Origin of the sequence: Micrococcus lacusdianchii (assembly GCF_023155805.1) — a bacterium.
Taxonomy (GTDB): Bacteria; Actinomycetota; Actinomycetes; order Actinomycetales; family Micrococcaceae; genus Micrococcus; species Micrococcus lacusdianchii.
Window position 1 is genome coordinate 1 of the sequence record NZ_JAKNUW010000011.1, and the last position, 57,671, is coordinate 57,671.

The window sequence follows — 57,671 nt, forward strand, 5'->3', positions numbered from 1 at the left end:
AGGGTGTGAGGCCCCCAGCGAGATTACTGGGTTGATAGGCTGGATGTGGAAGCACGGACTGAAGACGTGTGGAGCTGACCAGTACTAATAGGCCGATGACTTTTACACACTTTTCTTCCTGCTGTTTGTGGTGGGGAGGGTTTGGGGTGTTCGCGTCCACTGTGCGGTTGTCTGATTGCAGCCCTGCACCGGGTTACTGTTGTGGTAGTGTTGGTGTGGTTGATAAGTGAATGAGTGTGCTACTTGTTGTGGCTCTTGTAGGTTTCCCACGCGCCTGGTGTTGTCGGGTGTGGTTGGGGTGAGGGTTACGGCGGTCATAGCGTGGGGGAAACGCCCGGTTCCATTCCGAACCCGGAAGCTAAGGCCCACAGCGCCGATGGTACTGCAGCCGGGAGGTTGTGGGAGAGTAGGTCGCCGCCGGACATTCTTTGATATGGGTTGAGGCCCCACACCGTTCTGGTGTGGGGCCTCCCCGCGTTTCCAGGGTGTTCTCTGCTCAGTGAACCCCCGCCGACGGCCCGGTAGGCTGAACGGCACATATCCCATGCGCGCCCCAGGCCGCAGCAGGGGGCGACCGCGCCCCGTTCCCGATGGAAGGACACCATGGCAGAGGACTCTTCTCGAGACCGTCGCGACGATCGACGCGGGGGACCCCGGAAGTCCTTCGGTGCCGGTGGTGCCCGCTCCGGTCCGCACCGCGACAAGTCCCGTCGCGACCGCTCCCGTGGGGACGGCGATCCCCGAGGCAGCCGAGGTGGCCAGGGTGAGCTCCGCCGTCGTGATCGGACGGACGAGGGCGCCGACTCCGGCGCGCGGGGGCCCCGGGAGGGGACGCGCCAAGGTCGATCCGCTGGTCGCGAGGGCGCCGCAGGGGGACGGGGCCGTCATGGCGACTCGGGGGGCCCGCGCCACGGTGATCGTGCGACCCAACGAGCGCGTCCCGACTCGGCGCCGCGCGGACCGCGCTCCGGCGCCTCGGAACGCGAGCGACCCGCGCACAACCCGGCGGACCTGCGCGCGGCCAACCGTGCAGACCAGGAGCGTTCCCCGGACATCGACGCGGACGTCACGGGCAAGGAGCTGGACCGCGGCACCCTCAAGGAGATCGGCGGCCTGGATGAGCGTCCCGGCACGTGGGTCGCCAAGCACCTGGTCATGGCGGGGCGCTACCTGGACGAGGACCCCGCTCTTGCCTTCCAGCATGCTCTTGCGGCCTCCCGGAAGGGTGGCCGGCTGGCGCGCGTGCGGGAGGCCGTGGCCCTCACCGCCTATGCGGCGGGGGAGTATCAGGATGCGCTGCGGGAGTTCCGCACCTACCGGCGGATGACCGGCGATGACACCCACATCGCCGCCCAGGTCGACTGCGAGCGCGCCCTCGGCCGCCTCGAGAAGGCCCTGCTGCTGGCGGACGAGGTGGACCAGGAGCGTCTGGACCGGGCCGCGCGTGTCGAGTTGGCCATGGTCATCTCCGGCGTCCGCGAGGACCTGGGGGACCTGGCCGGGGCCCACCACGCCCTGCAGATCCCGGAACTGGACCGCCGCCGCGGCTATCCGTTCTCCCCCCGACTCTTCCAGCGTCAGGCCGACGTGCTGGCCGCCTTGGGCCGGGACGACGAGGCCGCGCAGTGGCGCCGCTCCGTCCGCGTGGCCGAGCGGGCGCTCGGCATCGGCGGATTCGCCGAGCCGGAGATCGTGGACGTCGACGTCGAGCCGGAGGAGGAGGCCCCCGGCCCGCGGGGAGCACGAGATCGCGGCGCGGCCCCTCGCCATGACCACCGGGCGCCTGACGCCGAGCCTGCGCCGGAGGCCCGCACGCCCGAGTCCTCCGACGCCACGGACGCCCCCGACGCCACGGACGCCCCCGACGCCACGGACGCCCCCGACGCCGCAGAGGCGCTCGGCGACGACACCCTGGCGCCGGCCGAGGACGACGCCGCGGCCGAGGCGGCCCCGGATGCCTCGCCGGAGGAGGGCGCGGCCGCCGAGGCCGATCCGCAGGTGGACCCGAACCAGATGTCGCTGTTCGACGGCATGGCCGATGCGGACGTGGCGGATGCGGAGCGTCGCCGGGAGGAGCCGTGAGCCGGGCGGCCTTGTTCGGTGGGCACGACGGCCTGCTCTGCGACCTCGACGGCGTGGTGTACGCCGGCGCCGGCCCGCTGCCCGGGGCCGTGGAGGCTCTCGCCGCCCTGCGCGATCGCGGGGTGCCGGTGGGCTTCGTGACGAACAACGCGTCCCGTCCGCCGGAGGCGGTCGCCGAGCACCTCCGGGACCTGGGCGTCCAGGCCGATCCCCAGGAGGTCTTCGGGTCCGCCCCCGCCGGGGCGGCACTGCTGGAGGAGACCCTGCAGGAACGGCTGGGCCGCTCGACGGGCCGTGTGCTGGTCGTGGGCTCGGACTACCTCCGCGGCCTCGTGGCCGAGCGCGGCCACACGGTGGTCTCCTCGGCCGTCGAGCGCCCGGACGCCGTCCTGCAGGGCTTCGACCCGGGCATCGGATGGGCGCAGCTGGCGGAGGCGGCGTACGCGGTGAACGCGGGAGCGGCGTGGGTGGCCACCAATCTGGACCTGTCCATCCCGCGGGCCGAGGGCGTGGCGCCGGGCAACGGCGCTCTCGTGGCCGCCGTCGGGCAGGCCACGGGCACCATGCCGGCCGCGGCCGGCAAGCCCGAGCCGCATCTGTTCCGCCTCGCCGCGGGCGCTCTGGGCCTGGCCCGGCCGCTCATGGTCGGCGACCGGCTCGACACCGACATCCGCGGCGCCAACTCCGCGGGCATCGACGCCGTCCTCGTGCTCACCGGCGTGGACACCCGCGACAGCGCCCGTCGGGCCCCGGCCGCCGACCGCCCGGCCTGGATCGTCGCAGACCTCACCGCCCTCCTGGCCGACGCCCCGGCCCGCGAGGACGACTCGCGTGGCTGAGGGGGTGCGCGCCGACGTCGCTCTGGCCGCGCGCGGCCTGGCCCGCTCCCGCACGGAGGGGGCGGCCCTCGTCCGGGCCGGGTCCGTCCTGCTGGACGGCGCCGTGGTGCGCCGTCCGTCCCAGCCGGTCCCCGACGGCGCCCGCCTCGAGCTCGCGGACGCCGGTCCGCGCTACGTGTCCCGCGCCGCGCACAAGCTGGTGAGCGCCCTCGATGCCTTCCCCGTGCCGGTCGCGGGCCGGCGCGCGCTCGATGCCGGCGCCTCCACGGGAGGCTTCACCCAGGTGCTCCTCGAGCGGGGGGCCGAGCAGGTGGCCGCGGTCGACGTCGGCCACGACCAGCTGGCACCGCGGATCCGGGAGGACCCCCGCGTGCTCGTGCGCGAGGGGCTGAACGTCCGCGGGCTCGGGGCCGAGGACGTCGGCGGCCCCGTGGACCTGGTCGTGTCGGACCTCTCCTTCATCTCCCTGCGGCTCGTGGTCGGCCCCCTGGCCGCCGTGTGCCGCCCCGGGGCGGACCTGCTGCTCATGGTCAAGCCCCAGTTCGAGGTGGGCCGGTCCGCCCTGCCGCGCACCGGCGTCGTCACGGACCCCCAGGCCCGGGCCGCCGCCGTGGCGGGGGTGGCGCAGGCCGCGCTGGAGACGGGTCTTGCGGTGACGGGCCTGGCCCGGTCGGGCCTGCCCGGCCAGGACGGCAATGTGGAGTTCTTCCTGCACCTGCGTGCCCCGGAGTCCGGGACGAGGGCGGCGGCCGACGGCGCCGCCGACCCCGCGACCCGGGCCGCGGACCTGGTGGCGGGCGCAGACGTCGACTGGGCCTGACCTCCGGCGGGGGACCACGCCGCTGTCGTGTCCGAGCCGTCGCTATCCTGGGGGAGGTCCCGTCACGGGAGCCCACCCCACCGCGGAAGGAACCATGCCCGAGACCCCCGCACGCCGCGTCCTCGTGCTCGCCCACACGGGGCGGCAGGACGCCATCGAGGCGGCACTCCAGGCCATCCGCATCCTCGACGAGGAGGGCCTGGACAGCGTCGTGCCCGCCGCGGACGTGGCGGCCGTGCGCGCCGCCGTGGGGGAGGACCCCGGCTTCCGCCCCCTCTCGCTCGGCGAGGACTGCACGCTGGCCGACGTGAGCCTCGGCCTCGTCCTCGGCGGGGACGGCTCCGTGCTGCGCGCCGCTGACCTGGTGCGCGGCCACGGCATCCCGCTCTTGGCGGTCAACCTCGGCCACGTCGGCTTCCTGGCCGAGTCCGAGCGCACGGACCTGCACCGCACCGTCCAGGCGATCGCGGACGAGGCCTACGTGGTCATCGAGCGGATGGCGCTCGACGTCGTCGTGCGCGTGGACGGCCGGGAGGCGGCCCGGACGTGGGCTCTGAACGAGGCCTCCGTGGAGAAGTCCAACCGCGAGCGCATGCTCGAGGTCGTGGTCTCCGTGGACGACTCGCCGCTCACCGCCTTCGGCTGCGACGGGGTGGTGCTGGGCACCCCCACGGGGTCCACCGCCTACGCGTTCTCCGCGGGCGGGCCCGTGGTGTGGCCCGGCGTCGAGGCCCTGCTGTTCGTCCCGATCAGCGCCCACGCCCTGTTCGCCCGCCCCCTCGTGGTGGGACCCCACTCCACGATCGCGGTGGACATCATGACCCGCACGCGCGAGACGGGCGTGCTGTGGTGCGACGGGCGCCGCACGGTGGACCTGCCGCCGAACGCCCGCGTCGAGGTCACCCGCTCGGCCGAGCCGGTCCGCCTGGCCCGCCTGAGCCCCATCCCGTTCGCCGACCGCCTGGTGCGCAAGTTCCGCCTGCCCACCGAGGGCTGGCGCGGCCCCGTGACGGACGAGGACGTCCGCGCGCGGGAGGCCACCACCGTGGCCGAGGTGGAGACCGTCGAGCCGCGGCACGCGGGCCCCCGGCCGGACGTCGTGCCGCCTCCCACCACGTCCCTGCCGGTGCTCACCCCCGAGGACCTCGAGCGCTACCGCCGCCGCGACGGCCGGGGAGGGGACCGCACCTCATGATCGAGTACCTGCAGATCTCGGGGCTCGGCGTGATCGGTGCGGCCACCGTGGACCTGGACCCGGGCTTCACCGTGGTCACCGGCGAGACCGGCGCGGGCAAGACGATGGTGGTGACCGCCCTCGGCCTGCTGCTGGGCCGGCGCGCCGACGCCGGCGTGGTGCGCCGCGGCGCCCGCCGGGCATCCGTGGACGCCGGCGTCCGACTGCCTGCCGGGCACCGGGCCGTGGCCCTGGCCGAGGAGGCCGGCGCCGTCGTCGACGAGGCGGACAGCGACGGCGCCCGCGACCTGCTGCTGACCCGCTCCGTGACCGCCGCGGGGGAGGGGACCCGGTCGCGGGCCGGCGTCGGGGGCCGGGCCGTGCCCGTGGGCGTGCTCTCGGAGGTCGGCGCGGCCCTGGTGGCCGTGCATGGGCAGAACGACCAGGTCCGCCTCCAGAGCCCCGCCGCCCAGCGTCGCGCCCTCGACGCGTTCGGCGGCCCCGACCTGCAGGCCGCCCTGCGCGCCCACCGGGACGAGCATGAGGCGTACACGCGGGCCCGGCGCGAGCGGGACATGCTCGTGGAGCGCCAGCAGGAGCGCGCCCGCGAGGCCGAGGCCCTGCAGCGCGGGCTCGAGGAGATCGACGAGGCGGACCCGCACGACGGCGAGGACGAGGAGCTGCGCACGCGCATCCGCCGCCTCGAGGACGTGGAGGAGCTGCGCGCAGCCGCCGGAGGGGGGCACGCGCTGCTCGCCGGCCCGGACGTGGAGACCGGGGACGACACCCCCGGAGCAGTCACCCTGGTGGAGTCCGCTCGGGCCGCGGTGCTGGCCGCGCCCGGGCGGGACGAGGACCTCGAGGCCGCCGCCGGCCGCCTCGCCGAGGCGGCCGTGGTCCTCAACGACATCGCCGCGGACCTCGCCCGGTACGGGGCGGACCTCGACGCCGACGCGGCGGGAGACCTCGACGCGGCACAGTCACGCCTGGCCGAGCTGACCCGCCTGCAGCGCCTCTACGGCCCCGAGCTGAGCGACGTCGTGGCATGGGCGCAGACGCAGCGTCCGCGGCTCGAGGAGCTGCAGGGCGACTCCGGCCGCGTCGAGGAGCTGGAGGCCGAGCTGACCCGGCTCGAGGGGACCCGCCGCGAGCGGGCAGCCGAGCTGACCGCGCTGCGCACGGCGGCGGCGCGGCGGCTCGAGGCCGCGGTCACCGCCGAGCTGCACGCCCTGTTCATGCCGGACGCCTCGTTCCACGTCGCCCTGACCCCGCTGCCGGACGGCGCCCTGGGGCCCCACGGCGCCGAGGAGGTCTCGCTGGCCCTCCGGCCGCACGCGGGTGCCGAGCCCCGCCCGCTCGGCCGGGGTGCGTCCGGGGGAGAGCTCTCCCGCGTGATGCTGGCTCTGGAGGTCGTCCTCGCGGAGACCGACCCGGTGCCGACCTTCGTCTTCGACGAGGTGGACGCCGGTGTCGGCGGGGAGGCCGCCGTGAGCATCGGCGCGCGTCTCGCCCGGCTGGCCCGCCACGTCCAGGTGGTCGCGGTGACGCACCTCCCGCAGGTGGCGGCCTACGCCGACCGGCACGTGCGGGTGGAGAAGAACTCGGACCCCGCGGCGGGGGTGACCACCTCCGACGTCGTCACGCTCAGCTCCGAGGAGCGCGTCGAGGAGCTGGCCCGGATGCTCGCCGGACACGGGGACTCCGAGGCCGCGCGCGCCCACGCCCGCGAGCTGCTGCACGCCTCCCGCGACGCACGCTCCTGAGGCGGACCGGTCACCGACTCGCGCGGAACCCGGTGGCGCGTGTGTACGATCGAACTCCGTGGTGCAACGCGACTCTCGACTCCAGTCCTCCGGCACGGCCACCCGTCAGATCTTCGTGACGGGTGGCGTCGCCTCCTCCCTCGGCAAGGGGCTCACGGCCTCCTCCCTCGGCCACCTGCTTCGGGCTCGCGGCCTGCACGTGGTGATGCAGAAGCTCGACCCCTACCTCAACGTGGACCCCGGGACCATGAACCCGTTCCAGCACGGCGAGGTCTTCGTCACCGAGGACGGGGCCGAGACGGACTTGGACATCGGCCACTACGAGCGGTTCCTCGACGAGGACCTCGACGGCGTCAACAACGTGACCACCGGCCAGGTGTACTCCTCCGTGATCGCCCGGGAGCGGCGCGGCGAGTACCTCGGGGACACCGTCCAGGTCATCCCGCACATCACGGATGAGATCGGCCGCCGCATGCGGCTGCCCGCCACCCCGGCCGAGGGCCAGCCGACCCCGGACGTGATCATCACCGAGATCGGCGGCACGGTCGGCGACATCGAGTCCCAGCCGTTCCTCGAGGCGGCCCGTCAGGTGCGCCAGGACATCGGCCGCGACAACGTCTTCTTCCTGCACGTGTCCCTGGTCCCGTACATCGGGCCCTCGCACGAGCTGAAGACCAAGCCCACCCAGCACTCGGTGGCCACGCTGCGCTCGATCGGCATCCAGCCGGACGCGATCGTCGTCCGCTCCGACCGAGAGGTCCCCCAGGACGTGCGCTCCAAGATCGCCCGCATGTGCGACGTGGACGAGGACGCCGTGGTCAACTGCGCCGACGCGCCCTCGATCTACGACATCCCTCGCGTCATCCACGCCCAGCGCCTCGACGCCTACGCGGTCCAGGCCCTGGGCCTGAAGTTCAACGACGTCGACTGGTCCCGCTGGGACGTCGTCACCGAGGCCGTGCACCATCCCCGCCACGAGGTCGAGGTGGCGCTCGTGGGCAAGTACATCGACCTCCCCGACGCGTACCTCTCGGTGACGGAGGCCCTGCGGGCCGGCGGCTTCGCGCACCGCGCGAAGGTGAACCTGCGTTGGGTCCCCTCGGACGACTGTGAGACCCCGGAGGGCGCCGCCCGCGCCCTCGACGGCGTCGATGCGGTCTGCGTGCCCGGCGGGTTCGGCGTGCGCGGCGTGGACGGCAAGGTGGGAGCGCTGCGCCACGCCCGCGAGCACGGGATCCCGACGCTCGGCCTGTGCCTGGGCATGCAGTCCATGGTCATCGAGTTCGCCCGGAACGTCCTGGGCTGGGCCGACGCGCACTCCACCGAGTTCGACCCGGACACGGCGCACCCGGTGGTCGCCACCATGGCCGAGCAGCGGGACATCGTCTCCGGAGAGGGGGACTTGGGCGGCACCATGCGCCTGGGCTCCTACCCGGCCGTGCTGGCCCCCGGCTCCGTGACCGCCGAGGCCTACGGGACCACCGAGGTGACGGAGCGCCACCGGCACCGCTACGAGGTCGCCAACGACGTCCGCGCGGACCTCGAGGCCGCCGGACTGGTGATCTCCGGCACCTCCCCGGAGGGCACCCTGGTCGAGTTCGTCGAGCTGCCGCGGGACGTCCACCCGTACTACGTGGCCACGCAGGCCCACCCCGAGTTCAAGTCGCGCCCCACCCAGGCCCACCCGCTGTTCGCCGGACTGGTCGGGGCCGCGCTCGCGGTCCACGGCGCGGGCCCTGCGAGCCAGGCCGACACGGCCGGCGTCGTCGGGCACGGGCAGGCCTCCCGTGGCTGAGGCCTCGCCCCGAGAGGGCCGCTCCCCGCTGCGGGACCTGCACCGGCCCCGGAGGGTCAAGAAGGCCAAGACCGTCTTCGAGGGGCGGGTGTGGGACGTGGCCCGGGAGACGTTCCGCCTGGACCCGCAGGACAAGGGTCAGGAGCCGCTCACGCGTGAGCTCATGGTCCACCCCGGCGCCGTGGCGGTGCTCGCGCTGCGCACGCAGCTGACCACGGTGGGTCCCCGGGACGAGGTCGCTCTCGTCCGCCAGTACCGGCACCCCGTGGGCATGGAGCTGTGGGAGATCCCCGCGGGCCTGCGGGACGTGGACGCGGAGCCCCTGCACGAGACCGCCCGTCGCGAGCTGCACGAGGAGGCCGACCTGGCCGCCACGGAGTGGCACACCCTGGTGGACTTCTTCACCACCCCGGGCGGGTCCACCGAGGCGATCCGGGTGTTCCTCGCCCGGCAGGTCCGCCAGGTGCCCGAGGCGGAGCGCCACGTCCGCACGGGGGAGGAGGCGGCCATGCCGCTGGCGTGGATCGCGGTGGACGAGGTGCTCGACGCCGTCCTGGACGGGCGCGTGCACAACCCGTCCACCGCGATGGCGATCCTCGCCCTGCATGCGCACCGCGCGCAGGGCTGGCGTCGCCTGCGTCCCGTGGACGCCCCCTTCGTGCCCGACCGGCAGGCGCCCGCGGCGGACCCGCCGCGGTGACCGCCCCGGCCCTGGAGGGGGCGGTCCGGCGCCACCTCGACCACCTGGCCGTGGAGCGCGGCCTGGCGGAGAACACCCTCGCCGCGTACCGGCGGGACCTGGCCCGCTACGCGGCGTGGCTGGCCGCGTCCGGGGTCGGGGCGCCCGAGGAGGTCGACGCCGGCCACGTCACCGGGTTCGTCGCGGCCCTGGGCACCGGCGGGGACGGCGGCCGTCCGCTGGCCCCTCGGTCCGTCGCGCGCGTCCTGGCCGCCGTGCGGGGCCTCCACCGGTTCTGGGCGCTCGAGGGCCTCACGCCGACGGACCCCGCCGCCGACGTCGCCCCGCCGGCGGCCCCCGAACGGCTCCCCCGGGCCTTGAGCGTGGACGCGGTCACCCGCCTGCTGGAGGCCGTCCCCGTGGACAGTCCCGCGGGCCTGCGGGACCGGGCGCTGCTGGAGTTCCTCTACGGCACCGGCGCGCGCGTGTCCGAGGCCGTCGGCCTGGACGTGGACGACGTCGTCGGGGTCACCGGGGAGCACGGGGACGACGTCCCCGTGGTGCGCCTGTTCGGCAAGGGCTCGAAGGAGCGGATCGTGCCCGTGGGGTCGTATGCCGCCGAGGCGCTCGCGGCCTGGCTGGTGCGCGGCCGCCCGGCCCTGGTGGCGGGCGCCCGTCCCGCGCGCGGCACCCCGGCCCTGTTCCTCAACCTGCGCGGCGGACGGCTGTCTCGGCAGTCGGCGTGGTCCGTGATCACGGCGGCCGCGGACCGCGCGGGGCTGGCGGAGGAGGTCTCCCCGCACACGCTGCGCCACTCCTTCGCCACGCACCTGATGCAGGGAGGCGCGGACGTGCGCGTGGTGCAGGAGCTGCTCGGCCACGCCTCGGTGACCACCACGCAGGTGTACACGCGCGTCACGGCCGAGGCCCTGCGCGAGGTCTACGCCCAGGCCCACCCGCGGGCCCGGTGGGCGGACCGCTGAGGCGTCGCCGTCGTCGTCCGCGCCCCGCACCACCCCACCCCACCCCGCACCCACGCAAACGGGGGCGATTCCCGTCGGCATGGACACGCCATTCCGACGGGAATCGCCCCCGAAGCGCCGGGCCGGGTGGCTCAGGCGGCCGGCAGCTCGCGCTGGTCCGGGCCGTCGTAGGCGGACAGCGGGCGGATCAGGGCGTTGGCGGCGCGCTGCTCCATGATGTGCGCGGTCCAGCCGGTGATGCGGGCGGCGATGAAGATCGGCGTGAACATCTCGGTGTCGAAGCCCATCAGGTGGTACGTCGGGCCGGCCGGGTAGTCGAGGTTCGGCTTGATCCGCTTGGCCTCGTCCATGGCCTGCTCGAGGCCGTCGTACAGGCCCAGCAATTCGTGGCGGCCATAGTGCTCGATCATGCGGTCCAGCGCGGCCTTCATGGTGGGCACGCGGGAGTCGCCGTTCTTGTACACGCGGTGGCCGAAGCCCATGACCTTCTTCTTCTGGGCCAGGGCGTCCTCCATCCAGGCCTTCGAGCGGGCGGCGGCATCCTCGCGGGACTCCTCCTTGCGAATGCCGATCTCGTCGAAGGTGTGCATCACGGCCTCGTTCGCGCCGCCGTGCAGCGGGCCCTTGAGGGCGCCGATGGCGCCGGTCACGGCCGAGTGGAGGTCGGAGAGCGTCGAGGTGATCACGCGCGCCGTGAAGGTGGAGGCGTTGAAGGAGTGCTCGGCGTAGAGGACCATCGAGACGCGGAACGCGTCCACGACCTCCTCCGGCTGCTCCTCGCCGAAGGTCATCCAGAGGAAGTTGGCGGAGTAGTCCAGCTCCGGGTTCGGCTCCACGACGTCCTGGCCGCGGCGGCGGCGCTGGTCGTAGGCCACGACGGCCGGGAACGCGGCGAAGAGGGCCTTGGCCTTCTCCAGCTCGGCCTCGGGGGAGGAGTCCTCCGCCTTCGGGTGGTTCGCGCCCAGCACGGACACGGCGGTGCGGCCCACGTCCATCGGGTGGCAGTCGATGGGCAACAGGTCGACGGCCTGCTTGACCTTCGGGTCGAGGGTGCGGTGCCCGCGCTCGAACTCCTGGAACTCCTTGAGCTCCGACTCGGTCGGCAGCTCGCCGGTCCACAGCAGCAGGGCGACGGCCTCGAACGGCAGGTGCGCCGCCAGGTCCTGCACCGGGTAGCCGCGGTACAGCAGGGAGTTGGTCTCCGGGTTGACCTTGGAGATCGCGGTGGTGTCCACCACGACGCCGGCCAGGCCCTTCTTGATCTCGGTGTCGGTCATGATGTCCCTCCTCGAGGGGGAGGCGGCCCGCCCGGTGAGGGCGGGCCGCGGTGGCGGGGTCAGAGGTTGGCGTTGTTGGAGTCGATGTCCAGGGTCGGCACGTCGAAGTTGAAGATGCCGGTGTCGAACGTGTTGTACGCCTCGTAGTCCACGAGCTCGTAGAGTCGCACCCGGGTGAGCATCTGCTCCACCTGGGACTGCTGGGTGCCCTCCTCCCTGATGGCGTCGAGCACCCGCTCGGAGGCGCCCAGGGAGGCGCGCAGCAGGGTGACCGGGTAGATCACCATGGACACGCCGGCCTCGGCCAGCTGGTCTCGGGTGAACAGCTCGGACTTGCCGAACTCGGTCATGTTGGCCAGCACCGGCACGCCCAGGGGCTCGAGCGCGCGGCACACGGTCTCGAACTCGCCGAGGTCCTTGAGGGCCTCCGGGAAGATCGCGTCCGCCCCGGCCTCCACGAGGGCCTTCATGCGGGCGATCGCGGCCTCCAGGCCCTCCACGGCGCGCAGGTCGGTGCGCGCCATGATCAGGAAGTTCGGGTCCCGGCGGGCCTCCACCGCGGCGGCGATGCGCTTGACCGCGGTGTCCAGGTCCACCATGTTCTTGCCGTCGAGGTGGCCGCACCGCTTCGGGTTGAACTGGTCCTCGATGTGGCAGCCGGCCAGGCCGGCGTCCTCGAGCTCCTGGATCGTGCGGGCCACGTTCATCGGCTCGCCGAAGCCCGTGTCCGCGTCGATGATGCACGGCAGCTCCGTCAGGCGCGCGATCTGCCCGCCGCGGGCGGCGACCTCGGTCAGCGTGGTCAGGCCGACGTCGGGCAGGCCGAGCTCGTTGGCCAGGACCGCGCCGGAGATGTAGACCCCGGGGAAGCCCTTCTCCTCGATCAGCTTGGCCGACAGCGGCGTGAAGGCGCCGGGGAACTGCTGCGCTCCGCCCTTCTTCAGGGTCTCCCGCAGGTCGAGGCGCTTCTGCGCGGCGGTTCTCTTGGCGTACAGCATCAGAACAGGCCCTTCGGCGCGGCGGCGAGATCGGCCTCGGAGAGGAAGGCCGGGTCGGCCTGGACGTTGAGCTGGTCCAGCTCACCCGGGCCGAGCTCGGCGAGGCGCTGCACGGCCTCGAGGAAGCGGTCCTGCTCCTCGGCGGTCACGATGCCGTCGGCAAGGGTGCGGAACTTCTGGATGTACTGCTCGCGGGAGAACGGCCGGGCCCCCAGCGGGTGGGCGTCGGCCACCGCGATCTCGTCCGTGATCACGGTGCCGTCCGTCAGGGTGATCTCCACCGCGCCGCCGAACGCCTTCTCGGTGAGGTCGTTCGAGTGGTAGCGGCGGGTCCACTCCGGGTCCTCCACCGTGGTCACCTTGTGCCACAGGGCGACGGTGTCCTCCCGGCCCGCACGCTCGGGGGAGTACGAGTCCACGTGGTGCCATGCGCCGTCCTGGAGGGCCACGGTGAAGATGTAGGGGATCGAGTGGTCGAGGGTCTCGCGCGAGGCGGTGGGGTCGTACTTCTGCGGGTCGTTGGCGCCGGAGCCGATCACGTAGTGGGTGTGGTGCGAGGTCTTGATCAGCACCGACTCGACGTTCGCCGGGTCGGTGGCCTCCGGGTGCTCGTTGTGGAGCCTGCGGGCCAGGTCGATCCAGGCCTGGGCCTGGTACTCCGCGGAGTGCTCCTTGGTGTAGGTGTCCAGGATGCCGCGCTTGGGCTCGCCCTGCTCGGGCAGCGGGACCACGTAGTGGGCGTCCTTGCCGTCGAGCATCCAGGCGATCACGCCGTCCTCGCCCTCGTAGATCGGCACGGGGGAGGTCTGGCCGCGCATCGCGCGGTCCGCGGCCTCCACGGCCATCTTGCCGGCGAAGGCCGGGGCGTGGGCCTTCCAGGTGGAGATCTCGCCCTTGCGGGACTGGCGTGTAGCCGTCGTCGTGTGCAGGCCCTGGCCGACGGCCTGGAACACGGTCTCGGAGTCGAGGCCTAGGAGGGTGCCGATGCCGGCCGAGGCGGACGGGCCGATGTGGGCCACGTGGTCGATCTTGTGCTTGTGCAGGCAGATGGACTTCACGAGGTCCACCTGGACCTCGTAGCCGGTGGCGATGCCGCGGATGAGGTCGCGGCCGGAGCGGCTGGCGTGCTGGGCGACGGCGAGGATCGGCGGGATGTTGTCGCCGGGGTGCGAGTACTCCTCGGACAGGAACGTGTCGTGGTAGTCCAGCTCGCGCACGGCCACGCCGTTGGCCCACGCGGCCCACTCGGGGGAGACCTTGCGGTCCACGCCGAACACGGTGGCACCGACGCCACCGGTGGAGACGGGGTGGGACAGCGCCTGGGCGCGGGCGGCCACGATCGGGCCGCGCTTGAGGGAGGCCACAGCCACGGAGGCGTTGTCGATGATGCGGTTGACGATCATCTCCTCGACCTCGGGCAGGACCTCCACCGGGTCGACCGCGACCTCGGCGATCTTCCAGGCGAGCTGGTCCTCGCGGGCCAGCTCGTCGGCGGAGGGGTGGACGCGGACGTCGTGGTTCTTCACGGACGGTCTCCTTCGGAGGTGGTGAGCAGTGCGGTGGGGTCCTCGGCCCGGCCGTGCCGGGTGAGGTGGCTGAAGGCGTGGTGCAGGTGCACCCGCGTGGTGGCGTCGGCCAGGTCGGCCGCGCCGGCGGCCACGGCGGCGGCGATGTCCGCATGCTCGGCGGCCGAGGTGGCCAGACGCTCAGGGTCGTGCGCGGCGAGCCGGCGCAGGCGGGCCAGGTGCAGCCGCAGGGTGCGCAGCGTGGACACGAGGTAGGGATTGTCCGCGGCCTCGTCCAGCCCGGCGTCGAGCGCCGTGGTGAGGCGGTAGTAGTCGCGGGGGTCCCCGCCGGCCTCGAGGTGACCGACCGCTCCGGTGAACCGGTCCGCCAGATCGGCCATGGCGGCCGCCTGCTCGGCGGTGGCGCGCTGGGCGGCGCGGCGGGCCAGCAGCGACTCCAGTGCGATGCGCAGGTCGAAGAGGTGCTCGGCCTGCTCGAGCGACAGGTCCGAGACCACGACCCCCCGCCCGGGCGCCTGCTCCGCGAGGCCGTCCGAGACGAGGCGGGACAGGGCCTCGCGCACCGGCGTCCGCGAGATGCCCAGGCGTTCGGCGAGCTCGACCTCGCCGAGCACGGCTCCCGGGGGCAGGTCCCACTCGAGGATCTCCCCGCGCAGCACCTCATAGGCGCGTTCACTGGCTCGCATGCCTTCACTGTATACACGTCGGGGCGATGGAGGAAGTTTCCTGCCGGACTGCGTCCAAGATGTGGACGTCATGTATACACACCTCTTGTCCATTGTGATGGAGGCCACTATGTTCGGCCCATGGCGACTCACGACGCACCCACCACCATCGGCCCCTACTCCGACGTCCACGCCCGTTCGCTGGTGGACCCAGAGGGGTTCTGGCTCGACGCCGCCCGGGCGATCGACTGGACCGTCGCACCGACCCGCGCCCTGGACGACGCGGACGCCCCCCTCTACCGCTGGTTCCCCGACGGCGTGCTCAACACGGCCCACAACTGCCTGGACCGGCACGTGGACGCCGGGCGCGGGGACGAGCCCGCCCTCGTGCACGACTCCGCCATGACCGGCCAGGTCACCCGCTTCACCTACGCGCAGCTGAGGGACGAGGTGGCGGCCCTCGCCGGAGCGCTGGCCGCCCGCGGCGTGGGCAAGGGGGACCGGGTGCTGGTCTACCTGCCGATGATCCCGCAGGCCCCGATCGCGATGCTCGCCTGCGCCCGCCTGGGCGCGGTGCACTCCGTGGTCTTCGGCGGGTTCGCCCCCCGCGAGCTCGCTGCACGGATCGACGACGCCACCCCGGACGTCGTGCTGACCTGCACTGGTGGCATCGAGCCCAAGCGCCGGGTCGAGTACCTGCCCGCCGTGGCCGAGGCCCTGGAGCTCGCCTCCCGCCCGGTGCGCACCGTGCTGGTCCACGCGCGCGAGGGCTTCGAGACCGCGCTCGAGGACGTGTCCGCTCGCGGCGGCGCCGCGTGGGAGGACTGGGGGGCCGCCGTCGCCGGCGCCGAGCCCGCCGCGTGTGTGGACGTCGCCGCCACCGACCCGCTGTACGTGCTCTACACGTCGGGGACCACCGGCAGGCCCAAGGGGGTGGTGCGGGACAACGGCGGGCACGCGGTGGCCCTGCGCTGGACCATGGAGAACATCTACGACGTCGGCCCGGACCAGGCCATGTGCACGGCCTCGGACGTGGGCTGGGTGGTCGGCCACTCGTATATCGTGTACGGTCCGCTGCTGGCTGGCGCCACCACCGTGATGTATGAGGGCAAGCCGGTCGGCACTCCGGACGCCGGCGCCTTCTGGCGCCTGATCGAGGACCACGGGGTGCGCTCCTTCTTCACCGCCCCCACCGCGCTGCGCGCGATCCGCAAGGTCGACCCCGAGGGCGAGATGCTCAAGGCCCACGACCTGTCCTCGCTGACGCACTTCTTCGCCGCCGGCGAGCGCCTGGACCCGGAGACGCAGCGGTGGATCGAGGGCCTGCTCGAGATGCCGGTGATCGACCACTGGTGGCAGACGGAGACGTGCTGGGCGATCGCCGCCAACCCGGTGGGGCTGCAGGAGCTGCCGGTCAAGGTCGGCTCCGCCTCGGTGCCCAGCCCGGGCTTCGACCTCGTGGTCCTGGACGGCCTCGGCGAGGAGGTGCCGGCGGGCACCGAGGGCAACATCGCCGTCCGCCTTCCCCTGCCCCCGGGCACCCTGCCCACCCTGTGGGGCGCCGACCAGCGGTACGTCGACTCCTACCTCTCCGCCTTCCCCGGACACTACGCCACCGGCGACTCCGGCGTGGTGGACCAGGACGGCTATGTGTTCGTCCTCGGCCGCACCGACGACGTCATCAACGTCTCGGGCCACCGTCTCTCCACCGGCGTGCTCGAGGCGGCCCTCGCAGCCCACCCGGCGGTGGCGGAGTGCGCCGTGATCGGTCTGGTGGACCCGATCAAGGGCCAGCGCCCCTCCGGGTACGTGGTGCTCACGTCGGGCGTCGCGGTGCCCGAGCCGGGCTCGGAGGCCGAGGCGGAGCTGCTGGACGCGCTGCGGCAGGCGGTCCGCCGCGAGGTCGGCCCGGTGGCGGACTTCCGTGACGTCGTCGTGGTGGAGGCCCTGCCCAAGACCCGCTCGGGCAAGATCCTGCGCAAGACCCTGCGTCAGATGGCCGACGGCGAGGACTACACCGTCCCGTCCACCATCGAGGATGCCTCGGTCCTGGAGCAGCTGCAGCCGCTGCTGCGTCCCGAGAGCTGAGCGCTCGGCTCCGTCCTCGCGCCGCCGATACTCGTGTTCCGGTCGGCCGCGACCGCCCCCGTGAACCCCGCGCCGCGGGCCTGCAGGCGCACCGCCCCGAGCTGCTCGGCGGCATGGGAGTGATCGTGGGCATCGACAGGTTCATGTCCGAGGCTCGTGCGCTCACCAACTTCACCGGCAACGCGGTGGCCACGCTCCTGAACGGCACGTGGGTCGGCGAGTTCGACGGCGACCGCGCCCGCGCAGGCCTTCGAGGGCCCCCCGGCTCGAGCCCGAACGTGGCGATGGCCGCCGTCGTGCGGGGCCCCTCCGCCGTCAGGAGGCGCGCAGGCACTAGGGTGGAGCGCGAGCAGGACGCCCGCGGCGGCCGCCCCGGAACGGGGTCCGGCCCGCCGCGCCGGGCGCGAGACCCGACCGTGGAAGGAGCCGGCGCCGCCGTGACCCCCCAGGACCCGATCCCCGTGATGACGATCCACGGCGAGCCCGTGCTCGGCCCCACGGGCCGCCCGAAGCACGACTTCCCCGAGCCCGCGCCGCTGACCACGCACGGCCCGGCCCGGATCATCTCGATGGTGAACCAGAAGGGCGGCGTCGGGAAGACCACCTCCACCATCAACCTGGGCGCCGCGCTCGCGGGCTACGGCCGCCGCGTGCTCATGGTGGACTTCGACCCCCAGGGGGCGCTGTCCGCCGGGCTGGGCGCGGACCCGTACGAGCTGGACACCACGGTCTACAACGTGCTCATGGAGCGCAAGGTCACCGCGCGGGACGCGATCATGGCCACCGAGTTCGAGGACATGGACCTGCTGCCGGCCAACATCGACCTCTCCGCCGCGGAGGTGCAGCTGGTGAACGAGGTGGCCCGCGAGCAGGTCCTCGAGCGAGCGCTCCGGCAGGTGAAGGACGACTACGACGTCGTGCTGATCGACTGCCAGCCCTCCTTGGGCCTGCTGACGGTCAACGCGCTGACCGCGTCCGACGGGGTGATCATCCCGCTCACCGCGGAGTTCTTCGCCCTGCGCGCCGTCGCCCTGCTCGTGGAGACCATCGAGAAGGTCCAGGACCGCTTGAACCCGGACCTGGAGATCGACGGCGTCCTGGCCACCATGTTCGACCAGCGCACCCTCCACTCGAAGGAGGTCGTGGGATCGCTGGTGGACGGGTTCGGCGACCGCGTCTTCGAAACCGTGATCAAGCGCTCCATCAAGTTCGCCGACGCCACGGTGGCGGCCACGCCCATCACGATCTTCGCGGAGAACCACGACGGCGCGAAGGCATACCGGCAGCTCGCGCGCGAGCTGATCAGCCGCGGCGGCGCCCCGTGACCGGCCCCGCCTGAGCATCCCGGGCCGGGATCTGCGAGAATGGGCCGATGGGCGAGCGCACCGCCGCCCGGACGCGGCGCCACCAGGCCGCCGCCACGATCCCATCACACCGCCCCCTTCGGCATGCTGACGCGCGCCCGGCGGGGAGGAGACCGGAAGGACCCCGTCACCATGGACAGCCGCAAGCCGCGAGGCTCCGGACGCACCCCCGCCGCAGGACGCCGCGGGGGACCGTTCGCGGAGCGAGACTTCCAGCGCAACCTCGGCCCCCGCCGCCGTCCCCGCCGCGAGCGGGACGAGCCCGCGTTCGACGACGCCGCGGTCGACTCCGGTCCGCGGGGCCGCCGCGGCCGGGGCGCGGGGGAGGCCCGCGCCAAGGCCAAGAACCTCGACGAGATCCACGTGGCGGACGGCGAGCGCCTGCAGAAGGTGCTGGCCGCCGCCGGCGTCGCCTCGCGCCGCGTGTGCGAGGACCTGATCGCCGAGGGGCGCGTGGAGGTGGACGGCGTCGTCGTCACCGAGCCCGGCGTGCGCGTGGACCCCGCCACCGCGCGCATCCACGTGGACGGCATCTCCGTCCAGACGGACGTCACCAAGCAGTACTTCGTGTTCAACAAGCCGCGGGGCGTCATCTCCACGATGATCGACCCCGAGGGCCGCCCCTCGATCGCCACGTACCTCAAGCCGGGGCAGGAGAACCTGTTCCATGTGGGCCGCCTGGACAACGAGACCGAGGGACTGCTGATCCTCACCAACGACGGCGAGCTCGCCAACCGTCTCACCCACCCCAGCTGGGAGGTGCCCAAGACCTACCTGGTGCAGACCCGCGGTCCCCTCGCGAAGGGCGTGTCCAACCTGCTGCGTGAGGGCGTGGAGCTGGAGGACGGCGTCGCGAGGGTGGACTCGTTCAAGCTCGTGGACTCGACACCGGGCCACGTCCTGGTGGAGGTCGTCCTGCACTCGGGCCGCAACCGGATCGTGCGCCGCATGTTCCGGGAGATCGGCCACCCCGTGGAGCGTCTCGTGCGCGTCAAGGTCGGCCCCATCCTCCTGGGCGACCAGAAGCAGGGCACTGTGCGCGCGCTCAGCGCCCAGGAGCTGGGCCACCTCAAGGCCCTGGTCGGGCTGTGACCGGACCCGGGGCGGGCGTCGGCGCGGCCGGGGTGCCGCAGCCGGTGCTCGTGCGCGGCACGGGCCTGCTCGGCACCTCGATCGGCCTCGGCCTGCGCGCGGCGGGCGCGGAGGTGCTGCTCACGGACCCCTCGCCCTCGGCGCGGGCCGTGGCCGAGGACATCGGGGCCGGCCGGGCCGTGGACCCGGAGGACCCCTCGCTGGCCCCGGGTCTCGTGGTGGTCGCGGCGCCGCCGGACGTGACCGCGGACGTCGTGGTGGACTCCCTGCGCCGGTGGCCCGTTGCGCTCGTGCTGGACATCGCCTCGATCAAGGGGCGGATCCTGACGCAGGTGCGGGACGCCGCCGCCCGGGGCGTCATCGAGGACGACGACGTCGCCCGCTACCTGCCCACGCACCCGATGGCCGGCTCGGAGCGCTCCGGGCCCGTCGCCGCGCGCGGGACGCTGTTCACGGCCAGCCCGTGGGTGCTGTGCCCGAGCCCGGAGACCCGGCCCGAGGCCCTCGCCGCCGGTGAGGACGTGGCCCGCGCCCTGCAGGCCACGGTGCACCGCATGGACGTGGCCGCCCACGACGCGTCCGTGGCGCTGATCTCGCACCTGCCGCAGATCGCCGCCTCCCTCGTGGCCTCGCGGCTGCAGGACGCGCCGGACGCCTCCCTGGCCCTGGCCGGCAACGGCCTGCGGGACACGACCCGCATCGCGGGCTCCGACCCACAGCTGTGGGTGCAGATCCTGGCGGGCAACGCGGAGCACATCGTGCCCGCCCTCCACGGCCTGCGGGCGGACGTGGAGCGGCTGATCGCCACGCTCGAGGCGCCGACCGCCCCGGGGGCGCGCCTGGACGTGGCGCAGCTCATGGCCGAGGGCAACGCCGGACGGGCCCGCATCCCGGGCAAGCACGGCGCCCCGCCGCAGGCCTTCGCGCTCGTCACGGTGATCGTGGACGACACCCCGGGGCAGCTCGCCGCGCTCTTCGAGCAGATCGGCCGCGCGGGCGTGAACGTGGAGGACATGAGGCTGGACCACGCCTCCGGGTACCGCGTGGGCATGGTGGACGTCTCGGTGCTGCCGGGACGCAGAGACGAACTCGTGTCGGCCCTGACCGACGCCGGATGGAAGGTGGTCTGAGAGATGACCGAGAACACCGCGCAGCCGGCCGCCCTCGTGGTGGCCGTGGACGGGCCCTCCGGGTCCGGGAAGTCGTCCGTGTCCAAGGCCGTGGCGCGCCGCCTGGGCGCCGCGTACCTGGACACGGGCGCCATGTACCGCGCCGTGGCGTGGTCCGTGCTCCAGGAGGGAGTGGACCTGCACGACGTCGACGCGATCGCGGCCGCGGCCCGCGCCATGGACCTGGACCAGTCCACGGACCCGGACGTCGAGCGCGTCGCCGTCGGCGGCGTGGACGTCACGGCGGCGATCCGTGAGGACCGCGTCACCGAGACCGTCTCCACGGTCGCCGTCGTCATCCCCGTGCGCGAGGAGCTCCGGCGCCGGCAGCGCGAGGCGATCGCCGCGGCCGGCCGCATGGTGGCCGAGGGCCGGGACATCACCACCGTGGTGGCCCCGGACGCCCACGCGCGCGTCCTGCTCACCGCCTCCGAGGAGGCGCGCCTGGCGCGGCGCTCGGGCCAGCTGCGCCGGGCCGGCGCGGGGGAGCGCGACGCCGGGACCCTGCACCGCCAGGTGGCGGGCCGCGACGCACAGGACTCCACCGTGTCCACGTTCGACCGCCCCGCCGAGGGCGTGGCGCTCGTGGACTCCACCGAGCTCGACTTCGAGCAGACCGTGGCGGCCGTCCTGGCCGCCGTCGAGGACCAGGCCGGGCTCCCGGCCGTGAAGGGACAGGGACGATGAGCGAGACGACGCACCGCCCCGAGGACGAGGACTACACCCCCGCGGGGGAGGACCAGGTCGCCGAGCGCCTGGCCGCCATGACCGACGAGGAGGCGGAGGCCCGGGCGGCCTCGCTGCGCGCCGGCCTCGGCGACTACGACCTCGAGGAGGACGACACCGCCCTCCTCGAGGACTGGGAGGACGAGGACGGCCCCGGTGCCGACGCCCCCGCCCCGCCCGTGCTCGCCGTGGTGGGCCGGCCCAACGTGGGCAAGTCCACGCTGGTGAACCGCATCATCGGCCGGCGCGAGGCCGTCGTGGAGGACGTGCCGGGCGTGACCCGCGACCGCGTTTCCTACGAGGCGGAGTGGAACGGCCGGACGTTCACGGTGGTGGACACCGGCGGCTGGGAGCACGACGCCAAGGGCATCCACCGCCGGGTGGCCGACCAGGCCGAGCTGGCCGTGGACGTGGCCGACGTCGTGCTGTTCGTGGTGGACTCCACCGTGGGCATGACGGCCACGGACGAGGCCGTGGTGTCCATGCTGCGCCGCAAGGGCCGCCCCGTGATCGTGGCCGCCAACAAGGTCGACGACGCGGTCCAGGAGGCCGACGCCGCCGCCCTGTGGTCCCTGGGCTTCGGCTACCCGTACCCGGTCTCCGGTGTGCACGGGCGCGGCGTGGCCGACCTGCTGGACGCCGTGCTGGCGGAGCTGCCCGAGGAGTCCGCGTTCGGCGGGCTCGTCCCGCGCGGCGGTCCTCGGCGGGTGGCCCTCGTGGGCCGGCCGAACGTCGGCAAGTCCTCGCTGCTGAACAAGCTCGCCGGGGCGGACCGCGTGGTGGTGGACGACCTGGCCGGCACCACGCGCGACCCCGTGGACGAGCTCGTGGAGCTGGGCGGGCGGCTGTGGCGCTTCGTAGACACCGCCGGCATCCGGCGCCGTCAGCACATGGCGCACGGCGCGGACTACTACGCGTCCCTGCGCACCGCCGCGGCCATGGACCGCGCCGAGGTGGCCGTCGTGCTGCTGGAGGCACCCCATGTGGTCTCCGAGCAGGACGTGCGCATCATCCAGCTCGCCCTGGAATCCGGCCGCGCCCTCGTGCTGGCCTACAACAAGTGGGACCAGATGGACGAGGAGCGCCGTCACCAGCTGGAGAAGGAGATCGACCGGGACCTCGCCCACGTGGCGTGGGCGCCGCGCGTGAACATCTCCGCGCTCACCGGCTGGCACAAGGACCGCCTCGTGCCCGCGCTGGACACGGCCCTGGAGTCCTGGGACCGGCGCATCCCCACCGGCAAGCTGAACGCGTTCCTGGGCGAGCTGGTCGCGGCGCACCCGCATCCGCTGCGGGGCGGCAAGCAGCCGCGCATCCTGTTCGCGACCCAGGCCTCCACCCGCCCGCCCACGTTCGTGCTGTTCACGACCGGCTTCCTGGACCCGGGCTACCGCCGGTTCATCGTGCGACGCCTGCGCGAGACCTTCGGCTTCGAGGGGACGCCCATCGAGATCGGCATGCGCATCCGGGAGAAGCGCGCCCGCCGGCGCTGAGCGCGGAAGCGGGGGCCCGGTCCAGGCGCCATCCAGGCCGGGCCCCTACCCTGGGGGCCATGACGACGACGCACCGCCCCCGCACCCTCGCCTCCCTCGGCGCCCTGGCCGCCGCCGCCCTGCTGCTCACCGGCTGCGGCGCGGACGAGGAGACGGCCGAGCTGCGCGAGTCCCTCAGCAGCGCCGAGGAGCGCCTCTCGAGTGCCGAGGCGCGGATCGACACCCTCCAGGACGAGGTGGACCGGATCCCGGACACCGAGGAGCTGCGCAGCCAGGCCGGCGCGGCCGTGTCCAGCGCGGTGGGGCGTGCCGAGGAGGCGGTGTCCTCCCTTGGTTCCGGGGCTGAGGAGGCGGCGCGCGAGGCCGTGGACTCGCTGCCGGACATCCCCTCCGCCGAGCAGGTCGAGCAGACCGGCCGGGAGGGCCGGGACATGGTCGTGGACCTGGCGGAGGGGGCACTGCCCCAGGACCCCGCCGAGCTCGAGCGCCGGCTGGAGGAGGCCGCAGACCGCGTGCGGGACAGCGTCCCGGATCTGGAGGACGTCGAGTTCCGCGTGGGGGACCGCTCCTTCACCTTCTGAGCCGAAGGGCGAGACGCGCGCCGCGGTCGCATCCCTGAGGGGGTGTCCGCGGCCTGTCGCGGCGTGATAGCTTTCTGCTGTACGCGTGACTGTCCGTCGGCGGGCGCCTCTGAGGTGGCGATCGACGGATGGCGGCAGACCTCCCGCTCCGGCGCTCCAAGTGAGGCCGGGGTGGAAGCCGGGGGACTCTCGGTCGGGTCGTCCCCGGAACAGGGATGAGGGGTTCATGTCCACGAAGAGGACGTGGGCCCCTTGTTCGTGCCCGGGTGCAGGTCCAGGGAGAGCGGGGTCCCGTCTCCGCCCCGTCGGCGCCGACGTCGATTCGTCCGAGACGGCGCTCATGCGCTACACTCATCTGGTGCGAAAGACGCGGTCACCCGCGTCCGATCACGGGCTATGGCGCAGGTTGGTAGCGCGCTTGACTGGGGGTCAAGAGGTCGTGGGTTCAAATCCCGCTAGCCCGACCACGTCGACGAAGCCGGAGTCCTGCAGCGCAGGGCTCCGGCTTCGTCGTACCCGGGGCCCGGGCTGCCTCTGCCACCGCTCCCCATCGGGTGAGGCGGGGCGGTTCAGGCTGCGAACAGCACGTGCGCGTCCGGCACGACGGCCCGGCCGCCGAGGGTCGTGAGCTCCAGCAGGCAGGCCGCGCCCACCACCTCCGCGCCCCGCGCCTCGATGAGCCGTCGGCCGGCGGCGCGGGTGCCGCCCGTGGCGAGGACGTCGTCGAGCAGGAACCCGCGGGCCTCGAGGCCGGCCACGAGGTCGCAGCACCCCTCGAACGGCGCCACCAGCGCCTCGACGCACGCCCTCAGGGCGCGGGCGTCGGCGAGCAGGGGCGTGATGTCCTGGAAGGCCACGCCCGGGCAGCGGATGTGATCGACGTCATCGGGCAGGGAGTTTGCCCTGACTCCCTCGGAGGAGGACAGTAGGTCGGTGGAAAATCCCCAGAATCCTCTCGCGGGCCGCGTGCCCGACGTCGAGCCGCCCGCCCGCGTGGCGGCGTCGACGGCCACCCGTCCCGACGACGCCACCCCCGACTGGCGCGGCCGCCCGTTCCTCGGCCAGCCCGGCCCGCTGGCGAACCTGTTCTCCGTGGAGCTGTGGGAGCGCTTCTCCTTCTACGGCATGCAGGCCATGCTCGTGTACTACATGTCCTGGACCGCCGCGGAGGGCGGCCTCGGGATCGATCCGGCCGTGGCCACGGGCATCGTCGGCGCCTACGGCGGCATGGTGTACGTGTTCTGCATCCTCGGCGGCTGGGTCGCCGACCGCCTGCTCGGCTCCGAGCGCACCATGTTCGTCAGCGCCGTCGGGATCATGTTCGGCCACATCGCGCTGGCCCTCGTCCCGGGCGTCCCGGGGCTGGCCCTCGGCCTCGTGCTCGTCGCCGTCGGCTCGGGCGGCCTCAAGGCCAACGCCACGAACCTCGTCGGCTCCCTGTACTCCCGCGAGGACCCCAAGCGCGACGCCGGCTTCTCCATCTTCTACATGGGCGTGAACATCGGCGCCCTCTTCGGCCCGCTGCTCACCGGCCTGGCTCGCGACACGCTGGGCTTCCACGTCGGCTTCGGCCTCGCCGCCGCCGGCATGGCCATCGGCCTGGCGCAGTACGCCCTGACCCGCAAGAACCTGCCCACGGACGTGCACCGGGTCCCGGACCCGCTGCCGCGGTCGCAGTACGGCCGCTGGGGCCTGATCGGCCTGGGGCTGGTCGCCGTCGTCGTGGTCCTGTTCCTCACGGGCGTCATCACCCTGGACAACCTCTCCGACGCCGTCGTCGTGCTCGCCGCCGTCGCGGCCATCACGATCTTCGCCGTCCTGCTGACCTCGACGAAGGTCTCGGAGGAGGAGCGCTCCCGCGTGAAGGCGTTCATCCCGCTGTTCATCGGCACGTCCGTGTTCTTCGCCCTGTTCCAGCAGCAGTTCACCGTGATCGCGCTGTACTCCGAGCACCGCCTCGACCGGAACCTGTTCGGCTGGCTCATGCCCATGGAGTGGGTCAACTCCATCAACCCGATCTTCATCATCGTGTTCGCCCCGGTGTTCGCCGCGCTGTGGACCAAGCTGGGCACCCGCCAGCCCGTCACCCCGGTGAAGTTCGGCATCGGCATCGTCCTGATCGGCATCGCCTTCCTGCTGTTCATCCCGGTGGCCGACGTCGTCGCCGTGCCGCTGCTGTGGCTGACGCTGATCCTCTTCGTCTGCACCATGGGCGAGCTGCTCGTCTCCCCGGTGGGCCTCTCCCTGGCCACCAAGGTCGCCCCGCGCAGCTTCCCGGTGATGATGGTGTCGCTGTACAACCTGTCCGTCGCCCTGGGCACGGCCCTGGCAGGCTCCCTGGCCGGCTCCTACTCGGAGCAGAACGAGGTGGGCTACTTCGGCACCATCGGCGCCGTCACCGTGGGCGTCGGACTCGTGATGCTGGCGATCGCCCGCCCGGTGCGCCGCGGCATGCGCGGCGTGCTGTGACGGCGCGACGCCCGGGCGCTGGCGCCGCATGCGGCCCGCTCGGTAGCCTGCAGACCGACACCACCAGTCCGACCACCGAGAAGGGGACCCACCCATGAGCAGCATCCCTGATGGCCTGAAGTACTCCGCCGACCACGAGTGGCTGCAGAAGGCCGACGCCGACGGCGTCGTCCGCGTGGGCATCACCGACTTCGCCCAGGACGCCCTGGGCGACGTGGTCTACGTCGACCTCCCCGAGGTCGGCTCGGAGGTCGCGGCCGGTGCCGCCGTCGGCGAGGTGGAGTCCACCAAGTCCGTCTCGGACGTCATCTCCCCGGTCTCCGGCACCGTGGCCGCCGTGAACGAGGACCTCGACGGCGAGCCCGGCCTGGTCAACTCCGCCCCCTACGAGGGCGGCTGGCTGTTCGAGGTCACCCTCTCGGACGAGTCCGAGCTCGACTCCCTGATGGACGCCGAGGGCTACGCCTCGCACGTCAGCTGAACCACCACTCCCACCGCCTCGTCGACCGTCGGCGGGGCGGTGCCGTCTCAGGCGCGCGCCCGGTGGGACCGGGCGCGTGTCCGCATCTCCACAGGAGTCCACCCCATGACGCACCCCGGACACGAGCCAGGCCTCCACACCTCCTCGATCAGCCTCACCGACCTCGCCCCGGCCGGCGAGACCGCCCTCGGCCCGGAGGCCCTCGCGGCCATCCGTGCCCTGCCGGCCGGCGCGGCGCTGCTGGTGGTCCACGCCGGCCCCGACGCCGGCGCCCGGTTCCTCCTCGACACCCCCGTGGTGAGCGTGGGGCGCCATCCGGACGCGGACATCCTGCTCGACGATGTGACCGTCTCCCGCCGTCATGTCGAGCTGCGTGCCGTGGAAGGCGGCCACCACCTCGTGGACCTGGGATCCCTCAACGGGACCTACGTCAACGGGGACCGGGTCGACGACGTCCGGCTCCGCTCCGGCATGGAGCTGCGCATCGGGCGCTACCGCCTCTCCTACCACGCGGCCGCGCAGGCCTGAGAGGGACCGTGGACCCCGCCGGGCACGGGCCGCGCGCGGCCGAGGACACCGTCCGGACCCTCGGCATCGGGGAGGTGGTCGCCGCCCTGGAGCCGGCGTTCCCGGGCGTGAGCGCGTCCAAGGTGCGGTTCCTCGAGGACCGCGGACTGGTGACCCCGCAGCGCACGTCGGCCGGCTACCGGCGCTACCGCGCCGCGGACGTGGACCGCATGCGTCTGGTCCTGACGCTCCAACGGGACCGGTTCCTGCCGCTGCGGGTGATCCGTGAGCACCTGGAGGCACTGGACCGCGGGGAGCGTCCCGCCGTCCTCGAGGCCGCCCCGTCCCACGTCGAGGCCGAGCGCCTGGGCCGGAGGATGACGGACCCCGCACGCCGATGGACCCGTGCCGAGCTGGCCCAGGAGTCCGGCGCCTCCGAGGGGCTGATCGGCGAGCTCGACCAGTACGCGCTGCTGCCCCGCGACGCCGAGGGCCTGCACCCGGCGGCCGCGCTCGCGGTGGCCCGGGCCGCCGTCGCCCTGGCGGACCACGGGATCGAGCCCCGCCACCTGCGGCCCTTCCGTGCGGCCGCCGACCGGGAGCTCAGCCTCGTGGAGCGCGCCGTGGCGACCCTGGCCTCGCGCCGGGACGCCGGAACCCGGGAGCGCACGGCGCAGACGGCGCGCGGGATCGCCGACGCCTGCCTTCGCCTGCACTCCGCCCTCGTGCACGGGGGCCTGGAGCAGTGGGATGACTGAGGCGACCGGCCCCGGGACCCCGGCGGACGTCCCCCTGACGGTGCTGGGCGTGCGCGTGGAGCTTCCCGCCCAGCAGCATGTGGTGCTGCTCCTGGACCCGCCGGGGGACACCGTCGTCCCCCTGTGGGTCGGAGCCCCGGAGGCTGCCGCGGCGGCCCTGGCCCTCGAGGGGCTGCCGAGCCCGCGCCCCCTGACCCACGCCCTGCTGCTCGAGACGGTGGCGGCGCTCGGGGGGCGCCTGGAGGCGGTGCGCCTCACGGCAGTGGTGGACGGGGTGGTCCACGCGTCCCTCGAGCTGCGGGGCGGAACGCACGTGGACGCGCGGGCCTCGGATGCCGTGGTCCTGGCCCTGCGGGCGCAGGCCCCGGTGCTGTGCGCCCCGGAGGTCCTCGCCGAGGCAGGCCTGCCCGCCCGGGGCGCGGACGGGAGCCCCGAGGAGGACGAGGAGACAGCGCTCGACGACTTCCGGGCGTTCCTGGACGGCGTGGCCCCCGAAGACTTCGCCTGAGCCGGCCCGCCGTCCCGGGACGCCCGGCGCGACACGCCGGGGGCCGGGGCGGCCGACGTCGTTGACCCGGCCCCCTGCGGCCCGTACCGTCGACCAGAAGGCCCCGGCCGTGCCCGCCACCGCCCCTCCACGGTCACCGGAGGAGGACGGGCGGAGACGGTCACCCCCATGGGGCCACCGACCAGGAGGTCTCCTCAGTGACACCGCATGCAGGACCTGGTCTGCCCCTCGGCATCGACGGCAGACAGGGACGTCTCTTCGACGACGACACCACCACCCCGGACGGCGACGTCGGCTACCGCGGCCCGACCGCGTGCAAGGCCGCCGGGATCACCTACCGTCAGCTGGACTACTGGGCGCGCACGGACCTCGTGGTGCCGACGGTCCGTGGCGCCGCCGGCTCCGGCACCCAGCGGTTGTACTCCTTCCGGGACATCCTGGTCCTCAAGGTGGTCAAGCGCCTGCTGGACACCGGCGTCTCCCTTCAGCAGATCCGCGCCGCCGTGGCGCACCTGCGCGAGCGGGGGGTCGAGGACCTCGCCCAGATCACCCTGATGAGCGACGGGGCCTCGGTGTACGAGTGCACGTCTGCCGACGAGGTCGTGGACCTGGTCCAGGGCGGCCAGGGCGTCTTCGGCATCGCCGTGGGCCGCGTGTGGCGCGAGGTCGAGGGCAGCCTCGCTGAGCTGCCCAGCGAGCTGCTGGGCCCCTCCGCCGCCGAGGACGAGCTCTCCGCCCGCCGCGGCCGTCAGGCGGCGCGCGCGGCCTCCTGAGCCCGCACCCATCACGACGGCGCCGCCCTGGCCGGGCGGCGCCGTCGGTGCCTGTGGAGCGTGGGCGGGGAGGCGGACCCGGATCGTCCATGTGACGCCGCTCTCCGGCGCTCAGCAGGGGATGTGCCAGACTTGTAGCATGAGTCTCCCCTTGGATCCCGACACCCCCCGCAACGACGCGGGTCGTCCGGCCGCGACCGGCACGGCTCCCGTCTTCTCCAAGGTCCTGGTGGCCAACCGCGGTGAGATCGCCGTGCGCGCCTTCCGTGCCTGCAACGAGCTCGGTGCCCGCACCGTGGCCGTGTTCCCCTACGAGGACCGCAACTCCATCCACCGTCAGAAGGCCGACGAGGCCTACCGGATCGGTGAGGAGGGGCACCCCGTCCGGGCGTACCTGGACGTGGACGAGGTCATCCGGGTGGCCAAGGACGTCGGCGCCGACGCCATCTACCCCGGCTACGGCTTCCTCTCCGAGAACGCGGACCTCGCCCGCGCGGCCGCGGAGAACGGCATCACCTTCGTCGGCCCGCCGGCCGACGTCCTGGAGCTCACCGGCAACAAGGTGGAGGCCCTGCGCGCGGCCAAGCGGGCCGGGATCCCCACCCTGGACTCCTCCGAACCCAGCGCGGACGTCGACTGGCTGATGGGGCAGGCCGAGGCCATCGGCTTCCCGATCTTCGTCAAGGCGGTGGCCGGCGGCGGCGGGCGTGGCATGCGCCGCGTCGAGCGCCGCGAGGACCTGCGCGACTCCCTCGAGGCCGCCATGCGCGAGGCGGACACCGCCTTCGGTGACCCCACCGTCTTCCTCGAGCAGGCCGTGCTCCGTCCGCGCCACATCGAGGTGCAGATCCTCGCGGACGCCGAGGGGAACGTGGTGCACCTGTTCGAGCGCGACTGCTCGCTGCAGCGCCGCCACCAGAAGGTCATCGAGATGGCCCCCGCCCCGCACCTGGACGAGGGGATCCGCCAGGCCCTGCACCGGGACGCCGTCGCGTTCGCCAAGGAGATGGGCTACGTCAACGCGGGCACGGTGGAGTTCCTCGTGGACACCGCGGGCGAGCGTGCGGGCCAGCACGTGTTCATCGAGATGAACCCCCGGATCCAGGTGGAGCACACCGTGACCGAGGAGGTCACGGACGTGGACCTCGTCTCGGCGCAGCTGCGCATCGCCGCCGGGGCGACTCTCGCCGACCTGGGCATCACGCAGGACACCCTGCAGGTGCGCGGCTTCGCGATGCAGTGCCGCATCACCACCGAGGACCCCGCCAACGGGTTCCGCCCGGACACCGGCACCATCACCGCCTACCGCTCCGCGGGCGGCTCCGGCGTCCGTCTGGACGGCGGCACCATCTACGCGGGCGCCGAGATCAGCCCCCACTTCGACTCCATGCTCGTGAAGCTCACGTGCCGCGGGCGCGACTACGAGACGGCCGTCCGCCGCGCCCGCCGCGCTCTCGCCGAGTTCCGCGTGCGCGGCGTGACAACCAACATCCCGTTCCTCATGAACGTGCTGGACGACCCGCAGTTCCTGGCGGGCGACGTGGCCACGGACTTCATCGACGCGCACCCCGAGCTGGCGGCGGTGAACCGCTCCCAGGACCGGGGCTCCAAGGCCCTGCAGTACCTCGCGGATGTGACCGTCAACCAGCCGCACGGCCCGCGCGTCGAGGGCATCGACCCCCGTGACCGCCTGCCCGGCCACCCCGGGGACAAGCGCCACGAGCCGGACCGATCGCCCTTCGACGGCCCGAGCCGCAACCCCGCTGCCACGCCGCCGGACGGCTGGCGTCAGGTGCTCCTCCAGAAGGGCCCGGAGGGGTTCGCCGCAGCCCTGCGCGAACAGACCGCTCTGGCCGTCACGGACACCACCTTCCGCGACGCCCACCAGTCGCTCCTGGCCACCCGTGTCCGCACCCGCGACCTGCTGGCGGCCGCACCCGCCGTCGCCCACACCCTGCCGGACCTGCTGTCCGTGGAGGCCTGGGGCGGCGCCACGTACGACGTCGCCCTGCGATTCCTCCACGAGGACCCCTGGGAGCGCCTCGCCCTGCTGCGCGCCGAGCTGCCGAACATCCCGATCCAGATGCTGCTGCGCGGGCGCAACACGGTGGGCTACACGCCGTATCCCACCGAGGTGACGGACGCGTTCGTCGCCGAGGCCGCGGCCACGGGCGTGGACGTGTTCCGCATCTTCGACGCCCTCAACGACGTCGACCAGATCATTCCCGCCATCGCCGCCGTGCGTGCCACGGGGACCGCGGTCGCCGAGGCGGCCCTGTGCTACACGGGCAACATGACGGATCCCCAGGAGACGCTCTACACGCTCGACTACTACCTGGGCCTCGCCCGCCGGATGGTCGACGCCGGCGCCCACGTCCTGGCGATCAAGGACATGGCCGGCCTGCTGCGGCCCGCCGCCGCGCGCGAGCTCGTCACCGCCCTGCGCGCCGAGTTCGACCTGCCCGTGCACCTGCACACGCACGACACCGCCGGCGGCCAGCTGGCCACCCTGCTTGCGGCCGCTGAGGCGGGCGTGGACGCGGTGGACGCCGCCGCCGCCTCGATGGCCGGCACCACGAGCCAGGTGCCGCTGTCGGCGCTCGTCGCCGCCCTCGAGCACACCGAGCGGGACACCGGCCTCTCCCTCGAGGCGGCCACCGCGATGGAGCCGTACTGGGAGTCCGTGCGTTCGATCTACGCCCCCTTCGAGGCGGGGCTGAAGGCCCCCACGGGCAGGGTCTACCACCACGAGATCCCCGGTGGGCAGCTGTCCAACCTGCGCACGCAGGCGATCGCGCTCGGCCTGGGGGAGCGGTTCGAGCAGATCGAGTCCATGTACGCCGCCGCGGACGACATGCTGGGCCACCTCGTGAAGGTGACCCCGTCGTCCAAGGTGGTGGGCGACCTGGCCCTGCAGCTCGTGGGCGCCGGGGTGGACCCGGCGGAGTTCCAGGAGCGCCCGCAGGACTTCGACCTCCCGGACTCGGTGATCGGGTTCCTGCGCGGCGAACTGGGCGACCCGCCCGGCGGCTGGCCCGAGCCCTTCCGCACGCGCGCCCTGCAGGGCCGCCGGGAGGGTGCCGGCATGGCCGAGGTCTCCACGGCGGACGCCGCCGCCCTCGCCGAGCCCGGCGCGCCCCGCCGGGACGCGCTGAACCGGCTGCTCTTCCCCGGCCCGACCCGGGAGTTCCACGCGCACCGCGAGGAGTTCGGCGACACCTCGACGCTGCACACCCGCGACTTCCTGTACGGGCTGGTGCCGGGCCGCGAGCACATCGTGTCCCTGGGGCGAGGCGTGCGCCTGATCGCCGCGCTGCAGTCGGTGTCCGAACCGGACGAGAAGGGCGTGCGCACCGCGATGATCGCCCTGAACGGCCAGCTCCGCCAGGTGCAGGTGCGCGACCGCTCCGTCGAGTCCACGGTCCGCCAGGCGGAGAAGGCCGACCCCGGCGTCGCGGGCCAGGTCCCCGCCCCCTTCGCGGGCTCGGTGACCGTCCAGGTCGCTGAGGGCGACACGGTCGACGCCGGCCAGCCCGTGGCCACCATCGAGGCCATGAAGATGGAGGCGGCCATCACCGCCCCCGTCGCGGGCATGGTCCGCCGCGTGGTGGTGCAGGGCGTCACCCCGGTCCAGGGAGGCGACCTGCTCCTCGAGCTCGGCTGACCCGCGCCCGCCCGGAGACGGCCCGGACGCCTGAGGCGTCCGGGCCGTCTCCTATGCTGGGCCCATGGCCACTGCAGAGGACTTCGACCTGATCATCATCGGCTCCGGCTCCGGGAACTCACTCGTCACCGAGCACTGGGAGGGGCGGCGGGTGGCCATCGTGGACGCGGGACCGTTCGGGGGCACCTGTCTGAACCGGGGCTGCATCCCCACGAAGATGTACGCCTACCCCGCCCAGCTGGCGGACGCCCCCGCCGAGGGCGAGCGCCTCGGGGTGGACCTGCGGTTCGAGGGCGCCGACTTCGTGGGCATCCGCGACCGCATCTTCGGCCGGGTGGACGCCATCAGCGACGCCGGTCTCCGGTACCGGCGGGACGTGCTGGCCCACACCGAGGTGGTGGCCGAGGAGGCCCGCTTCACCGGCCCGAAGGAGCTGACCACCGCGTCCGGCCGCGTGCTCCGTGGCGAGCAGGTGGTCGTCGCGGCCGGGTCCCGGCCTTGGGTCCCTGACGTGACCGGCACGGACCTGCCCTCCGTGCACACCTCGGACACGATCATGCGCGTGTCCCGTCAGCCGCGCCGCCTCGTGGTGGTCGGGGGCGGATTCATCGCCGCCGAGTTCGCCTCCGTCTTCTCCGCCCTGGGCACCGAGGTCGTGCTGGTCAACCGGAGCCCGCGTCTGCTGCGCCAGCACGACGCCACGATCTCGGACCGGTTCACGGAGATCGCCGCCCGCCGGTGGGACCTGCGGACGGGGTGGACCCTCGCGGGGATCGAGCCCGTCGCGGACCCGGACCGGGCCGCCGAGGGGTGGGTCACGGTGCGCCTGGACCCGGCACCCGGCATCGAGCACACGGGCGCGGACGAGCCGGAGGTCGAGGCGGACGCCGTGCTCCTGGCCACGGGCCGTGTGCCCAACACGGACCGCCTGGCCGCGGCGGAGGCCGGCTACGACGTCGCGGCGGACGGCGTGCTGGCGGTCGACGCGGCCCAGCGGGTCCTGTCCGCTGGCCGCCCGGTGCCCGGGGTGTACGCGCTGGGCGACGTGGCGAACACGTGGCAGCTCAAGCACGTCGCGAACCACGAGGCGCGCGTGGTGGCGCACAACCTCGAGCACCCGGACGACCTCCGGGAGAACACCCTGGGTCCGGTGCCCGCCGCGGTGTTCACCCGTCCGCAGATCGCCTCCGTCGGCCTCACGGCGGAGCAGGCGGTCGCGCGGCTGGGCGAGGACGCGGTCACGGTCAAGGAGCAGGCCTTCGGGGACGTGGCCTATGGGTGGGCCATGGAGGACACGGAGGGCATCTGCACGGTGGTCGCCGAACGGGCGACCGGCCGGATCCTGGGCGCCCATCTGATGGGGCACGACGCGGCGAACCTCGTCCAGACGTTCGTCACCGCGATGTCCTTCGACATCGACGCCCACACCCTCGCCCGCGGCCAGTACTGGCCGCACCCGGCCCTGAGCGAGGTCGTGGAGAACGCCCTGCTCGGCCTCGACGTCCCGGACTCCGGACGCCTCTGAGGCCGCGGCCCCGTGCCCGGCGGCCATGGAGGTCACCGGGCACGGGGCCGCTCCGAGGCGACCGGATCAGGACGGCCGCGAGCCCGAGTAGATGTCCTCCACGACGGCGGAGAAGTCCTTGAGGATGGCGGCCCGACGCATCTTCAGAGAGGGCGTCATGTGACCCTCCTCCGCGGAGAAGTCCCGGTCGAGGATGCGGAACTCACGGATGCCCTCGGCCTTCGACACCGTCCCGTTGGCCCGGTCCACCACGGACTGCACGTGCTCGCGGACCTTCGGCTCCCGCGCCGCCGCCGCGACGTCGAGGTCACGGTCCAGGCCGCGGGCGGCCAGCCACGCGGGCAGGGTGTCCGCGTCCAGGGTGACGATCGCCGCGACGAAGGGCTTCGCGTCGCCCACGACCATCACCTGCGAGATGAGGGCGTCGGAGCGGATCGCGTCCTCCAGCTGCCCCGGGGCCACGTTCTTGCCGCCGGCGGTGACGATGATCTCCTTCTTCCGGCCCGTGATGCGCAGGAAGCCCTCCTCGTCCAGGGAGCCCAGATCGCCGGTGCGGAACCAGCCGTCCTCGGTGAAGGCCTCCTCGTTCGCCTCGGGGCGATTGCGGTAGCCGCGGAACAGCGAGGTGCCGCGTGTGAGGATCTCGCCGTCGTCGTCGATCCGGATCTCGTTGCCGCCCAGCGGGCGGCCCACGGTGCCGATGCGGAGCTGCCTCGGGCGGCCGACGGTCACGGGGGCGGTGGTCTCGGTGAGGCCGTAGCCCTCGAGGATCGTGACGCCCACCCCCCGGAAGAAGTGCGCCAGGTCGGGGGAGAGGGGGCCGCCACCGGAGACCGCGTACTGCAGGGCCCCCCCCATGGCGGCGCGGATCCGACGGTAGATCAGCGCAGAGTAGAACGCGCGCTGGGCCCGCAGCGGCATGCTCACCCTGCCGTCCTCGAGCGCCTTCGACCACCGGACCGCCACGTCCGCACCGCGCTCGAAGATCGCCCCCTTCCCACCGGCCTGCGCCTTGAGCAGCGCCGCGTTGTAGATCTTCTCGAACACGCGCGGCACGGCGAGCAGGAAGGTCGGACGGAAGCTCTCCATCGACTCGGAGAGGCGCGCGAGGTCCGCGACGTGGCCGCACCGGGCCCCGGCCTCCACAGTCAGGACGGACACGAAGCGGGCGAACACGTGCGCCAGGGGGATGAACAGCACCGTCGACGAGTCGGGGCCGACCACCTCGCCGAGGGAGGAGGAGAGCGTCTGGTGGGCGAGCTCCGCGAAGTTGGCGTGCGTCAGCTCGCAGCCCTTGGGCCGGCCCGTGGTGCCGGAGGTGTAGATCACGGTGGCCAGGGAGTCCAGGGCGAGGCCGGCCCGCCGCTCTGCGAGGACCTCGTCCCCGCCCTCCTCGGTGCTCAGCTCGGCCAGGCCCGCGCCGGGCTCGGCACCGGCGGGGTCCATGGTCCACAGGCCGCACAGGGCAGGCAGGCCCTCGCGGTGGACGGCGTCGCCCACGATCTTGGCGCGCTCCGGGGTGTCGACGACGGCGGCGCACACGCCGGCGTCCTTGAAGATCCAGGCCACCTGCGAGGGCGAGGACGTCTCGTAGACCGGCACCGTGACGGCACCGGCGGCCCAGATGGCGTAGTCCACGAGGGTCCACTCGAGCCGAGTGGAGGCCATGATCGCCACGTGGTCGCCGGGGCCCACGCCGGCTGCCACCAGACCGCGGGCATACCCCTGGACCCGGGCCCAGGCCTCGGCGGCCGTCACATCGCGCCAGGCGGCCTCGCCCTCGCCGCCGGGCACGGGCGAGGCGAACAGCGGGCGGTCCGGGTGCTCGGCGGCCTGACGGGCGAGGGCATCGGTCAGGGCGGTGTCGGGGGAGAGCGTCGGGTGGGCCGGCTCGGCGATGTGGCGCATGGGTACTCCAGGAGGTCGTGCCCCGGCAGGACGGGCGCGCGGGAACGGCGCGCCCTGCCGGAGGCTGGGTGTGATCGGTGTCACGCCATCCTATCGGCATCCGTGGGGACATGTGCCCCCCGTGCCGGGGCGCCCGGCCTCAGGCACGCCGCACGGCCCGGGTGACCGCGTCTCGGCTCCCCGCGATCAGCAGGGGCAGGTCGAGGTCGAGGGTGGCCATGTGTCGGCTGCGGGGCAGGGGAACCACGTCCACGGGCGCCCGGGTCAGCCCGCGCAGGAGGGCCCGGTGGCTCGCCTCCGGCACGACGGCGTCCTGCGCCGAGCGGAAGACGGTGACAGGTGACGTGATCCGCCCCAGGCCCCGCTCGGCGGCCCGCTGGATGCGGCCCAGCGCGGCCACTCCGCCCACGGGAGTGCACTCATAGGCGATCTCCTGTGCCTCGGGGTCGGCGATGTCACCGGCGATGGCCGGCAGCGTGGGGACCACGTGGCGCAGCAGAGGGGCGGCGTGGGCCAGCGGGTTGCGGAAGCGCAGCGCCGGGTTGACCACGAGGGCCGCGGCCACGGGCCGGTGGGCGGCGGCGTCGAGGGCGAGCGCCCCGCCCATCGAGATCCCGGCCACGACGACGTGCCGGTGCTCGGCGAGCGCGGCGTCCACCTCCGCGCGCACCGCCGCGCGGATCCGGTCCGCGCCCGTGGCGGCCAGGTCCTCCCAGCGGGTGCCGTGGCCGGGCAGCAGGGGCACCCGCACGGCGCACCCGCTCTCGGCCATGCCCTCGGCCCAGGCGCGCACCGACGCCGGGCCGGAGGTGAAGCCGTGCAGGACCACGACGGCGACGTCGGGACGTCCGGCGGCGGGCAGTCGGAACGGCCGTTGGGCTTCGGGGACGTCCACAGCCCCGGAGGGGGCGGGGGAGGCGGAGGCGGGACGGAGGCGAGGGAACGGGGGGAGAAGCATGCGCATGAGCCTAGGCCCCGTGCATAGGATGGGGCGCGTCGCCGCCGACGTCGAGAGAGGCCCCTTCCCGTGTCCACGTTCTACTGGTCCGCCAAGACGTTCGTGGTGGCCCCCGCCACCCGGCTCGTGTTCCGCCCCTGGGTGAAGGGCCGTGCCCATGTCCCCGCCGAGGGGCCGGCGATCCTCGCCAGCAATCACCTCTCCGTCTCCGACTCCGTGTTCATGCCGGCCATGCTGGACCGTCAGGTGCACTTCCTGGCCAAGCAGGAGTACTTCACCGGTCCCGGCCCCAAGGGCTGGGTGACCAAGAAGTTCTTCCAGGCCACCAACCAGCTCCCCATGGACCGCTCCGGGGGCCAGGCCGCCCTGCGCTCCCTCGAGGCCGGCCTGGGCTGCCTGCGCGAGGGGAAGCTGCTGGGCATCTACCCGGAGGGCACCCGCAGCCCTGACGGGCGCCTGTACCGCGGCAAGATCGGCGTCGCGAAGATGGCGCTGGCCTCCGGCGCCCCCGTGGTGCCGATCGCCATGATCGGCACGGACCGCGTCCAGCCGATCGGCCGGACCCTGCCCACCCCCCGCCGGCTCGGGATGATCTTCGGCGAGCCCCTCGACTTCTCCGGTCGCACGGAGTCCGCGACCGACCACCGGGTGCTGCGGGAGGTCACAGACGAGATCATGGAGGCGATCCGCCGGCTCTCCGGTCAGGAGTACGTGGACGTCTATGCCGCGGACGTGAAGGCCGGCCGCGTGGCCGCGCCGCCGCGCTCCGGCCGGGACTGACGTCGGTCTCACACTGCGGACCGCCGGGGTCATGCTCCGGACCGCCGGTCCGGCCGGCCCTAGGCTGGACCCATGCATGAGGACCCCCGCGACCAGATCCTGGCCTTCGGCACCGCCATCTCCGAGGGTGCCGCGCCCGACCCCGCCCTCGACACCTGGCGGGACCTCGAGGTCCGGCAGGCGCCCACCTGGGCGGATGAGGCCGACTACCGCGCCGCCGTCGCCGAGCTGAGCCAGGTCCCGCCGCTCGTGTTCGCCGGCGAGGTGGACGTGCTGCGCACCCGCCTGGCCGACGTCGCCCGCGGCGAGGCGTTCCTGCTCCAGGGCGGCGACTGCGCCGAGACCTTCGCCGGGTCCACCGCCAACCGCATCTCGGCGCGCGTGAAGACCATCCTGCAGATGGCCGCCGTGCTGACCTACGGCGCCTCCATGCCCGTGGTGAAGATGGGCCGGATCGCCGGCCAGTACGCGAAGCCCCGCTCCTCGGACACCGAGACCCGGGACGGCGTGACGCTGCCGAGCTTCCGCGGGGAGATCGTCAACGGCTTCGAGTTCACGGAGGAGGCCCGCCGGCACGACGCCCGGCGGATGGTGACGGCGTACCACACGGCCGCCTCCACGCTGAACCTCGTCCGGGCCTTCACGCAGGGCGGCTTCGCCGATCTGCGCAGCGTCCACCAGTGGAACCGCGGCTTCATGGAGAACCCTGCTCACAAGCAGTACGAGCGGATCGCCGCCGAGATCGATCGGGCCGTGCGGTTCATGGCCGCCGCCGGGGCGGACTTCGAGGCCATGCGCCGCACCGAGTTCTATGCCGCGCACGAGGCCCTGCTGCTCGACTATGAGCGCGCCCTCACCCGACTCGACTCCCGGACCGGCACGCCCTACGCCACGAGCGCGCACTTCCTCTGGATCGGTGAGCGCACCCGCGAGGCCGACGGCGCCCACGTGGACTTCCTCTCCCGTGTGCGCAACCCGATCGGCGTCAAGCTGGGCCCGAGCACCACGGTGGACGATGTCCGCGCGCTCGCGGACCGGCTCGACCCTGAGCGCGAGCCGGGCCGGCTCACGTTCATCGCCCGGATGGGCGCCTCGAAGATCCGGGACGTGCTCCCCGGGATCGTCGCGGGCGTGCAGGGCGAGGGTCTGCAGCCCGTGTGGGTCACCGACCCGATGCACGGCAACACCGTCACGGCCGCCAACGGCTACAAGACACGCCGGTTCGAGGACGTCATGGACGAGGTGTCCGGCTTCTTCGAGGTCCACCGCGGCCTCGGCACCCACCCCGGCGGCATCCACGTGGAGCTCACCGGCGACGACGTCGCCGAGTGCGTCGGCGGCGCAGACCCCGTGGCGGAGGCGGACTTCGACGCCCGCTACGAGACCCTGTGCGACCCGCGCCTGAACCACCAGCAGTCGCTCGAGCTGGCCTTCAAGGTCACCGACGCCCTGGCGCACCCGCACCGCGGCTGACCGCCCTCGGCCGGGCAGGACGTCGGCCCCGCACCGGGTACGGTGCGGGGCCGACGTCGTCCGCGGGGCCGGTCAGCCCACGGCGATCCGCACGTGCGACCCCTCCGGCAGGAGGGTAGCCGCGGGGGTCCCCTGGGCGGTGACCCGGGCGGTGCCGTGCGAGGGGCCGTCGACGTGCACCACGAGTCCGGCGTCCGTCAGGCGGGTGCGCGCCTCGGCGGCCGTCAGTCCGACGACGGGCGGCATCGCGTGCGTCGCCGCCCCCAGGGAGACGACCACGGACAACGCGGCGCCCGGCCGCAGGAGCGTGCCCGGGGCCGTGTCCTGGGCCGCCACGGTGCCGGCGGGCGTGGTGCGGTCCGCACGGCGCTCATGCACGTGGACGTCCAGCCCGGCCTCGTCCGCGGCACGGTGGGCCGCCCTCACCGTCAGACCGGTCAGATCCGGGGCCGGGACGGGCGCCGGACCGGCGGACACCGTCAGCGCGACGGGGGAGCTGCCGTCGACGGTGGCGCCGACCGCGGGCTCGGTGGCCAGCACCACGCCGTCGGACAGGCGTTCGTCGTGGCGCGTGGTGACCTGGGCGGTGAGACCGGCGTGGGCGAGGCGGGCGCGGGCATCGGCCTGGTCCAGTCCGGTGAGGGGAGGGACCACCGTCCCGGCGGGCCCGCCGAGGCCGCCGGCCCCGAGGGTGAACCCCAGGAGCAGGGCCACGCCGGTGAGCAGGAGCGTGACGGCCGCTCCGATCGCCACCGTCCGGCCGACGCCGGCGCCCAGCCGCTCGAGGGGCTCCCGCGCGGACCGGCGGTGCGCCCGGGCGCTCGGCGGGCGGCCCCCGCCGGTGCGGTCGGGCGCATGACCGGTGGCACCGTCCGCGGCCGGGACGCCGGCTCGGCGCGGCGCCGGGGCGCCGGGGGCCGGCGCGACCGGTGCCGCGACGATCCCGACGGGCAGGGTGCGGGTCGCGTCGTCGTCGAGGGCGCCGGTGGTGGCGAGCGCATGCCGGGGCACCGGTACGGTCTCCGAGGCCTTCTGCCCGCCGGTCCCGTCCCGGGGGCCAGGGTCCTCGGGCCCGGGCCCCTCGTCTTCCCGGGCCTCGGGCGGCGGCCTGTGGTCGAGCTCGACGTCCGACAGGCCGGCCCGCACCCGCTCGAGCGCGTCGAGCAGGGCCGTTGCGTCCTGGGGGCGGTCCCGGGGATCCGGCTCGGTGCACCACAGCACGAGGTCGTCGAGGCGCTCCGCGAGCCCGGGGACCAGGCTGGAGGGCACCGGCACACGCTCGTGCAGGTGCCGGTAGGCCACCTGGAGGGGACTGGCCGCTGTGAAGGGCTGGCGACCCGTGAGGAGCTCGAACAGGAGGATCCCGGCGGCGTACACGTCCGCCCGGGTGTCTGCCGGCTCCCCGGAGATGTGCTCCGGCGCCAGGTAGGCGGGCGTGCCCAGCACCGCCTGGCCGGTGGAGGTGTGGCCCGTGGCCGCGCGGGAGAGGCCGAAGTCCGCCACCGTCACGCGGCCGTCCTCCCGGACCAGCACGTTCTCCGGCTTCACGTCCCGGTGGACCAGTCCGGCGCGATGGGCGGCGGCGAGTCCGGCGAGGGTGGGCATGAGCAGGTCCAGCGCGCGGCGCGGGGTCAGGGGGGCCTCGGCACGGATCACCGAGCGCAGGGTGCGGCCCGGCACGAACTCCATCACGAGATAGGCGACCGTGTCCCCGGACGCGTCCACGGTGTGACCCTGGTCGAGGACGGCGACGACGTGGGGGTGGGAGATGCGGGCCGTCGTCTTGGCCTCCCGCTCGAACCGGGCCACGAGCGCGGGGTCCTCTGCGAGGTGGGGGTGCATGACCTTGAGGGCCACCATCCGGTCCAGCCGGCGGTCCAGTGCGCGATAGACGGTGGACATGCCCCCGCGCGCCACCCGGTCCAGGACCTCGTACCGGTCCTCCACGGTGGTGCCCACCAGCGGGTCCCGGCGCGAGCTGCTCATGCCCACCAGGGTAGAGGACCCGCCGCACGACCCCCGAGGGGGCGGGCGGGCGACGCCGTCGTCCGGGAGGGCCGGCGGCGGGCCGCGTACAGTGTCCGCGTGAGCACCGAGAACGCCCCCGAGACCACCGCCGACGCGATCCCCGCCGACGCCATCCCCGCCGACCTGGACGCCCTCGTGGGCGACTGGGTGACCCTGCCGGACGTGGCCGAGCACCTGGACATCCGCGTGACGCGCGTGCACAACCTGGTCTCCGAGCGCCGCCTCCTGGCCGTGCGCCGCCCCTCCCCGCCCGTGCGCTCCGTCCCTGCCGCGTTCCTCACCGGCACGGGGGTCCTGGAGTCCCTGCGCGGGACGCTCGTGCTGCTCCAGGACGCCGGGTACGACGACGAGGAGGCCCTGCGCTGGCTCTTCACCGAGGACGAGTCCCTGCCGGGCCGCCCCGTGGACGCCCTGCGTGAAGGCCACAAGACGGAGGTCCGCCGCCGGGCGCAGGCCCTCGCCTGGTGACGCGCTCCGCGCTGGCGGAGGAGGGCCGACCTCAGGCCGCACGCACCGTATAGGCGCGGATCAGGGCACTGAGCTCGTCCCGCACCGCGGCGGGCACGCCGTGGTCCGCCAGGGCGTCGAGGGCGTCCTCGGCCTGCCGGGAGAGGCGGGCCACCTCCTCCGCCACGGACGCGCGTGCGCCCACGGCGTCCAGCCGGTCCTGCCAGTGGCGGACCCGATCGGCGGTCATGTCCGGCTCGCCGAGCTCGGCGTCCAGCCGGTCCCCCTCCTCCGCGGGCAGCAGGGCCGAGGCGCGCGCGATCAGCACCGTCCGCTTGCCCTCGCGCAGGTCGTCGCCCGCCGGCTTGCCGGTGGTCCCCGGGTCGCCGAAGACGCCGAGCAGGTCGTCCTGCAGCTGGAAGGCGATCCCGAACGGGAGGCTCACTCGCTCGAAGGCGGCCACGAGGGGGTCGTCCGCCCCGGCGATCAGGCCGCCGAAGGCGAGGGGGTGCACGGCGGAGTACCGCGCGGCCTTGTACTCGACGACCGCCGCCGCCGCGCGCTCGGCGCCCCGCGGGTCGGCCGCGGCGGGGGCCATCTCCGCGGCCACGTCGAGGTACTGGCCGAGCATGACCTCCAGGCGCATCCGCTCCATCTCCGCCCGTGCACGCTCCGGCCGGGCGCTGCCCTCGAGGGCGCGGGAGAAGGTCGCGTCGCTCAGTGCCAGCGCCACGTCCCCGGCGAGGATGGCCGCGGCCACCCCGAAGTGCTCCGCGTCGTGGCGCCACCCGAGCTCGCGGTGGCGTGCCTCGAACGCCCGGTGCACGCTCGGCATGCCCCGGCGCGTGTCCGAGCGGTCCAGGATGTCGTCGTGCACGAGGGCCGCGGCCTGGAAGAGCTCGAACGCCGCACCGGCGGTGACGGGGCGGGGGTCGTCCGCGGCCCCGCCCGCGGCCCGCCAGCCGAGCCAGACCAGCACCGCCCGCAGCCGCTTGCCGGCGCCCGTCAGGCGCGCCAGGGCCTCCACCGCCGGCGCGGCGGCCGGGTGGATCCCGGCAGCGTGGGCGCTGTGCTCGGCGAGGATCTCCTCGAGCCGGGCGGCGACGGCGGCGCGGTAGTCGGACTCGGTCGTGGCGGGCTCGGTCGGCATGCCGCCACCCTAGCGGCCGGCCGGTAGGGTCGAGGGATGAGTGCCTCGACCCCGCCGAGCGGCCCGTCGGAGCAGGCCCGGGCCGCGGCGAGCATCCTCCACGTGGACATGGACGCCTTCTTCCTCTCGGTGGAGCTCCGTGAGCGGCCCGAGCTGATCGGGGCCCCCGCCGCCGTCGCGGCCCCGCACGGACGCTCCGTGGTGCTCTCCGCCTCCTACGCGGCGCGCGCGTACGGGGTGCGCTCAGCGATGCCGCTGGCGCACGCCCGCGCCCTCTGCCCGCCCCTCGTGGTGGTCCCGCCCCGCCAGCAGCTGTACCGGGAGGTCTCCGCCGAGGTCATGGCCCTGTTCGACCGGGTCACCGCGGTCCGGGAGCAGCTGAGTGTGGACGAGGCCTTCCTGGACGTGGCCGGCGCCCGACGCCGGCTCGGTCCGCCCGAGCGGATCGGGCGCCTCGTGCGGGAGCGGGTGCGGGCCGAGCTCGGCCTGCCGTGCACGGTGGGGGCCGCCGGGGTGAAGTTCGTGGCCAAGATGGCCTCCACCGCCGCCAAGCCGGAGGGACTGCTCGTGGTCCCGCCCGAGCGCACCCTGGAGTTCCTCCACCCGCGCCCCGTGGACCACCTCTGGGGCGTCGGCCCGCAGGCGGCCCGGCGGCTGCGGGATCGGGGCGTGGCCACCATCGGCGACCTGGCCGCCGTCGACCCCACGCGGCTGCGCGGGTGGTTCGGCGCCGCGGGCGAGCAGTGGCACGCGCTCGCCTGGGGCCGGGACCCGCGGCCGGTCGCTCCGCGGGCGGACGCCAAGACCATCGGCGCGGACCACACCTTCGACGTCGACGCCACGGACCCGGCCGATGTGGACCGCGAGGTGCTGCGCCTGAGCCTGCACGTGGCCGCGCGCCTGCGCGCGACCGGCGTCGAGGCCCGGGCGGTGACGGTGCGCGTCAAGGACCCCGCGCAGCGGGTGCGCAGCCGCACAGGCCGGCTGCCCCGCCCCTCGGCCGCCGGCCACGTCCTCCACGAGCACGCGGGGCCGCTGGTGGCCGCGCTGCTGCGGGAGCGGCCCCATCCCGTGCGGCTCGTGGGCGTGCGCGCGGAGCGGCTCGGGGCGCCGGGTGAGGGCGGCGAGGGCCAGGAGGCGCTCTTCGAGTCGCCGGGGGGCGGGCAGGGCGGCCCGAACCCTGCCGCCGAGGTCGGCTGGTCCCGGGCCGAGGAGGCGGCCGACGCCGTCGCCCGCCGTTTCCCCGGCCTGGACCTGCGCCCGGCGACCCTGCTCGAGCGACGGCCGCGGACGGGCCCGGAGGGACCGCGCTGACCTGGCGCCGCCCGGGGGGAGGCGACTACCCTGGTCCCACCGGCGTACCACGGCGCCGTCCACGGGGGCAGGCGCGGCCCGCCCCGGATCGAAGGAGACCGAGTGCCCCTCTCGGATCATGAGCAGCGTGTTCTCGAGCAGCTCGAGCGCCAGCTGAACGACGACGACCCGCGCCTGGCCACCCGACTGGCCGACACCGGCGGCTCGGCCATCCCGGTGCGGCGCGTCGTCCTCGGGGCGGTGCTGGCCGTCGCCGGCCTGGCCGTGGTCCTCACCGGCGTGAGCACCCAGCTCGTCCTCGTGGGCGTCCTCGGCACGGCTCTGCTCGGCGCGGGCATCCTCGTGGCCACCCTGCCGCACCGCGGGGAGGGCCCGGGCACGCGTCCGGCGACGTCCTCCGGTCCCCGCGCGCAGCGGTCCCGCTCGCGGGGCTCGATCATGGCGCGCCTGGAGCGCGACTGGGACGAGCGCGGGCGTCCGCGCCCCTGACCCGCCCGCCCCCAGGGCCCCCGTTCCGCACCGCGGAGCGGGGGCCCTCGCCGTGCAGGCGGCCCCGCGGGCCCTCCACCTCCCTCCACCCCTGCGGACGCAGCGCTCCGATCCCGCCCCGGTGGCCGCGCGGGGCGGGGAGGGCGCGGGGTCGAGGCGCGCCGTTTCCCTCCGCCTTCCTCCGCGTCACCTGGACGTAGCCGCCTGTTCTCACCGGGTCTCGCCGCAGGGTGGTGTGGGGAGGAAAGTGGGGTAAAGTGGAGGGCAGAAGAGAGTGGGCTCCGACCTGGTCGGGCGGGCCCTCGTGGAGCAGGGGGGTGCACGGTGTTCCTGGGCACCTACACCCCCCGGCTGGACGAGAAGCACCGGCTGATCCTGCCGGCGAAGTTCCGCGAGGAGCTCGCCGACGGGCTCGTGCTCACCCGTGGGCAGGAGCGGTGCGTGTACGTGTTCAGCGCCGCCGAGTTCGGCCGGGTGCACGAGCAGCTGCGTGCGGCTCCGCTCTCCTCGCGGCAGGCGCGGGACTACATCCGCGTCTTCCTCTCCGGCGCCTCGGACGAGGTCCCGGACAAGCAGGGCCGCGTCACGGTCCCCGCGCCGCTGCGCCAGTACGCGGGGCTGGACCGGGACGTCACGGTGATCGGCGCGGGCAGCCGCGCGGAGATCTGGGACACCGCGGCCTGGACCGAGTACCTGGCCGCGCAGGAGGCGGCCTTCTCCGAGACGGACGAGGACGTCCTGGGCGGCATCCTCTGACCACCACCGCGCGAGACCTCCCGCCGGCGCCGGCGCACCTGACCCGACTTCCCCTGGGCCAGGCGCGACGACGGTCGACGGGGATCCCGTCCCGATGGCGGCACCACCACGAACGCGACCAGGGAGGTGGGATGATGGACACGCACCGACAGCGCCCCGAGGACCGCCACGCCCCCGTGATGCGGGACCGCGTGGTGGACCTGCTCGCCCCCGGGGTGCAGGCCGCGCTGGACGCGGGACGCGCGCCCGTGGCGCTCGACGGCACCCTGGGCATGGGCGGGCACACCGAGGCCCTCCTCACCCGCTATCCCGAGCTGCGTGTCGTCGGCGTCGACCGCGACCCGAACGCCCTGGCCATGGCCGCCGAGCGGCTCGGCGCCCTCGCCGACCGCCTCGTGCCCTTCCACGGGACCTACGACCGGGTGCCCGAGGCGCTCGCGGCCGCCGGCGTGGAGCGCATGGACGCCGCGCTCTACGACCTCGGTGTCTCCTCCTACCAGCTCGACGCGCGGGAGCGCGGCTTCGCGTACTCCTACGACGCCCCGCTGGACATGCGCATGGACACCACCGCCGGCCGGACCGCGGCCGACCTGGTGGCCGAGCTCGACGAGTCCGAGCTGAAGCGCATCCTCCGCCGCGACGGCGAGGAGCGGTTCGCGGGCCCCATCGCGCGCGCGGTGGTGCGCGCCCGGCAGGAGGCGCCGATCCTCACCACCGGGCGACTCGTCGAGGTCATCCGCGGCGCCGTGCCCGTGGCGGCCGGCGCGAAGGGCGGCCACCCGGCCAAGCGCACCTTCCAGGCGCTGCGGATCGCGGTCAACGAGGAGCTCGACATCCTCGACCGCGCCGTCCCGGCCGCGCTCGAGGGCCTGGCGGTCGGCGGGCGCCTGGTGGTGATGAGCTACCACTCGCTCGAGGACCGGATCGCCAAGCGCCACCTCCAGGCGTGGGCCGCGTCCACCGCGCCGCCCGGGTTCCCGGTGGAGCTGCCGGAGCACCGGCCCGTGGTGAGGGTCCTGACGCGGGGCACGGAGAGGCCCACGGAGGAAGAAGTCGAAGAGAATCGCCGCGCCTCCTCCGCGAAGGTGCGTGCGGTTGAGAAGATCAAGGCGTCGAGGACTTCAGCATGACGGCGTATGAGGAGGCTGGGATGAGCGCACAGGCGCGGATGGACGGGGCCCCGGCGGCGTGGCAGCAGGCAGAGGCCGCCCCCGGGCGACGCCCCTCCCAGCGCACCCCGCTGGCCGTGGTCCCCGCGCCCCTGCCCCGGTCGGGCTCCGGCGTGGCGGTGCTGTGCGCCGTCGTCCTCCTCGTGGCGCTGGCCCTGGTGCTCGTCATGAACATCAGCATGTCCAACCGCCAGTACGCTCTGATCGACCTGCGCGACCGCCAGGTGGAGGTCACCGAGGCCAACGAGCGCCTGGCGGAGCAGGTCGGGTACCTCGACGCGCCACAGAACCTCGCGGCCCGCGCCGACGCCCTCGGGATGGTCCCCGCCGCCGGCGCGGGCATCGTGGACGCCTCCTCCGGGCAGATCGCCCCGGCCACCGCGCGTGGCGAGGCGGCCGGCCTGGTCACCGCGCACGTGGGGCCGCCGGCCGACGCGGACGAGGCCCGCCAGGGGCTGGCCGCCTCCGCGGCCGCCCAGGCCGAGCTCGCCGGCCCCCGCACCCTGACCCCGGAGGAGGCCGCGGCGGCCGCGTCCGGGTCCGCCGCCCCCGCCGTCGAGGGGGGCGCAGGCACGCCGGGCCCCGCCGAGCCGACCGACGGGTCCGACGAGCACTGATGGCAGGTCCGGACCCCCGCGGCTCGACCACCGTCCCCGCCCCCGGAGACCTCGGCCTCCGCAGCCGCGCCGCCATGCTGGCCCTCGTGGCGCTGCTCCTGCTCCTCGGGCTGCGCCTCGTCTGGGTGCAGGGCGTCGACCCCACCGGCCAGGCCGCCGCGGCCATGGACGAGCGGCTCACCACGCAGGAGATCCGCCCCGAGCGCGGCGCGATCACGGACCGTGACGGGCACATCCTGGCCGAGAGCGTGAGACGCTACGACATCGTGGCCGACCAGCGGATCGTCAAGGACTTCAAGGAGTACGACGTGGAGCGCCGCGAGCAGGTGCTCGTGGACGTCGGCTCCCGCCTGGCGACCCTGGCCGACGTGCTGGACATGCCGGAGGAGGAGGTCCGTGCTCGGACCCTCGGCTCGAGCCCCTACTCGGTGGTGAAGGCCTCGGTGACCCCGGAGGTCCGCGACCGCGTCATGGCGCTGAACCTGCCGGGGGTCCTCGCGGAGGCCGTCGACCGGCGCACCTACCCCAACGGCGCCGTGGCCGGCGGCGTCCTGGGGTTCATGGGCCGGGACGGCGTGCCGCTGGAGGGCCTGGAGAAGAGCCAGGACGAGGTCCTCTCCGGCACGCCCGGCGAGCGGAGCTTCGAGGTGGGTGCGGACGGGATCCGGATCCCCATCGCCGAGCAGGAGGTCACCCCCGCCGTCGACGGCGCCGACCTGCGGCTCACCCTGGACAAGGACGCCCAGTGGTACGCCCAGGAGGCGGTGGCGGCGCTCGCGGAGAAGCACGATGCGGAGTGGGCGAACGCCGTGGTGATGGACGTGCGCACCGGGGAGCTGCTGGTGCTGGCCGACTCCACCACCGTGGACCCGGGCGACCCCTCGGCGACCCCGGCGGAGTTCCGCACGGCCACGGTGGTGCGCACCCCGTACGAGCCCGGCTCGACGGGCAAGGCCGTGACGATGGCCGCGGCGATCGACGCGACGGACCTCACCGCGCACTCCGGGTTCGAGGTGCCGGACCGGCTCGAGTTCCCGGGGCAGCCCCCGATCCGCGATGCCTCCTCGCATGCCACCTTCGAGATGACCGTGGCGGGCATCTTCGCCCGCTCCTACAACACGGGCACCGTGCAGATCGCCGAGAGGCTGTCGGATGAGCGGCGCCACGAGTACATGCGGGCCTTCGGCATCGGTGGACCGATCGAGCTCGGCCTGCCCTACCCCGCCACCAGCGTCCTGCAGGAGCCGGAGGACTGGGACGGGCGGCAGCGCCTGGTGAACGCGTTCGGGCAGGGCTACACCGTGACCACCGTGCACACCGCCCAGCAGTTCCAGGCCCTGGCCAACGGCGGCGTCCTGGAGCCGGCCCGCCTGATCCGGTCCACGGTGGACGCCGACGGCGCCGAGCACCGCTGGCCGGCCGCGGCCGAGCCCCGCCGGGTGGTCTCCGAGGACACCGCCCGGCAGATGCTCGGGATGATGGAGACGGTGGTGACCCAGGGCACCAGCGGGACCGCCGCGATCCCCGGCTACCGGGTGGGCGGCAAGTCCTCCACCGCGCAGGTGGCGGGCCGCACCGGCACCTACGACGGGTTCAACTACGGCTTCACCGCCGTGGCGCCCCTCGACGACCCGCGGTTCGTGGTCTCCGTCTCCATGAACCGCCCGGCCTCGGGCGGCAGCTCGGCGGTGGTGGCCGCGACGGCGTCCCGCATCATGGCCCATCTGCTCGGACAGGCGGGCGTGCCCGCCACCGGCGACGGCCCGCAGGACTACCACGTGTTCGTGGACGACCCGCAGGAGCGTCCGTGGTGACTCACGCGGCAACCGCACCGACCCCATCCGGCCCCCAGGAGGACCCCATGCCCCAGACCACCGCTTCGAGCGGGACGCCGTCCCCGGCCGAGCAGGACCTCGCCTTCCGCCCGTCCGCGGTGGTGCCCGTGGACTGGTCCGTGATCGCCGAAGCGCTGGAGGCCGCCGGTCAGGCCGTGCGGGTCCGCGGTGGCGAGCCCGACCGTCCGGTGACGGGCGCCGCGCTGGACTCCCGGGTGGTGCGCGAGGGGGATCTGTACGTTGCCCTGCCGGGCGCCCGTGCGCACGGCGCGAGCTTCGCGCGCGCCGCGGTGGACGCGGGGGCGGCGGGCGTGCTGACCGACGCCGGAGGCGTGCGCATCCTCGCGGACCTGGGCCTGGGGGACGTCCCGGCCCTCGAGGTCGACTCGGCGCGCGCCGCGGCGGGTGTGGCGGCCGCCCGCGTGTACGGGGGCGGCGTGGCGGCCGGCCCCGTGCTGCTCGGCGTGACCGGCACCAACGGGAAGACCACCACGAGCTTCCTGGTCGCCTCGATCGTGGAGGCCCTGGGCCGGCGTTCGGGGATCATCGGGACCATCCTCACCCGCGCCGGGGAGCGGGAGGTGCCCTCCACGCTCACCACCCCGGAGTCCACGCAGCTGCACGCCCTCATGGCCCTCATGCGGGAGGAGGGGGTGGACACGGCCGTCATGGAGGTCTCCTCGCACGCCGTCGAGTACCGGCGGATCGCCGGCCTGCGCTACGCAGCGGCGGGGTTCACCAACCTGACCCAGGACCACCTGGACCTGCACGGGTCCATGGACGCGTACCTCGAGGCCAAGCTGGGGCTCTTCCACACGGAGCGCTGCGACCGCGCGGTGATCACCCTCGACGGCGGCGAGGGTCCCCGGTGGGGTGTCGCGGCCGCCTCCCGGGCCCAGGCGCCCGTGACCACGCTCGCCCTGGGCCCGGCCGCACCGCACCCGGGCGCCCTCGAGCGCGAGGCGCCGGACGTCCGGCCCGACTGGGCCGTGACGGAGATGGTGCCGGACGGCCTCGGCCACCGCTTCACGCTGACCGAGACCGCCACCGGTCGGACGCTGCGCGCGTCGGTGGGCCTGCCGGGCCGGTTCAACGTGGCCAACGCCGCGCTGGCCGTCCTCCTGGTGCTCGCCGCCGTGGGGGAGGAGCGCCGCGACGAGCTCGCCGCCCTCCTCGACGTGCCCGCCGGGGAAGGCCCCCTGGCCGCCGCCGTGCCGGGCCGCATGGAGGTCGTCGGCCGGGAGCCGGACGCCGTCGTCGACTTCGCCCACAACCCCGACGGCATGGTGCAGGCCCTGCGCTCCCTCGCCGAGGCGCGTGCCGCGGCCGGGCGGACCGGCCGAACCCTCATCGTCGTCGGCGCGGCGGGGGACCGCGACGCCGCCAAGCGCCCCGTGATGGGGCGCATCGCCGCCGAGCATGCGGACGTGGTGCTCATCACGGACGACACGCCCCACTCGGAGGACCCGGCCCCCATCCGCGCCCAGGTCCTCGAGGGCGCCCGGGCCGAGGCGGACCGGGCCGCCGAGTCCGGGCGGCACGTCGTGGTCGAGGAGCACGACGACCGCGCGGCAGCCATCCGCCGGGCCGTGGAGCTCGCCCGGCCCGAGGACGGGATCCTCGTGGCCGGCCGCGGCCATGAGACGGAGATGGACTACGACGGGACACCGGTGCCGCTCGACGACCGGGTGGCCCTGCGCGAGGCCCTCGCCGAGGCGGGCCGTGCCGGGTCGAACCGGGTCAGCGGGGGTAAGGTGCACGGGTCATGATCGCTCTCACCGCTTCCCAGGTCGCCGAGGTCGTCTCCGGCACGCTCTCCCCGACACTCGATCCGCAGACCGTGCTGACCCACGTCACCCCCGACTCCCGGGAGGTCGCGGCGGGGGGCACGCTCTACGTCGCCAAGCCCGGCGAGCGCGCCGACGGTCACGACTTCATCGACGCGGCCCTGGCCGCGGGGGCCTCCGCCGTGCTGGCCGAGCGCGTGACCCACGCGCCGGACGGCGCCGAGCACCCGGCCGTGGTGGTCGAGGACGCCGTCCTGGCCATGGGCGCCCTGGCGCGCGAGGTCGTGCGCCGCGTGCGCGAGCACTCGCCGACCACGGTCGTCGGGATCACGGGCTCGGCCGGCAAGACGACGACCAAGGACCTGCTGGCCGCCCTGCTGTCCACGCAGGGGCCGACGGTCGCCCCCGTGGGTTCGTTCAACGGCGAGGTGGGCGTCCCGCTGACGGTCTTCCGCGCGGAGCTGGACACCCGGTACCTGATCGTCGAGATGGGTGCGGACCACGTCGGGAACATCGAGTATCTGTGCGACATCGCGCGGCCGGACATCGGCGTCGTGCTCATGGTGGGCACCGCCCACGCCGGCAGCTTCGGCGGCGTGGACAACATCGCGAAGACCAAGGGCGAGCTGGTCGAGGCCCTCGGGCCGGACGGCGTCGCCGTGCTGAACCGGGACGACCCCCGCGTGGCGGCCATGGCGGCCCGCACCCCGGCGCCCGTCACGTGGTTCTCCGCGGACGAGGCCACGGCGGTGGAGGCGGCCGCGGACGTCGCGGCCGGCCGCGCCGCCGGGGTGGTCCTGGCGCGCGGGCTCGCCGCCGACGCCGACGAGCACCCCGTCCTGGACCTGCAGATCGGCACGGACCTGGACGCCCCGCGGCACCGCGTGGTGTCCGGCCTCACCGGCGTGCACCACGCCCACAACCTCCTGGCGGCCGCGGCGGCGGCCCACGCCGCGGGCATGGCGCCCGGGCAGATCGCCGCCGCCCTCGACGGGCTCGGGCCGACCAGCCGCCACCGCATGCAGCGCACCGACCGTGCGGACGGCGTGAGCATCATCAACGACGCGTACAACGCCAACCCGGAGTCGATGCGCGCCGCCCTGCGGACCCTGGCCACGCTCGGCCGGTCCTCTGGTCGGCGCACGTGGGCCGTGCTGGGCGAGATGCTCGAGCTCGGCGACGCGCGGGTGCGCGAGCACACGCTGGTCGGCGAGTCCGTGGTGCGCCTCAACATCTCCCAGCTGCTCGTGGTGGGCGCCGGCGCCCGCCCGCTGTACGTCGGTGCGGTCAACGAGGGCAGCTGGGGGGACGAGGCCCACTTCGTCGACGACGCCGCGCAGGCCGAGAAGTTCCTCGCCGGCCGCCTGGCGCCCGGCGACATCGTCCTCGTGAAGTCCTCCAACGGGGTCGGGCTCGCCGCCCTCGGCGAGCGCCTGGCGAGCGCCGACGACCTCACCTCCCCGTCCGACCCCGTGAAGGAGACGCGACCGTGATCGGCCTGCTCATCGGCGGCGTGCTCGGCCTGGTCCTCACCGGCCTGGGCACCCCGCTGTTCATCCGCTACCTCGTCAAGCAGGGCTACGGCCAGCAGGTGCGCGACGACGGCCCGCAGACGCACAAGTCCAAGCGCGGCACGCCCACGATGGGCGGATTCGTCATCATCTCCGCGCTGGTGGTCGGCTACCTGGCGACGCACCTGGTCCTGGCCCTGCTGGGCAGCGAGCTCGCGGGCCCGACGGCGTCGGGGTGGCTCGTCCTGCTCCTCACGGTGGGCATGGCGTTCGTCGGCTGGATCGACGACTACACCAAGATCGCGAAGCAGCGCTCCCTCGGCCTCACGCCGAAGGGCAAGATCATCCTGCAGGCGGCGATCGGCACGGCCTTCGCCGTGCTCGCGCTGCTGTTCCCCGACGGCCATGAGGGGCTCACGCCCGCCTCGACGGCGATCTCGTTCGTCCGCGACCTGCCGTGGCTCGAGCTGGCCTTCGCCGGGCCCCTGCTCGGGGCGGTCCTCTTCGTGGTCTGGTCCAACCTGATCACCACCGCCACCACCAACGCCGTCAACCTCACGGACGGCCTCGACGGCCTGGCGACCGGCGCGACCGCCATGGTCACCGGCGCCTACGTCCTGATCACGCTGTTCCAGGCGGGCCAGGACTGCGCCGGCGAGGCGGCCCCCGGCTGCTACGAGGTCCGCGACCCGATGGACCTCGGCCTGCTCGCCGCGGTGCTGACCGGCGCGCTGCTCGGCTTCCTCTGGTGGAACACCTCCCCGGCGAAGATCTTCATGGGGGACACCGGCTCCCTCGGCCTGGGCGGCGCCCTCGCGGGCCTGGCGATCCTCACCCGCACCGAGATGCTGGTGATCGTCCTGGCCGGGCTCATGGTGGCCATCACCCTGTCCGTGATCATCCAGGTGGGGTACTTCAAGGTGTCCGGCGGCAGGCGGGTGTTCCTCATGGCGCCGCTGCAGCACCACTTCGAGCTCAAGGGGTGGGCCGAGGTCACCGTCGTGGTCCGGTTCTGGCTCATCTCCCTGCTGTGCGTGAGCGCCGGCCTCTCGCTCTTCTACGGCGAGTGGCTGCTGCACCAGGGCGGTCTGGCGGGGGTGACCCCGTGAGCGGCGCGCCGACCCCCGTGACCCGTCCGATCGCGGACACCGACCGCACCCGTGACCTGTCCTCGTGGGACGACGCCGGCTGGCGCGGCCTGCGGGTCGTGGTCACGGGCCTCGGGGTGAGCGGCTTCGCCGCCGCGGACACCCTGGCCGAGCTGGGCGCCGTCGTCGTGGTGGTGGACGGGGCGGACACCCCGGAGAACCGGGCGAAGGCGGAGACCCTGCGCATCGTCGGCGTCGCCGACGTCCTGCTCTCGGAGGAGGCCACCCGGTCCCTGCCCGCCGTGGCCGGCGAGCCCGCCGATCTGGTGGTGACCTCCCCGGGCTGGCGCCCGGACCAGCCGCTGCTGATGGCGGCCCATGCCGCGGGCCTGCCCATCTGGTCGGACGTGGAGCTGGCGTGGCGCGTGCGCGAGCGCGCCGGCCGGCCCACGGCCGAGTGGGTCTGCCTGACCGGCACGAACGGCAAGACCACCACCGTGACCATGGTGGAGGCCATCCTGCGCGCCGACGGGCGCCGCGCCCTGGCGTGCGGCAACGTCGGCACCCCCGTGCTCGACGCCGTCCGCGACCCCGAGGGCTACGACACGCTGGCGCTCGAGCTCTCCAGCTTCCAGCTGCACTGGACGCACCGGATCGAGCCCGCCTCGTCCGCCGTCCTGAACCTCGCCGAGGACCACGTGGACTGGCACGGCTCCATGGAGGAGTACGCCGCGGCCAAGGGCAAGGTGTACGAGAACACCGCCGTCGCGTGCGTCTACAACCAGGCGGACGCGCTCACCCGCACGCTCGTGGAGCGTGCGGACGTCCAGGAGGGCTGCCGCGCCGTCGGGTTCACCACGGACAGCCCCGCCGTCTCCGACGTGGGCGTGGTGGACGGGATCCTGGTGGACCGGGCCTTCCTCGAGAACCGGCGCCACGAGGCCGTGGCCCTCGCGGAGCGGGCCGACCTGGGCCCCGTGGCCCCGCGCCACACCGTGGCGAACGCCGCCGCGGCCGCGGCGCTGACGCGCGCCGTGGGCGTCTCCCCGGAGGCCGTGGCGGAGGGGCTGCGCTCCTACGACCGCGGCGAGCACCGCATCCAGCTCGTCGCCACGTCCCGGGACGTCATGTGGGTCAACGACTCCAAGGCCACCAACCCGCACGCGGCGGGCGCGTCCCTGGCGGCGTTCTCCTCGATCGTCTGGCTCGCCGGCGGCCTGCCCAAGGGCGTGACCTATGCGGAGCTCGTGGCCGCCCACGCCCACCGGCTGCGCGCCGTGGTCCTGCTGGGCACGGACTCCTCGGCCCTGCGTCGCGCGCTCGCCGAGCACGCGCCGGACGTGCCGGTCCACGCGCCGCTCGCCGACGCCGAGGGCGCGGGCTCCCCGGACGGCCCGGCCGTCATGGCCGAGGCGGTCCGGACCGCCGACCGCCTCGCCCGCCCGGGGGACACCGTGCTCATGGCGCCCGCCGCCGCCTCGATGGACCAGTTCCGCTCGTACGCCCAGCGCGGGGAGGCGTTCATCGACGCCGTCGCCGCGCTCACGGCCGAGCACGGCTGGGACGTCGACGACGCCCCCGGGGCCTGACCCCCGCCATCGCCCCCGCCCCGTCATCCGAGAGGAGCCGCCATGCCGGCCACCGCGACCCGCGCCGACCGCAGCCCCCGTGCGGCGGAGCCGTCACCCCGCGGGGGCCGGATGGGCGCCCTCTGGCGGGTGCTGGAGGGACCTCGCGCCCTCGACGTCGCCGCCCTCCTGATCGGGGTGTGCACGGCCGTCCTGACCGTGCTCGGCCTCGTGATGGTCCTCTCGTCCTCCTCCGTCGAGGCCATCGGCAGCACCGACGGCTCGTACGGGCTCTTCCGCCGCCAGGCCCTGTGGGCCGTCGGCGGCCTGGCGGCGCTCCTGGTGCTGCGTCGTCTGCCCCTGCGGGTGCTCAAGAGCCTCGCCTGGCCGGCGTTCGGCCTGGCGTTCGTCCTCCTGAGCCTCGTGGCGTTCACCTCCCTGGGCAAGGAGGTCGGCGGCAACACGAACTGGCTGCGCATCGGCGGGTTCACCATGCAGCCCTCGGAGGCGGCGAAGCTGGCCATGGCCCTGTGGGCGGCCGCGGTGCTGGAGCGCAAGGGACGCCTGATCCGGCACGTGCACCACGCCCTCGTGCCGGTGCTCCCCTTCGGCCTGGTCCTGGTGGTCCTCGTGCTGCGGGGGCGGGACCTCGGCACCGCCATCATCCTCACGGGGATCCTCGCGACGATCCTCTTCATCGCCGGGACCAACCGCAAGGTCTTCATCGCCTTCGCGGCGCTGGCGGCCACGGTGGCGATCGCCATGGTCCTGCTCGCCAAGAACCGTCTGGTGCGCGTCCAGGCCTGGCTGTTCGGCTGCGAGGGACTGGAGACCTCGGGCGACCCCTGCTTCCAGCCCGACCACGGGATCTACGCGCTCGCGTCGGGCGGCTGGTGGGGGGTGGGCCTCGGCCAGTCGCGGCAGAAGTGGAGCTACATCCCCGAGGCGGAGAACGACTTCATCTTCACCATCCTGGGCGAGGAGCTGGGCCTCGTGGGGAGCCTCGCCGTGCTCGCCGCGTTCCTGGGCCTGGCGATCGGCATGTACACGCTCGCCGCCCGGACCACGTCCCCGTTCATCCGCCTGGCCACCTGGGGCGTCATGGCCTGGCTCGTGGGCCAGGCATTCGTGAACATCGCCATGGTCACCGGGCTGCTGCCGGTGATCGGTGTGCCGCTGCCGTTCATCTCCTATGGTGGTTCCGCGCTCACCCTCGCCCTCGCCGGCGTGGGCGTCGTCCTCGCCTTCGCCCGGCACGAGCGCGAGGCGCTGCGCCGCGAGGGCGCCCCTGACGCGCCCACCCCCGACCCGTCCGTCCGTCCGCAGGAGACCCGATGACCACCTCGCCCGACGCCGACCGTCCGCTGCGGGTGGTGCTCGCCGGCGGCGGCACCGCCGGCCACATCTCGCCCATGCTCGCGATCGCCCGCGCCCTCCAGCGGCGCCCCGGTCCGGGGGCCGTGTGCACCATGGTGGGCACCGCCTCCGGCATGGAGACCCGCCTCGTCCCGGACGCCGGGTTCGAGCTGGACCTCGTGGACCGCGTGCCGCTGCCGCGCCGCCCCTCCATGGACCTGGTCCGCCTGCCCGGACGCCTGCGCAGCGCCGTGGCCGCCGGCGCCCGCATCCTCGCCGACCGGCAGGCCGACGTGCTGGTCGGCGTCGGCGGCTACGTGTCGACACCGCTGTACCTGGCCGCCTTCCGGGCGGGCGTGCCCGTCGTCGTCCACGAGGCGAACGCGAAGCCGGGCCTGGCGAACCGCGTGGGCGCCCTCCGGGCCGCGGCCGTCGGGACGGCCCTGCCCGAGACCCGCCTGCGCGGCGCCCGGTGGGTGGGCATGCCCATGCGTCCGGAGATCTCGGGCCTCGACCGGTCCACGGCACGCGTGGCGGCCCGCGCGGCCCTCGGCCTGGACCCCGACCGGACCACCGTGGTGGTCACCGGCGGCAGCTCCGGCGCGCTCAACGTGAACCGCACCGTCGAGGAGTCCCTCGACGACCTCCTGGGCGCGGGCCTGCAGGTGCTGCACCTGACCGGCCGCGGCAAGGCGGTGACAGACGCCGCGGGTGCCCCCCTGCGCCGGGACGGCTACGTCCAGCGCGAGTACCTGGACGGCATGGAGCAGGCCTACGCCACGGCCGACCTGATCGTGGCGCGCTCCGGCGCGGGCACGGTGTGCGAGGTCGGCGCGGTGGGCCTGCCCGCCGTGTTCGTGCCCCTGCCCGTCGGCAACGGGGAGCAGGCGCTGAACGCGCGCCCCATGGTGGACGCCGGAGGCGCCCTCCTGGTCCGTGATGAGGCGTTCCGTGCGGACTGGGTCCGGCGCGAGCTGGTCCCGCTGGCCACGGATCCGGCGCGCCTGCGCGCGATGGGCACGGCCGCCGCATGCCTGGGCGTGCGCGACGCGGACGAGCAGATGGCCGACCTCGTGCACGAGGCGGCCCGGGAAGGAGCACGCCGATGACCACCGAGGGCACCGCCGCACGGGGGACCGTGCATGATCTGGGCCGCGTCCACTTCCTCGGCATCGGCGGCGTGGGCGTCTCCGGCGTCGCGCGGATCCTCCAGGACCAGGGCGTGCCGGTCTCCGGGACGGACGCGAAGGACCTGCCCGTGATGCACCGCCTGGCCGAGGCGGGCGCGCGGATCACCGTGGGCTACGCCCCGCAGAACGTGGGGGAGGACGTCACGTGCGTCATCGCCTCCTCGATCGCCGGCCCCGGCAACCCCGAGTACGACGCCGCCGCGGCGCGCGGGCTGCGCATGATGCACCGTTCCGAGGGTCTGGCGATGGCGATGCGGGGGCACAAGGTGCTCGCCGTGGCGGGCACGCACGGCAAGACCACCACCTCCTCGATGGCCGCGATGGCCTTCACCGAGGTCGGCTGGGACCCCACGTTCGCCGTCGGCGCCGCCGTGGCGGGGCTCGGCACGAACGCCCGGGCCGGCAGGGGCGAGTGGTTCCTGGCCGAGGCTGACGAGTCGGACGGCAC

Annotated in this window: 48 protein-coding genes, 1 tRNA gene and 2 rRNA genes (1 of these 51 running past the window's edge); 42 read left to right on the top strand and 9 right to left on the bottom strand. The window is 74.3% G+C overall.

From position 1 onward, the window contains the following. The 10 genes from MA879_RS08050 to xerD all read left to right on the top strand — a co-directional run. Positions 1-109 (top strand): 23S ribosomal RNA (locus MA879_RS08050); the annotation flags it as partial. A 197-nt stretch (positions 110-306) separates the two neighbouring features. Beyond that, a 5S ribosomal RNA gene (gene rrf, locus MA879_RS08055) occupies positions 307-423 on the top strand. Between the two features lie 732 nt (positions 424-1,155). Further along, positions 1,156-2,082, top strand: a complete 927-nt coding sequence (locus MA879_RS08060) for an ICP22 family protein (protein WP_248124958.1) — start codon at positions 1,156-1,158, stop codon at positions 2,080-2,082. After that, positions 2,079-2,921: an HAD-IIA family hydrolase gene (locus MA879_RS08065; protein ID WP_248124959.1), complete on the top strand. Its 843-nt coding sequence runs from the start codon at positions 2,079-2,081 to the stop codon at positions 2,919-2,921. Before MA879_RS08060 ends, MA879_RS08065 begins: the two co-directional genes overlap by 4 nt. Next, positions 2,914-3,741, top strand: a complete 828-nt coding sequence (locus MA879_RS08070; protein ID WP_248124960.1) for a TlyA family RNA methyltransferase — start codon at positions 2,914-2,916, stop codon at positions 3,739-3,741. Before MA879_RS08065 ends, MA879_RS08070 begins: the two co-directional genes overlap by 8 nt. Before the next feature lie 94 nt (positions 3,742-3,835). Then, positions 3,836-4,936: an NAD kinase gene (locus tag MA879_RS08075; RefSeq protein WP_248124961.1), complete on the top strand. Its 1,101-nt coding sequence runs from the start codon at positions 3,836-3,838 to the stop codon at positions 4,934-4,936. Next, positions 4,933-6,678, top strand: coding sequence for a DNA repair protein RecN (gene recN / locus MA879_RS08080; protein WP_248124963.1), 1,746 nt, complete (start codon positions 4,933-4,935; stop codon positions 6,676-6,678). Before MA879_RS08075 ends, recN begins: the two co-directional genes overlap by 4 nt. A gap of 58 nt (positions 6,679-6,736) precedes the next feature. Next, on the top strand, positions 6,737-8,473 hold the full coding sequence (locus MA879_RS08085; RefSeq protein ID WP_248124965.1) for a CTP synthase: 1,737 nt from the start codon (positions 6,737-6,739) through the stop codon (positions 8,471-8,473). Then, positions 8,466-9,173: an NUDIX domain-containing protein gene (locus tag MA879_RS08090; protein WP_248124967.1), complete on the top strand. Its 708-nt coding sequence runs from the start codon at positions 8,466-8,468 to the stop codon at positions 9,171-9,173. The genes MA879_RS08085 and MA879_RS08090 overlap by 8 nt, the downstream gene beginning before the upstream one ends. Next, positions 9,170-10,135: a site-specific tyrosine recombinase XerD gene (gene xerD / locus MA879_RS08095; RefSeq protein ID WP_248124969.1), complete on the top strand. Its 966-nt coding sequence runs from the start codon at positions 9,170-9,172 to the stop codon at positions 10,133-10,135. The genes MA879_RS08090 and xerD overlap by 4 nt, the downstream gene beginning before the upstream one ends. A 131-nt stretch (positions 10,136-10,266) precedes the next feature. On the opposite strand, the gene MA879_RS08100 is transcribed toward xerD, so the two are convergent. The 4 genes from MA879_RS08100 to MA879_RS08115 are packed head-to-tail and all read right to left on the bottom strand — an operon-like array spanning position 10,267 to position 14,622. Further along, positions 10,267-11,412 (bottom strand): bifunctional 2-methylcitrate synthase/citrate synthase, encoded by a 1,146-nt coding sequence (locus tag MA879_RS08100; protein WP_248124971.1) that lies wholly within the window; start codon positions 11,410-11,412, stop codon positions 10,267-10,269. Positions 11,413-11,471: 59 nt separating this feature from the next. After that, positions 11,472-12,410: a methylisocitrate lyase gene (gene prpB, locus MA879_RS08105; RefSeq protein ID WP_248124973.1), complete on the bottom strand. Its 939-nt coding sequence runs from the start codon at positions 12,408-12,410 to the stop codon at positions 11,472-11,474. Continuing rightward, positions 12,410-13,936, bottom strand: a complete 1,527-nt coding sequence (locus MA879_RS08110; RefSeq protein ID WP_248124975.1) for an MmgE/PrpD family protein — start codon at positions 13,934-13,936, stop codon at positions 12,410-12,412. The genes prpB and MA879_RS08110 overlap by 1 nt, the downstream gene beginning before the upstream one ends. Beyond that, on the bottom strand, positions 13,933-14,622 hold the full coding sequence (locus MA879_RS08115; protein WP_248124977.1) for a GntR family transcriptional regulator: 690 nt from the start codon (positions 14,620-14,622) through the stop codon (positions 13,933-13,935). Before MA879_RS08115 ends, MA879_RS08110 begins: the two co-directional genes overlap by 4 nt. Before the next feature lie 120 nt (positions 14,623-14,742). On the opposite strand from MA879_RS08115, the gene MA879_RS08120 reads away from it, so the two are divergent. The 8 genes from MA879_RS08120 (at position 14,743) to MA879_RS08155 (ending at position 23,581) form a co-directional block, all read left to right on the top strand. Further along, entirely contained in the window at positions 14,743-16,689 is a 1,947-nt protein-coding gene (locus MA879_RS08120; protein WP_248124979.1) for an AMP-binding protein, read from the top strand. A gap of 464 nt (positions 16,690-17,153) precedes the next feature. Beyond that, the gene (locus MA879_RS08125) at positions 17,154-18,014 is read left to right on the top strand and encodes a ParA family protein (RefSeq protein WP_248125136.1); all 861 of its coding nucleotides are present in this window, start codon (positions 17,154-17,156) and stop codon (positions 18,012-18,014) included. Between the two features lie 171 nt (positions 18,015-18,185). Next, complete coding sequence (locus tag MA879_RS08130) at positions 18,186-19,145, top strand: pseudouridine synthase (RefSeq protein ID WP_335342045.1); 960 nt, start codon at positions 18,186-18,188, stop codon at positions 19,143-19,145. Next, positions 19,142-20,275, top strand: a complete 1,134-nt coding sequence (locus MA879_RS08135; protein ID WP_248124982.1) for a prephenate dehydrogenase — start codon at positions 19,142-19,144, stop codon at positions 20,273-20,275. Before MA879_RS08130 ends, MA879_RS08135 begins: the two co-directional genes overlap by 4 nt. A 3-nt stretch (positions 20,276-20,278) precedes the next feature. Next, positions 20,279-21,001: a (d)CMP kinase gene (gene cmk / locus MA879_RS08140; RefSeq protein ID WP_248124983.1), complete on the top strand. Its 723-nt coding sequence runs from the start codon at positions 20,279-20,281 to the stop codon at positions 20,999-21,001. After that, a complete protein-coding gene (der, locus tag MA879_RS08145; RefSeq protein WP_248124985.1) occupies positions 20,998-22,533 on the top strand; it encodes a ribosome biogenesis GTPase Der in 1,536 nt (511 codons plus the stop codon). Before cmk ends, der begins: the two co-directional genes overlap by 4 nt. A gap of 59 nt (positions 22,534-22,592) precedes the next feature. Continuing rightward, positions 22,593-23,114: a hypothetical protein gene (locus MA879_RS08150; RefSeq protein WP_248124987.1), complete on the top strand. Its 522-nt coding sequence runs from the start codon at positions 22,593-22,595 to the stop codon at positions 23,112-23,114. A 390-nt stretch (positions 23,115-23,504) separates the two neighbouring features. After that, positions 23,505-23,581, top strand: a tRNA-Pro gene (locus MA879_RS08155). Between the two features lie 102 nt (positions 23,582-23,683). On the opposite strand, the gene MA879_RS08160 is transcribed toward MA879_RS08155, so the two are convergent. Further along, a complete protein-coding gene (locus tag MA879_RS08160; protein ID WP_418001235.1) occupies positions 23,684-24,040 on the bottom strand; it encodes a type I phosphoribosyltransferase in 357 nt (118 codons plus the stop codon). 7 nt (positions 24,041-24,047) lie between these two features. Here MA879_RS08160 and MA879_RS08165 point away from each other — a divergent pair, with 7 nt between their 5' ends. The 8 genes from MA879_RS08165 to MA879_RS08200 all read left to right on the top strand — a co-directional run bounded on the left by MA879_RS08165 (position 24,048) and on the right by MA879_RS08200 (position 33,799). After that, on the top strand, positions 24,048-25,583 hold the full coding sequence (locus MA879_RS08165) for a peptide MFS transporter (protein ID WP_248124989.1): 1,536 nt from the start codon (positions 24,048-24,050) through the stop codon (positions 25,581-25,583). Positions 25,584-25,677: 94 nt separating this feature from the next. Then, positions 25,678-26,064 carry a glycine cleavage system protein GcvH gene (gene gcvH / locus MA879_RS08170; RefSeq protein ID WP_248124991.1) on the top strand — a complete coding sequence of 129 codons (387 nt, stop codon included), beginning with the start codon at positions 25,678-25,680 and terminating at the stop codon, positions 26,062-26,064. Between the two features lie 105 nt (positions 26,065-26,169). Then, a complete protein-coding gene (locus tag MA879_RS08175) occupies positions 26,170-26,592 on the top strand; it encodes an FHA domain-containing protein (RefSeq protein ID WP_248125001.1) in 423 nt (140 codons plus the stop codon). A gap of 8 nt (positions 26,593-26,600) precedes the next feature. Beyond that, complete coding sequence (ftsR, locus tag MA879_RS08180; RefSeq protein ID WP_248125003.1) at positions 26,601-27,329, top strand: transcriptional regulator FtsR; 729 nt, start codon at positions 26,601-26,603, stop codon at positions 27,327-27,329. Then, complete coding sequence (locus MA879_RS08185) at positions 27,322-27,837, top strand: bifunctional nuclease family protein (protein WP_282447739.1); 516 nt, start codon at positions 27,322-27,324, stop codon at positions 27,835-27,837. The genes ftsR and MA879_RS08185 overlap by 8 nt, the downstream gene beginning before the upstream one ends. Positions 27,838-28,034: 197 nt before the next feature. Next, a complete protein-coding gene (locus tag MA879_RS08190) occupies positions 28,035-28,610 on the top strand; it encodes a MerR family transcriptional regulator (protein WP_418001231.1) in 576 nt (191 codons plus the stop codon). Positions 28,611-28,749: 139 nt separating this feature from the next. After that, positions 28,750-32,274, top strand: a complete 3,525-nt coding sequence (locus MA879_RS08195; RefSeq protein ID WP_248125013.1) for a pyruvate carboxylase — start codon at positions 28,750-28,752, stop codon at positions 32,272-32,274. 64 nt (positions 32,275-32,338) lie between these two features. Further along, positions 32,339-33,799, top strand: coding sequence for a mycothione reductase (locus tag MA879_RS08200; protein ID WP_248125015.1), 1,461 nt, complete (start codon positions 32,339-32,341; stop codon positions 33,797-33,799). 66 nt (positions 33,800-33,865) lie between these two features. On the opposite strand, the gene MA879_RS08205 is transcribed toward MA879_RS08200, so the two are convergent. Together MA879_RS08205 and MA879_RS08210 are read right to left on the bottom strand one after the other, a co-directional pair. Next, positions 33,866-35,707, bottom strand: coding sequence for an AMP-dependent synthetase/ligase (locus MA879_RS08205; protein ID WP_248125017.1), 1,842 nt, complete (start codon positions 35,705-35,707; stop codon positions 33,866-33,868). Between the two features lie 139 nt (positions 35,708-35,846). Further along, on the bottom strand, positions 35,847-36,665 hold the full coding sequence (locus MA879_RS08210) for an alpha/beta hydrolase (RefSeq protein WP_248125018.1): 819 nt from the start codon (positions 36,663-36,665) through the stop codon (positions 35,847-35,849). 69 nt (positions 36,666-36,734) lie between these two features. Here MA879_RS08210 and MA879_RS08215 point away from each other — a divergent pair, with 69 nt between their 5' ends. Next, positions 36,735-37,445 carry a lysophospholipid acyltransferase family protein gene (locus MA879_RS08215; protein ID WP_248125019.1) on the top strand — a complete coding sequence of 237 codons (711 nt, stop codon included), beginning with the start codon at positions 36,735-36,737 and terminating at the stop codon, positions 37,443-37,445. A gap of 72 nt (positions 37,446-37,517) precedes the next feature. Then, positions 37,518-38,918, top strand: a complete 1,401-nt coding sequence (locus MA879_RS08220; RefSeq protein ID WP_248125020.1) for a class II 3-deoxy-7-phosphoheptulonate synthase — start codon at positions 37,518-37,520, stop codon at positions 38,916-38,918. Between the two features lie 72 nt (positions 38,919-38,990). On the opposite strand, the gene pknB is transcribed toward MA879_RS08220, so the two are convergent. Beyond that, positions 38,991-40,904 (bottom strand): Stk1 family PASTA domain-containing Ser/Thr kinase, encoded by a 1,914-nt coding sequence (pknB, locus tag MA879_RS08225; RefSeq protein ID WP_248125021.1) that lies wholly within the window; start codon positions 40,902-40,904, stop codon positions 38,991-38,993. Between the two features lie 138 nt (positions 40,905-41,042). Between pknB and MA879_RS08230 the strand changes: the two genes are divergently transcribed. Beyond that, complete coding sequence (locus tag MA879_RS08230) at positions 41,043-41,414, top strand: Rv2175c family DNA-binding protein (RefSeq protein ID WP_248125141.1); 372 nt, start codon at positions 41,043-41,045, stop codon at positions 41,412-41,414. Positions 41,415-41,445: 31 nt separating this feature from the next. Here MA879_RS08230 and MA879_RS08235 read toward each other — a convergent pair whose 3' ends face one another. Continuing rightward, complete coding sequence (locus MA879_RS08235; RefSeq protein WP_248125022.1) at positions 41,446-42,543, bottom strand: polyprenyl synthetase family protein; 1,098 nt, start codon at positions 42,541-42,543, stop codon at positions 41,446-41,448. 36 nt (positions 42,544-42,579) lie between these two features. Between MA879_RS08235 and dinB the strand changes: the two genes are divergently transcribed. From dinB to murC, 13 genes are all read left to right on the top strand, one after another. Further along, entirely contained in the window at positions 42,580-43,857 is a 1,278-nt protein-coding gene (gene dinB / locus MA879_RS08240; protein WP_248125030.1) for a DNA polymerase IV, read from the top strand. 102 nt (positions 43,858-43,959) lie between these two features. Next, positions 43,960-44,346, top strand: coding sequence for a DUF3040 domain-containing protein (locus MA879_RS08245; RefSeq protein ID WP_248125032.1), 387 nt, complete (start codon positions 43,960-43,962; stop codon positions 44,344-44,346). A gap of 324 nt (positions 44,347-44,670) precedes the next feature. Further along, positions 44,671-45,102, top strand: a complete 432-nt coding sequence (gene mraZ, locus MA879_RS08250) for a division/cell wall cluster transcriptional repressor MraZ (RefSeq protein ID WP_248125033.1) — start codon at positions 44,671-44,673, stop codon at positions 45,100-45,102. A gap of 134 nt (positions 45,103-45,236) precedes the next feature. Continuing rightward, a complete protein-coding gene (gene rsmH / locus MA879_RS08255; RefSeq protein WP_248125144.1) occupies positions 45,237-46,232 on the top strand; it encodes a 16S rRNA (cytosine(1402)-N(4))-methyltransferase RsmH in 996 nt (331 codons plus the stop codon). Between the two features lie 20 nt (positions 46,233-46,252). Further along, entirely contained in the window at positions 46,253-46,888 is a 636-nt protein-coding gene (gene ftsL / locus MA879_RS08260) for a cell division protein FtsL (protein WP_248125036.1), read from the top strand. Next, positions 46,888-48,702, top strand: a complete 1,815-nt coding sequence (locus MA879_RS08265; RefSeq protein ID WP_248125038.1) for a peptidoglycan D,D-transpeptidase FtsI family protein — start codon at positions 46,888-46,890, stop codon at positions 48,700-48,702. Before ftsL ends, MA879_RS08265 begins: the two co-directional genes overlap by 1 nt. 47 nt (positions 48,703-48,749) lie before the next feature. Further along, complete coding sequence (locus MA879_RS08270; protein WP_248125049.1) at positions 48,750-50,492, top strand: Mur ligase family protein; 1,743 nt, start codon at positions 48,750-48,752, stop codon at positions 50,490-50,492. After that, on the top strand, positions 50,489-52,003 hold the full coding sequence (locus tag MA879_RS08275) for a UDP-N-acetylmuramoyl-tripeptide--D-alanyl-D-alanine ligase (RefSeq protein ID WP_248125051.1): 1,515 nt from the start codon (positions 50,489-50,491) through the stop codon (positions 52,001-52,003). Before MA879_RS08270 ends, MA879_RS08275 begins: the two co-directional genes overlap by 4 nt. Further along, the gene (gene mraY / locus MA879_RS08280) at positions 52,000-53,130 is read left to right on the top strand and encodes a phospho-N-acetylmuramoyl-pentapeptide-transferase (protein ID WP_248125053.1); all 1,131 of its coding nucleotides are present in this window, start codon (positions 52,000-52,002) and stop codon (positions 53,128-53,130) included. The genes MA879_RS08275 and mraY overlap by 4 nt, the downstream gene beginning before the upstream one ends. After that, positions 53,127-54,698: a UDP-N-acetylmuramoyl-L-alanine--D-glutamate ligase gene (murD, locus tag MA879_RS08285; protein ID WP_248125055.1), complete on the top strand. Its 1,572-nt coding sequence runs from the start codon at positions 53,127-53,129 to the stop codon at positions 54,696-54,698. Before mraY ends, murD begins: the two co-directional genes overlap by 4 nt. A 42-nt stretch (positions 54,699-54,740) precedes the next feature. Then, positions 54,741-56,015, top strand: a complete 1,275-nt coding sequence (gene ftsW / locus MA879_RS08290) for a putative lipid II flippase FtsW (RefSeq protein WP_248125057.1) — start codon at positions 54,741-54,743, stop codon at positions 56,013-56,015. Beyond that, positions 56,012-57,142 carry a UDP-N-acetylglucosamine--N-acetylmuramyl-(pentapeptide) pyrophosphoryl-undecaprenol N-acetylglucosamine transferase gene (locus MA879_RS08295; RefSeq protein ID WP_248125059.1) on the top strand — a complete coding sequence of 377 codons (1,131 nt, stop codon included), beginning with the start codon at positions 56,012-56,014 and terminating at the stop codon, positions 57,140-57,142. Before ftsW ends, MA879_RS08295 begins: the two co-directional genes overlap by 4 nt. Next, on the top strand, positions 57,139-57,671 hold the 5' end (the start) of the coding sequence (gene murC / locus MA879_RS08300) for a UDP-N-acetylmuramate--L-alanine ligase (protein WP_248125062.1). 940 nt of this gene lie beyond the right edge of the window; 533 of the gene's 1,473 nt are visible here — the first part of the coding sequence; the start codon lies at positions 57,139-57,141; its stop codon lies off the right edge, out of view. Before MA879_RS08295 ends, murC begins: the two co-directional genes overlap by 4 nt.

Coding starts and splice junctions, on each gene's coding strand:
- MA879_RS08060 (WP_248124958.1), top strand. CDS start 1,156: ATGGCGGGGCGCTACCTGGACGAGGACCCCGCTCTTGCCTTCCAGCAT.
- MA879_RS08075 (WP_248124961.1), top strand. CDS start 3,836: ATGCCCGAGACCCCCGCACGCCGCGTCCTCGTGCTCGCCCACACGGGG.
- recN (WP_248124963.1), top strand. CDS start 4,933: ATGATCGAGTACCTGCAGATCTCGGGGCTCGGCGTGATCGGTGCGGCC.
- MA879_RS08100 (WP_248124971.1), bottom strand. CDS start 11,412: ATGACCGACACCGAGATCAAGAAGGGCCTGGCCGGCGTCGTGGTGGAC.
- prpB (WP_248124973.1), bottom strand. CDS start 12,410: ATGCTGTACGCCAAGAGAACCGCCGCGCAGAAGCGCCTCGACCTGCGG.
- MA879_RS08115 (WP_248124977.1), bottom strand. CDS start 14,622: ATGCGAGCCAGTGAACGCGCCTATGAGGTGCTGCGCGGGGAGATCCTC.
- MA879_RS08120 (WP_248124979.1), top strand. CDS start 14,743: ATGGCGACTCACGACGCACCCACCACCATCGGCCCCTACTCCGACGTC.
- MA879_RS08125 (WP_248125136.1), top strand. CDS start 17,154: ATGACGATCCACGGCGAGCCCGTGCTCGGCCCCACGGGCCGCCCGAAG.
- MA879_RS08130 (WP_335342045.1), top strand. CDS start 18,186: ATGGACAGCCGCAAGCCGCGAGGCTCCGGACGCACCCCCGCCGCAGGA.
- cmk (WP_248124983.1), top strand. CDS start 20,279: ATGACCGAGAACACCGCGCAGCCGGCCGCCCTCGTGGTGGCCGTGGAC.
- der (WP_248124985.1), top strand. CDS start 20,998: ATGAGCGAGACGACGCACCGCCCCGAGGACGAGGACTACACCCCCGCG.
- MA879_RS08150 (WP_248124987.1), top strand. CDS start 22,593: ATGACGACGACGCACCGCCCCCGCACCCTCGCCTCCCTCGGCGCCCTG.
- gcvH (WP_248124991.1), top strand. CDS start 25,678: ATGAGCAGCATCCCTGATGGCCTGAAGTACTCCGCCGACCACGAGTGG.
- MA879_RS08175 (WP_248125001.1), top strand. CDS start 26,170: ATGACGCACCCCGGACACGAGCCAGGCCTCCACACCTCCTCGATCAGC.
- MA879_RS08185 (WP_282447739.1), top strand. CDS start 27,322: ATGACTGAGGCGACCGGCCCCGGGACCCCGGCGGACGTCCCCCTGACG.
- MA879_RS08195 (WP_248125013.1), top strand. CDS start 28,750: ATGAGTCTCCCCTTGGATCCCGACACCCCCCGCAACGACGCGGGTCGT.
- MA879_RS08200 (WP_248125015.1), top strand. CDS start 32,339: ATGGCCACTGCAGAGGACTTCGACCTGATCATCATCGGCTCCGGCTCC.
- MA879_RS08205 (WP_248125017.1), bottom strand. CDS start 35,707: ATGCGCCACATCGCCGAGCCGGCCCACCCGACGCTCTCCCCCGACACC.
- MA879_RS08210 (WP_248125018.1), bottom strand. CDS start 36,665: ATGCTTCTCCCCCCGTTCCCTCGCCTCCGTCCCGCCTCCGCCTCCCCC.
- MA879_RS08220 (WP_248125020.1), top strand. CDS start 37,518: ATGCATGAGGACCCCCGCGACCAGATCCTGGCCTTCGGCACCGCCATC.
- pknB (WP_248125021.1), bottom strand. CDS start 40,904: ATGAGCAGCTCGCGCCGGGACCCGCTGGTGGGCACCACCGTGGAGGAC.
- MA879_RS08235 (WP_248125022.1), bottom strand. CDS start 42,543: ATGCCGACCGAGCCCGCCACGACCGAGTCCGACTACCGCGCCGCCGTC.
- dinB (WP_248125030.1), top strand. CDS start 42,580: ATGAGTGCCTCGACCCCGCCGAGCGGCCCGTCGGAGCAGGCCCGGGCC.
- rsmH (WP_248125144.1), top strand. CDS start 45,237: ATGGACACGCACCGACAGCGCCCCGAGGACCGCCACGCCCCCGTGATG.
- ftsL (WP_248125036.1), top strand. CDS start 46,253: ATGAGCGCACAGGCGCGGATGGACGGGGCCCCGGCGGCGTGGCAGCAG.
- MA879_RS08265 (WP_248125038.1), top strand. CDS start 46,888: ATGGCAGGTCCGGACCCCCGCGGCTCGACCACCGTCCCCGCCCCCGGA.
- MA879_RS08270 (WP_248125049.1), top strand. CDS start 48,750: ATGCCCCAGACCACCGCTTCGAGCGGGACGCCGTCCCCGGCCGAGCAG.
- MA879_RS08275 (WP_248125051.1), top strand. CDS start 50,489: ATGATCGCTCTCACCGCTTCCCAGGTCGCCGAGGTCGTCTCCGGCACG.
- ftsW (WP_248125057.1), top strand. CDS start 54,741: ATGCCGGCCACCGCGACCCGCGCCGACCGCAGCCCCCGTGCGGCGGAG.
- MA879_RS08295 (WP_248125059.1), top strand. CDS start 56,012: ATGACCACCTCGCCCGACGCCGACCGTCCGCTGCGGGTGGTGCTCGCC.